Source organism: Methanimicrococcus blatticola, from assembly GCF_004363215.1.
GTDB lineage: Archaea > Halobacteriota > Methanosarcinia > Methanosarcinales > Methanosarcinaceae > Methanimicrococcus > Methanimicrococcus blatticola.
Genome location: NZ_SNYS01000005.1, coordinates 288358 through 346028, shown reverse-complemented (window position 1 = coordinate 346028; position 57671 = coordinate 288358). Strand labels below are relative to the sequence as shown.

Genomic DNA, 57671 nt, shown 5'->3' with positions numbered 1-57671 from the left:
GTTGGAGAAAATCACACACTTCTCACGAGCGCGTGTGAATAAAACGTTCAAACGGCGTTCTCCGCCGTCTCTGTTGAGCGGGCCGAAGTTTTTGGACAAGCGTCCTTCCTGATCAAAGCCGAAGCCGATGCTGACGAAAATCACATCTCTTTCATCGCCCTGAATCGTTTCAATGTTCTTGACCATGAAATTTTCACCGTTTTCGTTGGTGAAATATTTTTCAAAGCCGGGGCTGCTCTTGACAAGCGTTTCCACTTCTTTTTGAATGGCTTCCTGCTGCTTCACGTTAAATGTTCCGACCATCAATGTTTTGTCGGGGTGCTGAATGAAGTGGCGCATAACTTCCTGCGCGACAACACGCGCTTCTTCTCTGTTCACGCCGGTCTTTCCGCGTTCGTAAACGGAATTCTTGACATGGCGGAACTGAAGACCCATGTTTCTGTCTTCGTGAAGCGGTGACGGATAAACATATAAGTGGTTGCCGTAGAATTCATTGTTTGAAACTGCAATCAAGGATTCATGGCGGCTTCTGTAGTGCCAGCGCAGCGTTTTGTACGGGAAACTGCGTTTACAGATGTTTAAAACGCTTTCAACATCAGAATAGAAAGAGCCGTCCTCATTGTATTCATCTTCCGCTTCCAATAAATTCTCAAAGAATGTTGTCGGCGGCAGCTGTTTGGAGTCGCCCATCACAACCACCTGGCGACCGCGGAGCAATGCGCCGAGCGCGTCCTCAGGTCTCACCTGACTGGCCTCATCGAAAATAACGACATCAAATGACGTGTTTTGAGGTTCCAAATATTGCGCGATTGAAAGCGAACTCATCATGAAACACGGCTTGATTTTTTGAATCAATCCGCCGGCGCTTGACATCAAACGGCGGATCGGCATGTGCGCTTTCTTCTTGTTGAATTCGTTTAAGAGAATGCCGGCTTCAGATTCTCTGGACGCGCCGACATAAATCTGCGGCATACGCTTGTAAATTTCGGCATTGACGCGTTCTCTGTTTTTGACAATGACTTTTTCATCCAACTCCGAAAATTTATGAATTTTATTCTCATGAACTTCTTTGATAAACGTCGAAAGAACACGCTTTTTCATGAATTCCGCGCGAAGAACGCCATCGGCATAATTTCCTTTAAAGGTCTGAATCAAATCTTCCGGCAAAATCTCGTTTTCATTAATGTAGGGAACCATCGGCGCGGCAACGGTTTCCAAACAGTTTTCGCGGTAAATCAAAAATTGGCTCCAAAGAACCAATGACGGAAGCTCGCTGTTCCAAACTTGCAGAATATTGCTGAGTTGCTTTGCGGAAAGCGTTTCTCTAAAAACGTTTCCGGTCGCTTCTGTCAATTCGAACTTTCTTTTCAGCGGGACTTTCACGGCATCCTCAGGGTCGTTGGGCTCTTCCACTTTTATGAGTCCGCCGTCTTCTTCCACATTTTCGGGCGCGGCAATCTCAACTTTGGATTCTTTTTCCGGCATTATTTCTTTCACGAATTTTTCGTTGAAGAATAAATCCGGGTTAGCACCGACGATATTGGTCAGCTTCATCAAAGCGACATCCAAATACTCTTTTTCGGCTCTGATTTTCACAACGGCGTCTTCCAAGGCCGAGCCGTTAATGCCGCGTTCAATGCAGGCATATGTCTCGTCAGTGATCTTGCCACCGCTTTCCAAGACATCAAAGAGGACAATCCAATCGTAAAAACTGTCCAATCGGGCGGGGTCGGCGAGTCCTGCTTCCCAGTGGTTGCCGAAGAGAAGAATTGCTTTCTGCTTGGAGTTTTCAAGTTCGCGCTCCAAATCGTTGAATTCCTGAACCATCAAAACATCTTTTTTGATGTCGGCATCGCTCTTGTCAGTGCGTTTAATGTAGCAATTCTGAATTTTCGTTTTAGACTCTTTAAAGGCGCTGTCCATGAATTTCAAGAACTTTCCGGCCTTTTTCAAATAAGCGTCAATGTCTTCTTCAAAGATTTGTGATGTGAATATGTCTTCAATCTGCTGCTCCAATTCATTATAGCGGCGCGCTTTTTTCATCAATTCCTTTTGTGTGCCGCGCTCTTTGACGCTCTGATTTTTCAAAACATCTTGGCTGATTTTCGGCGCGTTTTGGAATGTTTCAATCTGACCGATGAATTCTTCCAATTCGTTGATTGAAGCCGGCGGCTGAAGTCCGGTTTCCGTAACAATTGTCTCCACGCTTTCGCTGATTATATTTGCGCGGCGGGCGGCATCTTCTAAAACTCTTTCAATATCCTGCAAATCGGGCGGCAAAATAATTCCCGGGCGAACATCGCGCCACGGATTTTCTTTCACGCCGCCGACGCCCGGGAGAGCATCGCCGATTTTTTCTAAAATGGAAACGGCTTCAGTCCATTGTTTTCTATCCCATTTTTCGGGCGCGTTGAATTCAACATGCGCCATTTTTCTTTTATTGATATTGAAATAATGTGTGACATCTTCACGGATGCCGTAAATGTCGTAAACAGTATAACCGATCGGGCCGATGGTTTGACTAAGGGTTTTTGAATATTCATTTAACTCATATTTGAGATTTTCAAGCTCAGCCAAGTCCTGCGCGTAATTCTTTTCAGCCGGTGGCTGACGTTTAAGCGTTCTGTCAAGTTCGTCCAGAACGGCTTTCTTCTGCGCTTTGTGACTGTGAATTTCTAAAACCATGTCGCCGAGGCCGATTGCATCGAGTCTCTTCTTAACGACCTGAAGCGCAGCCATCTTTTCACTGACAAACAAAACGCTTTTGCCGCTCATGAGAAGCTCGGCAATTAAATTGGTAATTGTCTGGGATTTTCCGGTTCCGGGAGGACCTTCAACAACAAGATTCCGGCCGGATTTCACATCTTCAATAACGGAAATCTGGGAGGAGTCGGCGTTAACAATATGATACACGGAATCCGTGCTTAATTTTAAATCGACTTCATTTTCGGCAAAGCCGCCGTCATAGTTATCATCGGACGGATTGAAAACCTGATTGATCAGCGGGTGCATCTCGGGACCGTGTCCTTCTGGCCAGATTTTCGGATCAAGATCTTTATACATGACGAATTTCTTGAAATCATAGAAATCAATGTTGGCCACTCTTTCAACCGACCAATCCTTTTTATCGGAAATTAAATCTTCAACGGCCTTGAGATAAAATTCAACGGCGCCTTTATCGTCAGCACCTGAAAATTCGGGAAGTTCCAAATCAAATTCCATCAATTTGGCTTTCAATGTAATGGATGCAAAAATGTCGCCGCCGGTCCACTGAACGGTAAATCTTCTTTTCGGACCGACCCGCTTGAATTCTACCGGAATTAAAATCAAAGGCGCTTTAAATGATTTTTTAGAACCGTCGGTCCATTGTAAAAATCCGGCGGCCAAATACAAAATCGGATAACCCTGTTCTTCAAAAACGGCGATGGATTGGTTGTTTGTATAAAAAAGGCGTTCTTCAAGTTCATCAGCATGGTACGGCGTTTCCAAACTGATAACCGCGCTTTCCTTTCCTTCTTTTTTCTTCATCAATCCTTTTAAAAATCCGGATTCTTCCTCTTCTTCAAGAGCTGCGGCATCAGCTTCTGTTTCTTTTCCGGCTTTTGTTTTTTTGACAGCATTCGGGTCCGCCTTAAAGCGCATCGTTTTTTCCTGAATCACCAAAATATCGTAAATCTCCGCGATATTTCCGTTTTTAATCTCAACCGTTCTTCTTTTTGACGGTTTGTAATTCAAAAGATTGTTATTCAAAGATAAATCCAATAATTTTTTTCTGAGGAGTTCGAGTTCCAATTTAACGTCAACCATGAATGATACCTTCCCAAAGGAGACTGTTAATTAATAGCCGGTGCCGATTTTTAAAAACAGTGAAACATGTTTTTCCAAACAGTTTCGATTTTTTTCTATATATTTTACAATAATAAGAATAAAAGAATAGAGAAATGCTTCTATATAAGGTTTGTTTCAAAAATCCTTGGCGGGTAAAACCGAAATTTTATTTATCAGCGGCAAACACCGCAATTTTTTCCAACTCTTTTATGATGTCAATTCCCTGAGGGCATTTCGATAAGCAAACGCCGCATTTGGTACAGTTATGCGCTTGTCTTTTTTCCCCGACCCAAGCGTATTCAGAAAGGAATCGGCTTTTATCCGGATCGCCGCGCGCGAAATATTGGTTGTATCTATCAAATACTTTCGGAATATGAACGCCCGACGGACATTCCATACAGTAGCGGCAGTAGGTACAAGGAACCGCAAAAGAGGCTCTGTACTCTCTAACGGCTTTTTCTATTGTTTCATACTCGGCTTCTGTCAGCGGCCGGAAGTCGGCGGTTGTTTCAATGTTATCTTCAAGTTGTTCCCTGTCGGACATGCCGCTGAGGACGGTTAAAACGTTCGGAAAACTTGCAGCGTATCGGATCGCCCACGACGCGACGCTTACATCAGGGTCGGCGTTTTTCAAAACATTTCTCGCTTTTTCGGTAAGGGTTGCCAGCGATCCGCCGCGGACCGGTTCCATGACAATGGTCGGAATTTTTCTCTCCGCCAAAATCTCATATTGGCGTTTTGCATCCTGAATTGTCCAGTCCAAATAATTCAGCTGAATTTGGGCGAAATCCCATTCATATTGGTCTAAAACTTTTTCCAGAAAATCAGGGCTGTCGTGGAATGAAAAACCGATGTAACGGATTTTTCCTTCGGCTTTCTTTTGTTTCAAAAAATCGTAAATTTCTAATTTCTCGGCCATTTCAAAGTGTTCTTTGTTGATGTTATGAATCAGATAAAAATCGAAATATTTTGTTTTACACTTTTGAAGCTGTTCTTCAAAGATTTTGTTGACATCCGCTTTTGTTTCGGCTCTCCAAGGCGGCATTTTGGTTGCCAGATAATAACTTTCCCGCGGATATTTTAAAAGAGCGTTTCCGATGAACGTTTCGGCTTCGCCTTCATGATACATGTAAGCGGTGTCAAAATAATTGATGCCGTTTCGAATGGCGTCATCCACCATTTCCTGTCCGGTTTCTTCGTCTATTTTTTGCGTCTCTTCAGATGCGCGCGGCAGACGCATTGTTCCGAATCCGAGGAGGGAAATTTTTTCCTTTCCTTTGAACAGCCGTGTTTCCATAGTTTCCTCTTTGTTTTTCTGATAAGTAAATGTTTCCGATTCGGAAAGAATAATAACAGTTTAATTCTATTATTCTGAAATTATTTCTTGAATTTAATTTATTTTGCAGAAACGGATGTGATACAAATGGCCGATGAATACGAAAAAATGATGAAAGAAATGCAGAAGAAAATGATGGAACAAATGGGTATTGCGATGCCTGAAGGGTTCGAAGATGCGTACGCGGAACAGGCGATGGCGCAACAGGCGGCAGCTGCTCAAATGACCGGCATGTCTCCCGATGCGCTGGCCGCTTTAATGAGCGAGGCGATGGGTGAAATGAATTTTGATTTTGAGGCAGATGCAGAGGAAGACGATTCTGACTTAATTGCTTTTATCGAAGCGAATCCTGTTCCTGCCGAATTTGACCGGTTGCTTCCGATCGGTGCTTTTTTAATCGGTACGTGGGGCGAACCGTATGAAACGCTTGCCATTACATCAAGTTCCGAAGAAGTCGCTTATGCGCTTGAAAACGGCTGGGGAATTGAATCCCGCGAAGAAGGGCTTGAAATGCTGGAATCACTTATGAAGGGAAGACATGCGAATTCCTTTAAAGGCAGACATGAAGCAATGAAAGCCGGTCGGTTTGATGAAGTCGACGGCGAAGATGTTGAAGATTACAATCTCAGTGTTGAAGGAATCACAGAAGCGTTGAGTCTTCCGAAAAATTTGGTTGATAATTGTACAACTTTGTTGGCTTGGGATTTGGAACGTGTCGGCTATCTTGCCCGATTATTTGTTAAAATCGGATATATCTCAGAAGAAGAAGCGTGGGATTGGATTCAAAAAGCGGCGGCCGAAACTAAAAACACATTCAACAGCTGGGAAGAATACATCGTTTCTCTTCTCCTCGGCCGCGGTTTTGCAATGGGCGTTGCGCCCGAACCTTACATGGTCGCGCTCGATTTGTTAACCGACAGACGTGATTTCCTGGAAAGCCGTCCGATTTCCAACCTTTAATCATTTATTTCATTTTTTTTTTTTTTTTTTTTTTTTTTTTTTTTTTTTTTTTTTTTTTTTTTTTTTTTTTTTTTTTTTTTTTTTTTTTTTTTTTTTTTTTTTTTTTTTTTTTTTTTTTTTTTTTTTCCAAATTATTTTCTTTTTCATTGCGCGGATAACCGCACAGCTTTTCGAAAAAGTTTTAAAACCGGAAATCGTTTTTCAATATTTTAAAAAAAGAGAAAGTGGAGAAAGGCGAAAACCGCCTTAATCTTCATCATCCACTTCATCGAAGTTTTTGTAACTGTCTGTTCCGATCATAGCGGCGGCAATGGAATCAATACCGTCTAACCATTCGGCGACAATGCTTTCTTCGGGGAGGATGGTTAAATATTCTTCTTCAAACGGTTCACCGCCGATGACCATCGCGCCGATATTTGCGACAATGATGAATGCGGCATCCATGTCTTCGCCTTCTTCAGCTGCGCCGGCTTCTTTAATTAATTTCTTAATGTCGGCTTTCTTGTCGTAATCTTCTAAGAAATACGCTTCAAAAGCGGCCATTGAACAGTTCAAAGAGTCTTGAACGGACATAATCATAATGTCGGCATCTTCAGAAATCGGGGGAACTTCTTCCAAAACAATATCCTGAATTGTGCCGAGAATTTCAAGCGCGCCTTCGGCATCAATTGCGCCTTTTTCAAAGCGGGCGGCGACTTTCAGGCAGGATAAAATGACATCATCCGCCATGTTCACGAAAATCATCGCGCTCTTTTCAGCTTTTTCTTCATCTTCTAAAGAAAAACCGGCTTCTTTTATTTGGGAAATCCAGTTGTCCCATCTGGCTTTTGAATAAAATTCATAATAAGGCATATTTTTTTCAGCCATTTCTTCACCTTTCTCTGTCTGTATTACACGATAAAAACGATAAAATTTATTCTAACACTAAGCTTACACGCTTAAACGTTTTTCCGTCCCTTTCGATTCCTTCAAAGACTTCTTCGACAAGGCATTTGTCTCCTTTTTCAAGTCCTCTCGGTGAAAATAATTCGATGTTGACACCGTCTTCGTTTTCTTCAACTTCTGCTTTAATCGGCATGAATGTTATTTTTGACCCTTCAATCGCTTTTTTCGAATCAATGTAAGCTTCAACGGGCGCGTTTGTCACTTCAACGGCTAAAACGCCGCCGTCGTGGAGTGCGCATTTCAAAAGATTATTATTTCGAACGGAAACGATTTCATATTTCCGGCCCGAATCCAAATTCAGACATGTGCCGCGGATATTGCATCTTTTACATTCTTCCCGTTCTCCTAAAAAGAAAAACGTTTCGCCGGATTTTGCCAAACGAGATCCGATAACTGTTATTTTTGCGGCAGCTGTCATAATTTATTCAATCCTTCTTTTACCAATCCTAACTTTAATTCACTAAATCAATTTCTTTGCATTTGAATGTTCGCCGCAAACTTTTTGAATTAAAAGATTCCGCCGCATTCTTTCATTCTGTAATAACCTTTGTTACAGCGGCGATTTTCTCTGCCGCCGAGGGTGTTAAACCGCTTCCGAGAATGGTGTATCTTTCCGGGCGAATCGTGTGTGCACGAAGCAGCGCTTCAATGATTTCTTCATCGTCAATGCCCATTTCTTTGGCAGTCGTCGGCGCGCCGATCTGAAGCAGGGCGTTTCTGATCTTTTCCCAGTCGCCGCCGTGCAAATACATCATCATGATTGATCCGACAGCGCACTGTTCACCGTGTAGCGCCGGCTTCTTGGCAATCCGATCAAGCGCATGGCTGAACATGTGTTCCGCGCCGGATGCCGGACGCGAAGAGCCTGCAACGCTCATTGCAGTGCCGCTGAGGACCAGTGATTTAACAGCGATTCTTGCCGAGCTTTCCAGTCCCGGTCGAATTAAATCCGCGGAATTTGTAATCATGTCCGCGCTCATGTAAGCCATCATCGCCGATGAGCGGCTGAACGGCTCGTTTTGGTGGCGGGAAGCCAGTTCCCAATCCAAAACTGAAGTATAATTGGAAATCACATCACCGCAGCCGGCTGCAAGCAGACGGAACGGTGCTCTTGAAATCATTTCAGTATCCGCAATCACCGCAATCGGCGCCTGGGCTTCAAAAGATTCGGATTTCCCGTCCGAATGAATTGAGGCGCGGGATGAAACAATCCCGTCATGGGAGGCGGCTGTCGGGATACTGATAAAAGGAACGTCACAGTTTTTAGAAGATAATTTTGCCAGATCAATGGATCGACCGCTTCCGATACCGAGGAAACTGTCTGCCTCGAGGGCGGCCCCTGCTTCCGTAATTTTTTGCACTTCTTCGGGAGAAGCTTTTTCAGAAACGCAGATTTCACAAACGCCGCCGTTTTCTTCAATCATTTCTTGAATTTGCCTGCCGGCAACGTCAACCGTATTTTTTCCGGTGACTAAAAACACTTTTTTGCCGATTTTCAGCTTATTCAAAACGTCGGGAACTTTGTTCAGCACGTTTTTGCCGATCAGCACTTCACGCGGAAATTCCATCCATTTCATCGCGGCCGTTTCATCTTCACGCCAGTCGTGCATTTTTTGTTCCTCATTTTTTTTAATTGTCATGATTGCAGCCTTTGCAGCTATTCAGCTTTTTCGATTTTTATGAAATATGAACTTTTAAATATAAAACCTATGGGTTACCGCATTGTATGCCGTTCTTGTAATATTTTTATAGAACCTCTCCGATTATTCTTTAAATATTTTATAAATTGTCTGTTTTCAGGCGCGGAGATTTCCGATTATGTCTTTTATTGACTCTGTTATTGCTTTCATTCAAGAGTATTATATTGATCCGATCATTCATGATTCCGGCTACAATATTTTCAACACGCTGACGTGGGCGGTTATACTCGGCATCGCCGTTTATTTCCTGATTTATTCCCTTCAGAAAATGAACATTAAAATTGATGCCAAGTCAATGGCAGCAACACTTCCGTTTGTTATTGCCGGCGCGTCTTTGCGCGTTGTCGCCGACACAGGCACGATTTCCCCGCCTTACAGTTACATTTTGATTACGCCCAACATTTATTTCTTTGTCTTTTTGGTCACAGCTTTGTGTTTAATCGCAACGCTTCTGCTTCAAAAGTTTAAGGTCGTTAAAACATTCCACCTGCCGTACGCGGCGCTCGGCTGTCTTTTCATCTTGGTCGTTTATTGGACGCTGTTTTCTGTCGGCACGGTTGCCGGTTGGTGGGTGCCGTTCGCTGTCGCCACCGTCGGAATCGGTGCCGCCGCTATTGTTTGGGTTGTTGCCAAGAAAGCCGGCAGCACACTCTTTTCCGATAAAATGAATCTGACAATTCTGGCAGCGCATTTAATGGACGCTACATCAACCGTCATCGGTATCGAAGTTTTCGGCTACGTCGAAAAACATGTTGTTCCGGCTTTCTTAATTGAATTGACGGGAACCGCGCTTGTGATGTATCCGCTGAAATTGGTTATTTTCTTTCTGGTCGTTTGGCTACTCGATAAAGTTCTTGAAAAAGCCATCGAAGGCGAAAACGACAAAGACAAAGAACAAATGGGACAAATCAAGAACGCCATCAAATTCGTGATTATTATTCTCGGGTTGGCTCCCGGCATTCGAAATTCAATTCGTTTGTTTTTCGGGATTTGATATATATCTGAAAACGCATTTTTATCCTCAAGGTTGAATCATGAAAAACTGTCAAGAAACCGAACCGGAATTCAAAGGCTTTATTGATTTCGATTACAGCATCGGAATCAAAGCCGTTGCGCCGCAATCATCTGCGCTGCGATTTTTGTCGCGCGTCTCCGGTCCGCTTTTTTGGACATTCTTTTTGTTCATGATTTTTATTTTCGTCTGCTATGCGGCTTATTTCGTATTCATCGCATTTTCGCCGATTTATCCGCAATTCTTTTCAAGCATTCTGAAAACGTTTTCTTCATTGCCGACGCCGATTTTAATTGTCGTGTCCGCGCTTATTGCTTCTCATCTCTCAATTGCCGTGTTTTTGGCCTTCTTGAATTTTGCCGTCAGCTTCGCTGATTTTTATTTGTCGGGGAAATCATTGAAAACGCATTTGCTTTCATTACTGTCGCCTGTCACCAAACCCGTTTTTTGGATCACGGTTGTTTTTTTGGCGGCATTAATCCTCAGCTACGTTTTCGGATATTTCTATCCCGAAGTTTTTGAATTTTTATTCAACTTCGGCGGCCTTCCCGAGGACGGGTCAATCAGCGTGATGTTCTATATTTTCTTCAACAACACGCGCATTGTTTTCCTGCTGATCTTTTTAGGCTTCCTGTTCGGGTTTCTGCCGGTTTCCATTATTCTTGTCAACGGATTTACCGTCGGAATCGTTGCCGAATATACCATCAAGGAAGAAGGTCTTTTGTTCCTGCTGACCGGTCTTCTGCCGCACGGAATCGTTGAAATTCCTGTCATTTTGCTCGGTGCAGGCGTCGGTTATTATTCAGGTGTTTTGGCATCGCGTACGCTTATGAAACGCATTTCCTTCGCTTCGTTCAAGCAGAGTTTTATTGACGGCACTTGGATTTTTTTCCTGATTGCCGTTCCGTTGCTCTTTATTGCAGCCGTTATTGAGGTTTATGTGACAAGCCCGCTTCTCGGTGTTATTTGGTAACCGGTGATTGCCACCGCGAGCGAACGGGGGATTCCGTAAATTCAAAAAGCGAAGAATCATCTTTCAAAATCATTGATTCAAACAATTCCTTTTTATAATTCGGACAAATACAGTTATTCTCAAATATCATCATCTCTTTTCAAATTCAAATCTCAATTCTATTTTTACTCGGAATAGTGACTTATTATGATTTCAAGAAAACAAATTCAAGAAACCGTGAATCAGTATTACAACAATCCCGACAAGATCAAAATCGGGACAATTGCTTCTCATTCCGGTTTGGATGTCTGCGACGGCGCTGTTGAAGAAGATTTTAAAACGGTCGCCTACTGCAAAAAAGGCAGAGAACAGACTTATGCAACTTATTTCAAAGCGCAGCGCGACTCAAACGGCCGCCTTCTCCGCGGCATCGTCGACGAAGCCGTTGTTTTCAACAGCTTTGATGAAATTTTAAAACCCGAAAACCAACAGAAAGCATTGGATGACAGCGTTTTAATGGTTCCGAACCGCTCACTCACCTCTTATTGCAGCATTGATGACATCGAAGACAATTTCAAAGTCCCGATGATCGGCAGCAGAAACATGCTCCGAAGCGAAGAACGCTCGGAAGCGCAGAGCTATTATTGGATTTTAGAAAAAGCCGGTCTTCCGTTCCCTGAAAAAATCGACAAACCCGAAGACATTGACGCGCTTGTGATGGTCAAACTCCCGCACGCCGTCAAAACATTAGAGCGCGGCTTCTTCTCCGCCGCCAGCTATGACGAGTTCGTTGAAAAATCAGACGCGCTTCTCAAACAAGGCGTCATCACCGAAGAAGCCTTAAAAGGCGCAAGAATCGAACGCTACATCATCGGCCCGGTTTTCAATTTCGACATGTTCTATTCTCCGATTGAAGAAGAAATGTGCCCGCTTGAAATTCTCGGCGTCGACTGGCGCTTTGAAACAAGCTTGGACGGTCACACCCGCCTCCCGGCACCGCAGCAGATGCGCCTCCAAGGCGAGCAGCTGACACCGGAATACACCGTCTGCGGCCACAATTCCGCAACGCTCAGAGAATCATTGCTTGAAAACGTCTTTGAAATGGCTGAAAAATTCGTTGAAGCCAGCAAAAAACACTATGATCCGGGAATCATCGGTCCGTTCTGTCTCCAAACATGTGTTGACAAAGACTTGAATTTCTACATCTATGACGTTGCCCCGCGCGTCGGCGGCGGCACCAATGTTCACATGTCCGTCGGACACCCGTACGGCAACACTCTTTGGAGAAAACCGATGAGCACCGGACGCAGAGTTGCTTATGAAGTGAGAAGAGCATTGGAAAAGGACAGATTGGAAGATATTGTGACATAATTTTTCAATTGTTTTTCAAAAAGAGGCTGTTTACCGGCCTTCACTTTTCTTTTTTATATTTCCTTTTTGTAATCTGTTTTTTAAATCAGTATAAGTATAAAATCAGCGAGGCGAAGAAATGAAAGATATTTTAGTTGATGTGAGGCGAAATTTATTGGAAAAGGATTTCATTCAAGTCGATTTGCTGACATGGGGAATGAAAAAAGAAGCTTCCCTTTCCATTCATCGTGAAAATGTCTTTTTCGGAATGAAAGGCGAAGAATTCATGATTCTTCCTTTTGTTGATTTTAATACGATATTGTATGATCAGGTCAAATATTACAAAAAAGGGGAGATTGAAATTAAATTTTCTTCTTTCTTCGGAATTTTTAAAGTTACTTTTAAAGACGGCAGCAAAAAGTATACTCTCCCGGCCGGGCGTGAGGATATTAAAAAGATTATTTCAATGTTTTATGGTTGAGATGCAAAAATCGTTCAATATAATGATCCTGAAATCTTTGACTATTCGACAATATATGGTTGAATAAATAATATGTAACATGGTTCAGGCTTTGAGGAATAGACAATATTTGACTTGAAATTGGAACGATTCTTTTTGGTTTTTATTATAATATAAATCATGGCAAACATCATGTTCTAATAGTTTTATCGTAAATTAGAAAAAAGTGAACCGTTATGAAACTTCAATCAAATTATAATTCTATGGTTCAGTCTGCAGCAATGTGTCCGGATGATACTAACTTAAAATTGATTATTCGCCATTCAATTCGTCCGGAAATTAAGACGATTGATCAAAATGTTTCATTAACCGAGGATGGAGAAATACTTGCGTACCAACTCGGTATGTCTCTTGATATTCCGCTCGGTTCATTAGTATGCAGTCCTTCAATACGATGTAAACAGACATGTGAAGAAATAGTGAGGGGCTATTCTGAGCAAAATTAGTTGTCAATTGCTTGTTTTAATATTCGAGAGTCTGCTCTGTTAATGGATTCTCATGTTATAGATGGAAACAAAAGTCAACAAAACTTCATTGATTTGGGGAATCACGGATTATTAAAAAAATATGCATGCGGAGATAAATTGGATGGGCAATACGGTTTATCTGATTCAGTTGAACCAATCCTTAATTTTATTTTTGAAATTGGTAATTCTTCTTCCACTATTGATGTCTTTTGTACCCACGATTTCCAAATAATGCTATTTTTATTATACATTTATGGGTGTGAACAATCAAATCAAGATCAAATATGGAATAGCTGGCCACAAATGCTGGAAGGACTTTTTTTATGGGGTGATAAAAATCATTTTTGGGCTTGTTGGCGCGGTGAAATAAAAGAGGTTATTATGAAGGATTTTTGAATCCGGTGAGAATTAAAATTCCAAACTCATAAAGGTTGAATAATTTTTAATTCTCGACTCAGATCTGATTTTAAAGATTTTTACTTTGAATGTTTTATCTTCATCTATTATTATATTCGTATTTCAGTATGGGCATGTTGGGGTTTCAATGATATTCTGTTCTTTCCAATTTTCAAAGTTGAAAAACGGGTTAAATTTGTTGATATTTTGTTCAAACGGTAACCTTTCTGATAAATAATGTAGATTTCCCTCTATGAGTTCTTCTGTGATCTTTTTAATGAGTGTCACGTCATGACGACATTGTTTTTTCAATTCGCATCTCGTAAACTCTTTTTTAACATATTTCTGCTCATTACCTGTCAGTATACACAATTTATTTAAGGACAGAGTTTCTCCAATGAGGCTCTTGAAAACTAATTGCAAGTCCAGAATCTTATCCTCTTTAATATGTATTCCATAATTCCTGAGAGTTTTCAGGTCATTACTTTTTCCAAAGAAAACAACAGAGCTCGCACTCTAAATAATATGGGATAAATTTTTGGTGTTGTTTTCTTTCAGCCATACTGTTTCTTTCAAATTGCCATATGTCGGATTCGTTTGTTCTAAACAGACAACAGGGTTTGTAATGCCGCCGTCAACGTCTATGTATACTATGTTAGGGTTAGTTTGGTTCATTTTAATCACTTTATGTGATTTGATCCGGGGCAACTTACACCGAAGTAAATTAACCCCGGATCATGAACGTGGAATCGCCTGGAATCCACACATGACTACAATATGCCCTTTACAAATCTTTTTAATTCGATTTTATAATTTTATGTATATCTTTTTACAAAAACTCCTTCATAATTTTGAATTATGCCGTCACTTAACTCACAGATGGAATTGTCGTGATCCGGAATCTCAAGATATTTTTTTTCCAATATTTCAATCTTTGTGCCTTTCAGATGCATCTCTTTTCTGCCTATGTCAAATCGCAAAGTCCCATCCTTTCCCGTTGAGGTGAGTCTAAATTGTCCATAGTTATATAAGTCCCTCAAAGCCTCTTTCCAAAACTCATGGCTGTTTTCATCGATTATCTTTGTTTCTTTCTCAAATGTAAACATTATTTTTTTAGGGGGAAGGAATGAGATAGAAATATCCTCATCTGAATATAGTGCCACAGGCTGACCCTCGCTTTTATTGCATATCTTTTTAACTCTTTTTTCGGGACCAATGTGTGTTACGAAACACATATCTTCGCCTTCTGAAACAACATATGAAAACGATTCCGGACCCGCATACAAAGATATCATCTTTTTTTCTCGTTGAAATTGACCTCTGTTCCGTGACACCATATCTTCAATTTCATCATTAGGTACGTTTCCAAAGGATACCCATGGCTGCCATCCTGTCAATCCGTTGATTATAATCTCCTCTTTATCATTTGCCTGTATTATGCGTGTTCGGTATTTCATTTGTTCATAAACATCATCGGGTTTTTCTTGAATCGGTTGCTGTATGATGTATGTTCCATTGACATTATATGCAGATACTGACCATAAACAATTTCGAAGGATGTCTTTTTCATTCTCTCCTTCATATGTCACAAGTTCAAGCATGATTTTTTTAGGATTGAGAATTCTGCCATATGATAAAGTTCCGACAATAGTTTCTATGTTTATCCATATAGGCGGATTATCTTCTTTGACCCCTTTTAACGGAGAAATACATGGAAATACAGGTTTTCTTTTCTTTTCTCCACATATGCGAATTGGAAACAGAAGAACATCTCCTTCTTCTATATTATGGGACGAGTCGATGCCTGTAATCACATTTGTGTAATACGAAATATCAGATGCTATTTCGGGGAGTTCCGGTAGGTCGGGGAATTGTCGCAGTTGCTGCTTTAGGTTCTCAGTATTAATCATTCCGTAATTCAATACGTTATGATACATGTTCCAGTTGAATGCTGGTTTTACTTCTGAGAGTTTTTTCATTTTTTTGTTATAGGTAGCTGCAGAAACTATTTGGCAATCAGTATTCATCTCAGCCACACGTATTTCATTTTCATCAATTTTTTCAAGAATTCTTCCATGAATTATATTTTTATCAGAGGGGTATCTTGCTCCGGTAGAAATATCCCACGATAGGACAACGGGAGGTTCTGCGGAGGAGTTAGAACTTTTCATATCCACTACGATAAATTTGCCGTCATCTAATGAGAATACTTTTGAGGTTTTTCCAATCGCATATCCTGGCAATCCGTACAATTGCCCTTCTGATTGATTCACTTTGTATTTTGTTTTTGATCCTGTCTCCGAGTCCATAACTCGAAGTTGCGGTCTCCAATCAAAACCGGAATCGTCTATACTCTCTTGTTCATCCTCTTTGTTTACCTTTTCGTATTCATTCGTAGATATTATATATTTTTCATCATCCAAAGGCGTCATTGAGGCATCAAGTTTATCAATACTTGGGATGACCACTTTTATGCTTTTCATCCCTTCTTTTATTATCCTCATTGAATCGATTTTAGTCAACCAGTCTCTAATAACCACCGTTGTATCTTTTATATCTATTTTTAAAGAATGCTTCAAATCTTGATATGTATATTTATCAAGAGCAGCTTTTTCAAATACATCAACATGCCCATCCTCAGGGTGCAGCCGTGCAAATCGGATTGTTATTTTTTTTTGATCTCTTTCGTTTTCTTCTATTCTGATTAATGATATTTTCCCATCATAGGTTGTGCCCAAAGATTGCCAATTATCCAAATAAATGAGTTTTTTTCGTTTTATGTCAGAGCCGTCGATTTCGGAAACACAAATTTGTTCATTATCTACCCAATAAATTTTATTTGAAAAAATACATATGCTGTTGATACTTGATGGGATGATACTATTAATCGGAACAATTTTTTGCATCGGTGCTGATTGAATAAAGACTTTCTTCGGCTGACTTTTTCCTATAATCAAACTCGTTTCTTTCCCTATGACATAAATCTTAGGCCAATCTGACCCTGTGATCTTTATCTCATTTAAAGAACAGTCAAAAATCGGTTCATTTTCGGCAATCTTTACAACACTTTTTGAAAATGGGTTGACACAATACAGATTATTCTCTCCGTCTAAATAATATTCTTTTGATGGATCGTCTGCTTTGATTTTCTTATATTCATGATTGTTGAAAGTTACGAATTTGATTAAGGATGCATCTTTTATTGTAACAGTTTCTCCGGTTTCTCTGAAATACATTTTTCGATTTTCATGGTCTTTAGGATAGATTCCATAACGATTCTCTTTCTGAAACTTACTGTCCAAGTTATCTGCCGAAATTTTTTCATATTCTTCCATAAATTCGGGGGGAACTTTTTGAAATCTGTTAAATGTTGGTTGATCTTCAAAGACATATTCCCGGTAATTCCATTTTATGATGGTCTCATCCTCATATGCTAATTCAAAACCAATAATCGAATCCGAATTTGTTATGTATACTCTCTGATTGTCTCCTGCTTCTTTATAATTCAAATCGTTGTATCTTTTTTTAAGATCTGATGTGATTTCATTAATCTTTGATTTGTTTGCTTTAACATTCATATCCTTGAGCCACTCTGGAAGAATGCGTATTTGTTTCACATCAAGGGTATCAGATATAATATAATCTAATTTTTCATGCCATGCATTAGCATTTATAATGAGATTTTCATTTTCTATTTCCAATTTAAAGTCTCGAAAATTCGACTTATTTTTGAAATTTAATGGAGATATTACACTATCTGGTTCAATTATCTCCACTATTTCCTCTCCTATTTTTAGAATTACACCTGCTGTCAGAACATAGAATTGTCCATTTTTGAATAGAGGCTCAGGATTCCAAAGCGAAACCTCAGCTTCTTTATTCAATAATTCCTTCCCTGACTCAACGTCTAATTCGACAATGGTTCCTTTTCTTCCTCCATAACTGCCATTGAGCAAAAGAATTTTTGTTCCGCAGTCATTTAAACAAACGGCTGGTGCAGAATGATCTAAATAAATAGTCTTCTTGTCAACAAAGTCATATACACAGATCTCTTTCTCTTTTTTCTGATAAGTTATTCTTCTGCTGTCAGTCGACCAGGATAATGTCTTTTCCGTGACATATTCATCCACTATCTCTGATATCAGAAGACTTAATTCGGCAATATCCCATATTTGAAGATTACCATTTTTAAGTTGACTATTCCAATACAGTATTGCTATTTTTGAAGAATCCGGAGAGAATGAGACGGCAGAGATGCTCATGTTTTTCTCTTTTTCATGATTAATCAGCTTTGTCCAAACAAAAAACTCTTTGGTCGGAAGTAATGTAATACTGCTGCCGAAATCAAAACATGCTATGAATTTTCCATCCGGTGAAAGCTTAATCTCATTTCCAGTGAAAACAGGTGCGCCGGAGGATTCATACTGCGGAATAAATCCCTTTTGTCTGCACACGTCCATGATTTTTTGACTTATGTTTTTCCTTGCAAGCGAAGTCATAGAGTTGAGGTATTTCAGTCTAAAATCGATTGCTGACATCAGGGCAAGTTCATTCATTTGGCGGTGTGAGTCATCCTCACACCCTTTATTTTCCTCTAAACGTCTTTCAATTAATTTCAGAAACCATTCATCGTCCTTAATTTTAGGTATCAAATTATCAGACATTGTTTTCTCCTCCTGTTAAATTGTTATTGTAGTTTGCTGCTTCTATCTCTATTGTTTTTCTCATCTATTTTTCATTGAGTATGTCCGCTCTTTGTTTAATCATTTCAATTTCACCCATTCTCTGTTTGTTCAGATTTTCCATTTTAATGAACTCGCCTGTTCTCATCATGGCTTGTTCTTTGTATGTATCGTCAGAGATATTTTCAAACTCTTCTTCAATTTCATTGGCAATTTTTCCAATTTCTTTGTCTTCAAATTCATATGGAATTGAAAGGGAATTTTCATCAATGTTCATTTCATCAAGATTCATATTTTCGCAATATTCTGTATGCGGTATAATCCTGATTCTTTTAGCCAGTCTGGATGTTGTATCGGCAATTTCGTTTCTCGTCACAAAATCTATGTTTTCTTTCAGCTCTTCTGCCGTCATTTTTGGATCGAAGAAAATGAATCCTATTTCTGCAAGAAGTCCGTTGGATTTCAGTTTCTCTATCGCACGTAGATTTTTCTCAGGAGTGACACCTTTTTTGTATCTTATCAATTGTGTTTTTGATCCGGACTCCACACCAAGAAATAATCCTACAAATCCAATTGATTTCAAGTCGGGCAAGATTTCTTCTTTATCTAAAATATACATGACACTCGTACTTGCGAAAAATTCCATCTCTTCTGCAATTTCTCCGCTTGATTTCATCTCTTTTATCCCTTTGATGAAGTTTGACAAACGAGTTTCATCTCCTGATACAAAATCCTCGTCTGTAAAATATATCCTTCTTACACCTTGCTCGGAGAGGTTCACAATTTCTTGGAACACTTTCTTGAGAGGAAATACTCGTCTTTTTTCGCTTCCGTATTTCCACTTTACCATACAAAATGAGCAGCGATTCCAATCGCATCCTCGACTTGTCTCCATACGCACCAATCCGTTCGCATCACAGATTTGTTTGGTATACTTCCTTTCTGGCAAGTAATCAACAGTTGACAAATCCAACATTTTTCTCTGTGTGTACTTTACCGTTCCATCTGGAGACATGTATGCGATATTGTTGATTTTTTCCGGTTCGGAAAATATGTCTTTTCCATCAAGTAATGCCAAAATTATTTGATTAACGGCAATTTCTCCCTCACCAATAACACATACCAAATCATTATGTTTTTTCAGCAATGTTTCTGCTGAAAGGGTAGGATATACCCCTCCAACAACTATGAAAGTGCCCGATTCTTTAGCCATTGTAATGTATTTGAGCATCATACCTTGGTCTTCGATATTTCCGGAGAGCATTATCATGTCGTATCTATTTATTTTGTCCGGCATTTCCTCAAGTAATGAAAAGCGCATATCGATTTCGATTTGATTTCCAAATTCATTTTTCATAGAAGAGTATAGGGTCTCTATTCCAAGTGGCTCATTCAATTCAAGATGTTTTTTATAACCGCAGTCAAATAACCCTATTTTCAATGGTTGTTCAAATCTGTTTGTTTCATTGCGTTCGTTCTTTACATCTAAGCATTTCGCAAAATGCAAAGCGTTTCTTCTTGTTTGTTGTTGATTTTTAAAATAAGGCATAGTCAAGACCTTTGTACAGTGGTTACAACGACTTTCTGTCGCCATAACCCCTGTTACGCTGACCTTGAAAAAGGACCAAACAAGACGCGATAGAAAAATTGTATAATTGTAATTTTTTAATTTGCCTAAAATTAGAAACCTTTGTTTTTCCAAATTCCAGACAAATTCATAAAATGCATTGGGTTTATTTATATTTTCCGTTATTACGAATTCTAAACCAAAAAATTTCATTCATCCATTAACAACCATTTTACCATAAACCTTTAATAATTATTATATATCTTAACAGCACAGATATACCAAAATTCTGATTGCGCTTATTCTGAATCGCTAACAGTTGAAAGCGAATAAGCATCAATTTTTTGTTCGAACATTGAATCTGCTCATTGATGCCGATTTGCATCAATCTTTTATTCAAGACTCGTTTCAGAGGTATTTGAAAATCAAAATCGCGAAAATATTAATTTTATTCAAATTCATCATTCATTTCAAGGAATATTTAAATTCAATAACGGAGGAATCACCATGGCACAACCCAGTTTAAACATCGGTATGGTCGGGCACGTCGACCACGGAAAAACGACACTTGTCAGAGCTTTGTCGGGCGTGTGGACAGATACGCACAGTGAAGAAATTAAAAGAGGTATTTCAATTCGTCTCGGCTATGCAGATACGGTTTTCAGAAAATGCCCGGAATGCCCCGAGCCGCAATGCTACACGGTTGAGAAAAAGTGCGCGCACTGCGGCGCAAAGACGGATGAAATCAAAACCGTTTCATTCGTTGACGCTCCCGGTCACGAAACTTTGATGGCGACAATGCTTTCGGGTGCTGCCATCATGGACGGCGCAATGCTTGTCATCGCCGCAAACGAAACCTGCCCGCAGCCGCAGACAAAAGAGCACCTGATGGCGCTTAACGTCATCGGCATCAAGAATGTCGTTATCGTGCAGAACAAAATCGACCTCGTTCCGAGAGAACGCGTGTTGGAAAGCTATCAGGAAATCAAAGAATTCGTCAAAGGCACCGTTGCCGAAAACGCGCCGATTATTCCGATTTCCGCGCAGCAAAAAATTAACATTGACGCGCTGATTCAGGCGCTTGACACTTACATTCCGGTTCCGGAACACAAAATTGAGCAAGACGCGCAAATGCTGATTGCCAGATCTTTTGACATCAACCATCCAGGTTTCACATATGAAGAAATCAAAGGCGGTGTCATTGGTGGCACATTAACGCAAGGCTCATTTAAAGAAGGCGATGATGTTGAAATCCGTCCCGGCTTAAAGATTACATCTGACGGTGTGACACGCTGGGAACCGGTTTTTACCAAAATTACGGAAATTCACGCCGGCAAATCCAAGGTGAAAAAAGCTGTTCCGGGCGGTCTTTTGGCACTCGGCACACAACTCGACCCGTCACTCACAAAAGGCGATTCGCTCACGGGCCAGGTTGTCGGAATTCCGGGAACACTGCCGCCGACAAGAGATGGTTTCCTCATGAAACTCGATCTCTTGAAGCGTGTTGTCGGTGTCACCAACGAGTCCGAAATCAATGAAATCAAAACCAGCGAACCGCTGATGCTCAATATCGGAACGGCAACCACCGTCGGCGTTGTTACCAGCGCCCGCAAAGATTTGGCGGAAGTCAAGTTGAAGCGTCCGGTTTGTGTTGATAAAGGCGCGCACGTCGCCATCAGCAGACGCATTGATTCCAGGTGGCGTTTAATCGGTGTCGGCATTATCGAAGACTGAAACCGAAGTTGGAGCTGAAGCCGGCAGCGATTGTTCGGCTGAACCTCAATACAATCAAAACATCACAATCTTAATCGATACCAACGGATTTATGATTCCGGTTCAATTCGGTATCGATATCTTTTCGGAACTTCGGCGGTTGGGTTTTTCAAAATTTCTGACTATTCCCGCCGTCATTTCCGAACTCGAAAAACTCTCCAAAACCCTCAAGGGAAATGATCGGATTGCGGCGCGCGTTGCGCTTCAATTGTCAAAACAATGCGAGGTGCCGAGTGATTCGGTGCATCGAACCGTTCCCGAAAAATACGCCGATGATATTATTGTTGAATCGGCGGTTAAATATTCGGTCTGCGTTCTCACAAATGATGCCGATCTTCGCCGAAAATTAATGTCTTGCGGCGTCGTTGTCGTTTCAATGCGGCAAACGAACCGGTTGGATATTGTTACTCACAAATAAAAGTCAAGTCTAAAGATTTGAAAAAAATCTGAACAAAAGAGGGAAAGAGTTCTAATCTAAAAACGCTTTTATATCAATTCATTATTTAATGCTCATTTAATCCACAATTATTTAAATTATAAATTCGCGTGAATAGTCATATTCGATTTCGTTTTCCCGGTCGGGCGAACGAAATCCAAATCTTCGGAGAATCAAATTTATGTATAAATTAATGACCCTTGTCGACACGGTCCGCATTGATCCGACACTTCTTGGCGAAGATGTCACAGACAATGTTAAAAAAGCCTTAAAAAACAAATTGGAAGGAAAAGTTGACAAAAAAATCGGTTGCTTGGTTGCAGTTTGCGGCGTTGAAAACATCGGTGAAGGACACATCCTTTACGGTGACGGCGCTGTTTACTATGACGTGACTTTTAAAGCCATCATGTTCATGCCTGAAAATCAGGAAGTCATCGAAGGTGAAGTCTTAGAAACCGTCAGCTTCGGTGTTTTCGTCGGCATCGGTCCGATGGACGGTCTTTTGCACGTCAGTCAGATTACGGACGAATTCATGTCCTACGACTCCAAGAACGGCAGACTTGTGTCCAAAACCGGCAAGAAAGCGCTCGGTGAAGGCGACCACGTTCGTGCCAGAATCGTCGCTGTCAGCATCAATGAACGCGACCCGCGTGAAAGCAAGATCGGTATGACAATGCGTCAGACCGCGCTTGGCAGACTCCAGTGGATTGAAGAAGCACGTGAAAAGAGCGGCGGAAAAGGCGGCAAAAAGAAAGATGCCGCTGCAGACGCTGAAGAAAACAACTGAACATAAAAACGAAAAAAAGGTGATATCATGGCAGAAAAGGTATGCAGAAAATGTATGAGATTGATTAACGGGGACACCTGTGAAATCTGCTCCTCCTCCGATTTGGCGGAAGAATGGACCGGCCTTGTGGTCGTCATTGATCCGATGAAATCCGAAATTGCCAAGCGGATGAACATTGACTTGGCTGACAAATACGCATTGAAGGTGCGCTGATTTGGAACTTTTCTTTGACCTTCCGGTCGAACTTCGCCCGCGGCTGAAAAAACCGTACGGCGCTCTTTATCCGGGGGATCATCCTTCAGTCGTTGATCAAATCAAAGCTCATCTCGACGAATCTTTTGTGATCGCTGTCGGCGATGTCACAACTTATAATCTTTTTAAAGCAGGCGTCAGACCGCGGCTTTGTTTAATTGATCAGTACACGAAACGGACTGCCGTTTCAAAAGCAATTTCAGCCGTTACGTCCCGTACCGATTACGTCAATATCTACGTCAAAAACCCGGCCGGCATGCTTTCAAGCGAAATGGTTTTGGCCATTAAAGAAGCGTTGGCATCCGATGAAAAACACATTTGCATCTGTGTTGACGGCGAAGAAGATTTGGCAACGCTCCCCGTCATCGCGCTTGCCGATGTCGGCTCTCTCGTCCTTTACGGCCAGCCCGATGAAGGTTTGGTCTGCGTTAAAGTGACCGAAGATAAAAAAGAAGAAATGAACGGCATGCTTAAAATCATTTTTACCGAGAAAAATACGAAGAGCATCAAAACCGATGACCCGGTTTGCAAAGAATTGCGTACAACTTTGTCGGCTGAATTAAAAGAATTTTTAGCAGACGTTTTTTAATTTCATCTCTTTTTCTCTTTTTACATCATTTCTTCGGTTGAATATATAATTTATATACAATCTCATCTAATTATGAGGGAATGACTGACAAGAATTTGGATTTTATTTCCGAGATTGTGAATCGGAACGAAGGCAATCTTTTCCATCCGTCCAAACATGTTCCGGGAAAATATTATTTAGATCAAATCCGCGAAATACCCGATGATATTTTGATTTATTTCAAAACTTTCAATATCGGTCAACTGAAAGATTTGCATTATCACGATCATTTTGAATTGACATACTTGGAAAGCGGTCGCTGCAGTCAGACGATTAACGGAAAAACCATTCCGATGAAACCCGGGGATATTTGTTTATTGGGGCCGTCCGATTCTCATTCTTTTGCCGTTGAAGAAGACAATACGCTCATGTTTGTTGTCATCATTAAAAAATCACTTTTCGAAGGCTCTTTTATGTATCTTATGGAAGATACGCTTCTCCGGAATTATTTTTACAATTCGCTTTTCCAATCGGAAACCTCTCAGACTTTTCTTTCTTTTCCCCACTCTGATTCTTCCAATGTCGATCTTTTGATTCATTTTCTCATTTTTGAATATTTTGAAAAAGGACTTTACTATTCAACAACGGTGGAATGTTATCTTTCTCTTTTATTCGTTGAGCTGGCTCGTTATCATCAGAAAATGCTTGAACAAAGCGTTGTCGGCGATTCTCAGCTTGTTGAAATCTTAGTTTATATTCATAAAAACAAATCCGACATAACGCTGAATTCGGTTGCCGAAAAATTCGACTACAATCCCAATTATCTCTCTTCAATAATTAAACAAAATACCGGCAAAACATTTTCTGAAATCCTTTTAACTTCACGGATGGATGAAGCGGCTTATTTGTTGAAAAACACGGATATGAGCGTTGATAAAATTTCTCAAAGAGTCGGTTTTTATGACAAAAGTCATATGCATCGCGCTTTTCGTAAAAAGTTCGAAATGACACCGACAGCTTACCGCCAAACTCATTCCCATTCTCCCGAATCCGGAACTAAACCCGAAAATGAACCCGAAAACTAACCGGGCTCATTTACAGATTTTTTAAGGGGTTTCGTATCGTTTTTTGTTTTGGTTTACTTTTTTGGTTATGGGTTTTGGTTTACTTTTTTGGTTATGGGTTTTGGTTTATATTTTTCGTTTTTCTGTTTTTGGGTTTTGGTTTTGTTTATGGTTTTTGGTTTTGTTTATGGTTTTTGGTTTTGTTTATGGTTTTTGTTATGGATTTTGGTTTTTGGGTTTTTGGGTTTATTGAAGTTCCGGCGAAATTATGCCGAAACGGGACCGTCACAGATTCGTTTTTCTGTGATGGATAATTGTTCTTCTGCCAGTTTCTGTGCAAAAACAGAAGCTGATGCGTCCAGTGTAATGAGGCCGTCTCTGATTGTGATCACGCGGTCGGTTTGAACGGCAAGTTCGTTGTTGTGCGTAATCATAATGATTGTCGAGCCCGCTCTGTTCAGCCCGCGGAAATATTCCATGACTTCTTCGCTTGTCTTTGAATCCAAGTTTCCGGTCGGCTCATCCGCCAAAAGAATTGTCGGATTATTAATCAGAGAACGTGCGACGGCGACGCGCTGGCACTGCCCGCCTGAGAGTTCCGAAGGTTTGTGTTTCATACGCTCTTCCAGGCCGACCATTTTGAGAAGCTCTTCCGCTTTCGTCTTGTAATTGATTTCATCTTTTTTCCAAGCGTACGTCGGAAGCATTACATTTTCGTAAGCCGTTAACCTCGGGATTAAATTAAATTGCTGAAAAATAAAACCGATTTCCTTGCCGCGCAGTCCTGCCAACTCATTGTCGTCCAATTTGTTAATGTCCTGTCCGTTGACGGCGACAAGTCCCGCAGTCGGCCGGTCCAGACAGCCGAGCAAATTCATCAGCGTGCTTTTTCCGGAACCGGACGGGCCGACGATTGATAAAAATTCGCCGGCGTGTACTTTAAAATTAATTCCTTTCAATATCGGAACCTCTTCTTTGCCCAAAAAGTAACTCTTATAGACATCGGAAACCTCTACGACAACTCTATCCGATCTACTGTCCGATCTATTATCCGATCTATTGTCTTCACTGTTCATTTTTTAACCTCATTCTGATTTCTTGTAAATTTTATTCTGATTTGCCGGATTCTTTTAGATTCATTTAATTTCATACTGTTCTCAAAGCATCAACCGTATTCATTTTGGCAGCCCTGTTCGCCGGATATGCGCCCGCGGCAACACCGACTGCAATTGATATCAGTACGCCTGCAAAAACAATCTGAATCGGCAGAATGAACGGCAGACCGACGACAGATGTTCCGGTATAAGCAATTCCTATTCCTACGGCGGTTCCGATGGCTCCGCCGATTGTGCTGATAATGATTGATTCGACAATGAAAAGCGTCAACACGTCTTTTGTTGTGTATCCGAGCGCTTTGAGCGTTCCGATTTCTTTTGTTCTTTCCGTCACCGTCACCAGCATGATATTCATAATGCCGACAGAACCGACGATGAGCGAAATTCCGCCGATTGCGACCAGAACGACTTGAAGAATGTCTGTTATCATTGACATTTGTTCCAGCATCTCCACTTGATTTAATGTCTGAAACGGGAGCAGATCCGTTTTGTTCAAATCCCTCTCCGAAATGCCCAAATTCCGCGCCAGATTTTTCTTTATTTCTTCATCCGCGTCTTTGACAACATCGATTGATTCCGCTTTTGCGTAAATGTAATGATATTCGTCAATTCCGGTCATTTCCTGCATAATGGAAAGAGGAATGTAAACGGCTGTTCTCTCATCGCTTCCTGTCAGCAGGTTCGTCTCTTCAGATCCGGCAATTCCTTTCACGCTGAAAGATCTCGATTCATACTGTCTTGTTTCGTTGTTCCAAAGCGTAATTTGAATCGTATTTCTTGTCGTCATCTGATTCTTGAAATATTCCTCCGCAATCTCTTTGCCGACAACGGCAGAGCCGGTATCTTTATCGTTTAAAAAGAAACCGTCATACATCGGAATGGCTGCGATTTCTATATAATTCTCTGATACGCCGTATATCGTTACGTCTCGTTCTTCTCCCATAAATTCGAGCGTACCTGCCGATCCTCCGAACCCTCCGAATTCATTTAAGCCGGAAGTTGAAATCACCGGCGAAGCATCACTGATTCCGCGTGTATTTTTGATCACTTCCATCTGTTGGTCGCGCAGGACGTTTTCTTTCGTTTCCATAACGACAATAAAGTTGGAGCCTGCATCGTTGATTTGACTTGAAAAGTATGCGCTGAAACTGCTTCCCAACGTGAAAGTCGCAATCACGGCGGCAATTCCGATAATAATGCCGAGGGAAGTTAGCGCCGATCGAAGTTTTGCACTTTTCAGGCTTTCTGTTGCCATTTTCGAGCTGTGTGCCAGATTTATCATCTTTTCCCTCCTTTTCAAATATCTCTCAACGCGTCAATCGGATTCATTTTGGCAGCGCGGTAAGACGGCTGAGCGCCGGCAGCCACACCAACAAAGACGGACAGACCGATGCCGATAAAAATGACATACACCGGAATGCTTGATGACATCCCGAGCAAATTTGTCCCAATCAATGCAACACTTAAGCCGACAACCGTTCCGGCCAAACCGCCGGCCAGGCTGATGATAACGGATTCAATAATAAACAGCGACAAAATATCTTTTGGCGCGTAGCCGAGTGCTTTGAGCGTCCCGATTTCTTTAGTCCGTTCCGTCACCGTCACAATCATAATGTTCATAATGCCGACAGCGCCGACAACGAGTGAAATTCCTCCGATCGCAACGAGAAACAGCTGAAGCGCATCGGTTAATTCTTTTATCGTCTCAAGCAATTCCGCCTGATTGACTGTGCTGAACGGTAATTTTAAGTCGTCATCTAAATCGCGCTCGGAAACGCCCAAGTTTCTTGCAAGCCGCTTTTCGATTTCTTTGGCTGTTTCATTAATCGTCTCGGGCGAATCTGCTTTGGCATATATGATTTGGTAATTATCTTCTCCCGTCATTTTTTTCATCGTTTCGGAAGGAATGACTATCATCGTGTTGTCCGTATCTTCAAAGAGTAAACTGGTCGTATCCGATCCGATAATTCCTTTGACGCGAAATGTTTCCGTCACATATTCTTTTGTTTCACTGTTGAACAATGTGATCTGAATCGTACTTCTGACGCTGATTTCATTTTCGAATTTCTCCTGCGCGATTTTTTTGCCGACGATTGCAACGTACGAATCTTTGTCTGTTAAAAATGTGCCGTCATAAATCGGCGTTGCCATAATGGTTGCGTAATCCTCATCCAAACCGGCAATGGTCACATCCTTTTCCTCGTTTGCAAACCTCACCGTTCCCGTATGCGTTATTTCGGCAGATACGCCGTCGACGCCGGCCGTATTCTTCACGATTTCAACTTGTTTGTCATAAAACAAATTTTCCCGAGCGGCAACAATCATAATGCTGTTGGAACCTTCCGACTCAACCTGGTCTGTAAAGTATCCGGTAAAGCTGCTTCCGATTGTCAGTGTTGCGATAACGGCAGAAATGCCGATGATTATCCCAAACGCTGTTAATCCTGTGCGCATTTTGGAACTTTTTAAGCTGGCAGCAGCCATCTTAATACTGTGTTCGATTGTTATCATTTTTCATCCTCGCTGCTTTCCGGTTTTCTTTTAAAATTCCGAAGCTGCCGCTGTTCTTTTATTACTATACAGCTGACAGCCTTTGATTTTAAATCCGGCTCAAATCAGGCACTTTTCTTCTTTTTGTCATAAAAGTAGTATGCTACCGCGCCGCCGGCGATTAAAACGAGGATTGCGATAATTATCATTGTTGTCAGGGAAATTCCGGAGGATGTTTTTGCGACGGTCATATACAAAGACGTATCATCATCGTGGGCGTTGTCGCCGTTATAATAGGCGGATGTGAATGTGATGTTATTGTCCGCGGATTTTTTCTGTTTGACGATGAATTTTGCTGTGTACAAGTCATCCGGTTTCATTTCTCCGATGAAATATTCTTTCGGATAAAATTCCGTATTGTTTGCGGCAGGAATGATTGAGACACCTCTGACGGTTCCCTGATGATAATTCACGACATCAATTTCAATCACTGTATCTGTTCCGTTATCTTTTGCCTCTTTGGATTGAATCGTTTTAACGCCGTCGGAATCAACTTTGATTTCAATATTTCTTCTGATGTTATATTCGTAAGAGCTTCCGGTGACGTTTAATGTCAGGAAATAGGTGCCGGCTTTTGTGTCTTCAGGGACGCTGATGCGGAACGGAATTGAAATATTGTCTCCCGGCATGATAATTCCTAAGTCGCTTACGGTATCGCTTTTAACTGTGATTCCGTCTTTTGAATAAAGTGAGGCGGATTGAATACGGGCGTTTGCAGCATAGCTCTTGTTGGAAAGAGACACGGTTTGTTCGCTTGCGTTGTTTTTCAATATTACCCAAATAACGCCTTCGTCTCCCGGCATAAATACTTCGGGATTGCTGGTGATATTTTCAATAATTAATGTTCCGCGGCTATCTGTATCGACAATGCCGCCGATATTTACTTTGAATTTCGTTTCATACCAGACGCTGCTGTTGTTTGTCTTGTACCGAACAGTTAAGTCTCTATTGCCGCTCGGTGCGTCTTTGTCTACATACATAACGTATTCATGATACACTTTTGAGCCTGAATAAATTGCATTGAATGTTTTTGATGCTTCCCCGGATGCTGCTGAAAACGGCGCATTCGGAACAACTTGAATCGTTACGTTATTGAGAGATCCGCCGCCCATATTTTCGGCTTGAATCCAAAATCGGACTTGTTGTCCGGGCTGAGCCGGATACGGTGTCTGGTCAATCAGCGTCAGTTCTAAAAACGGCGTCGCAGCCGCACTGATCGGAAAGGAGGAGATTAAAAGCATCGCCGCCAAAAAAATTCCGACAGCAGAAATTGTTTTATTTTTTGTCATTTGTTCACCATAGATTGATTTTTAGATTATTTCCATTTATTTCGTCTTTAACTCATATTGTTTCATGAGTGTATGTTCCAAAAATCAAAAAAAGTATTAAAAGAAAGGACGTAACAATATACAGAAAAAAGGGTATATTCCTCATATTCGGCCAAAACGGGTCCGATTTGAACATTTTTTGTTTGAATTCCGGATTGATTTTATGCTCTGTTCTTTTTTATTCATTTTTTCAATCCTTTTTATTAATCCGCTCAAATAAACAAAACTTTTCAACTTCTTTTTCGTATTAGTTATCAAGAGGATTCCAAATGGAAATTATTACCGTAACAAAAAAGAATATCGGAAGCGAACACATCTGCTGTGCGATTTCAAATGACAACGACTGCCAGGTTTCTGCTAAAAAAACATGGTTGGCGGAGCGGTTTGACGACGGGCTTGTCTTTAAGAAAGGCGATGTTCGCGGCAAATGTTTTATTGAATACATACCGGCTGAAAATGCTTGGGCGCCGGTTGAAGCGGACGGGTACATGTATATCAACTGTTTTTGGGTTTCCGGCCAGTATAAGGGACAAGGTAATTCAAGTTTGCTTTTGGATGAATGTATTCGCGACAGCAAGGCGAAAAATAAGAAAGGGCTTGTCATTCTTTCTTCCGATAAAAAAAGAGCTTTTCTTTCCGACCCGAAATATCTGGTGCATAAAGGATTTGAAGAGATTGATTCAGTCGACCCTTTTTTCAAATTATTTTATCTGCCGTTTGAAAAGGACTCGGAAAAACCCGGCTTTAAAGACAGCCTCAAAGAAAGTCTCAAAAAAACGAATTCCGATGACGGTTTTGTTCTCTATTATTCTCATCAGTGTCCGTTTACGGCGAAATATGTTCCGTTAATTGAAGAGGTTGCTCGGGAAAAGAATGTTCCTTTCAAATCCGTTCGCTTTCAGTCGCGAGAAGAGGCGCAGTCAGCTCCGACTCCGTTCACGTCATACAGTTTATTTTTGAACGATAATTTTGTAACGAATGAAATTCTTTCCGTTAAAAAGTTTGAAAATATTCTTTCCGAATACGGTTTTTGAAACGATGGCTCAAGCGACAAAAAGGTTATAACCGATAACAACCTTTTTGACCCGTTATAGCCGAAGCCGATCTTAGAATCGGAAATCGGAGGCATAATTATGGATATTAAAATCGTTAAAGACTTAGATAATAAATTATTAAATCGGAAGGAACTGGATTTCACCGTTGAATATGAAGGTCCGACTCCGTCACGCGCAGATGTCAGAAAGAAACTCGCAGCTCTTTTGAATACAAATGTTGATTTGCTTATCGTTCAGAAAATGGAATCTGAATACGGTCACCAGCTCGTTAAAGGCTATGCAAAGCTTTACGACTCCGAAGACCGCATGAAGCAGGTTGAACCCGAACACGTTCTTAAAAGAAATACAATGCCTGAAGAACCTGTTGTCGAGGAAGAAGTTGTTGAAGAAGCCGCCGAAGAAGAAACCGGCGAAGAAGCAGCTGAAGAACCGGCTGAAGAAGAAGCAGTGGAGTGAGTGACATGGCAGTGAAAGATTATTATAAAGTCGAAGGCGACAAAGTTACTCGCGTCAACAAATTCTGTCCGAAATGCGGCCCCGGCGTTTTCTTGTCCGAACACAAGAACAGAAACGCATGCGGTAAATGCGGATATACAGAATTTAAAAACTAATTCTGATTTTCAATCATTTTTTAAAATCGGACCGTTTGTTCGGTCCTTTTTTTGTTTTATTCTTTCTTGTTTCTTAGTTTTTGTTTTATTCTTTTCTTTTATTCGCTTTTGCTTTTCAGCGTTCTTCTTTTCAAAGCCCCTCCCTCAAAAACCTTTATATACAAAAACGGTATCTTTGCGGTATTCTTTATAGATTGTGAACCGGTTTTGCGCCGTTTTCTGAATTCGTTTTTCAGAAGGCGTACATTGCTTGTACAATTTTTCTTTGGAAATAATGTGCAATGTGCGTGATTGGCAAAATCGGGGAGAAACAAGCCTATCGGGTTTGTAAAGTCTATGACCCTGTCAGTGACTTTTTTATAGAGACGGCAGTCTGTTGCTTTTAACAGCTGGCGTTTCGTTTCGCAATTTTGTAAAGCCACTCAAGGATTTGAGGTACAGAAAATGGATATCAATATCGATAAAGCATTGATCAAAGCCGTGAAGACCGGTAAAGTCGTCATCGGCTCCAAAAAAGCGATTGAGCTTTCCGCTTCCGGCGACGCTAAGATCATCATCTTGGCCAAGAACTGTCCGGAAGACACCAAAAAGCAAATTGAATCGTCCAATGTTCCCGTCTACGTTTACGACGGAACAAGCAGAGAACTCGGACCGGTCTGCGGTAAACCCTTCATCATCGCGGCAATGGCAATTTTAGATGCCGGCGAATCTGACATTTTGTCACTGGCCGATGCCTGAATTTTATGATTATTAAGAGGATTTTCCATGAGCGGCATCAAAATCACTTTTGAAGAAATGCAATACATCGCACGCTTTGAAGACATCACAAGTGCCAAAGTTCTCGATTGTATTGTGGAAAGTGACCGAATTATCAATGTCATCCAACAAGGCGAAATGGGTCTTGCGATCGGAAAGGGCGGGGAAAACATCAACCGCGCCAAAAAAGCAATTGATAAGCCCATCGAACTCGTGGAGTATTCCGACGATCCGGCAACCTTTATCAAAAATATTTTCGGCTCCGTGATTACAATTAAAAACGTCACTTTCAAAGAAGTCAATGACAAGAAAGTGGCTGAAATTGAAGTCGCCGCAAAAGATAAGGGACTTGCAATCGGAAAGAACGGTAAAAACATCGCAAAAGTCAAATTGCTGGCACAAAGACACCACAATATCGACGACGTGATTCTTAAATAATCCTCATCAATCAAGGTTTATCATTCAATAATTAATCAGGAGATTAAACTATGACAAATGGAAACTATGCAGGCCAAATCTTAAAGAAACAAAGATTGAAGGCCAGATGGAAAGACCACGAATACAACAGACGCATGCTCGGTTTGAACGTGAAAGCTGACCCGTTGGGAGGATCTCCCCAGGGACGCGGCATCGTTCTCGAAAAGATTGGTGTTGAAGCTAAGCAGCCCAACTCCGCTATCCGTAAATGTGTCCGTATTCAGCTCATCAAGAACGGAAGACAAGTATCAGCATTCTGCCCCGGTGACGGCGCCATTAACTTCATCGATGAACACGACGAAGTGACGGTTGAAAGAATCGGCGGTCGCATGGGTGGTGCAATGGGTGATATTCCCGGCGTCCGTTTCAAAGTGATCGCAGTGAACAACGTTCCGCTCCAGCAAATGGTTATCGGAAGAATGGAAAAACCCAGGAGATGAGATACATGGAACCTAAAATGTTCGGCAAATGGGATCTTTCTGAAGTCGATGTGACCGATCCCGGAATTAAAAGATATGTTTGTTTGAAAGCAGTTACAGTGCCCCACTCAAGCGGTAAGCACGCCAGACAGCAGTTCAACAAATCCGAAATCTCAATCGTTGAACGTCTCGTTAACAACCTTATGAGATCTGAAACCAACACCGGCAAAAAGCAGGTTGCCATGAGAACTGTTGATGAAGCATTTGACACAATCAACAAGAAAACCGGCAAAAACCCGATTCAGGTTTTGGTTGACGCAATCGCAAACGCAGGCCCGAGAGAAGAAGTCGTCCGTTTGAAGTACGGCGGTATCTCCGTTCCGAAAGCTGTCGATACCGCTCCTCAGAGACGTGTTGACTCAGCACTTCGCTACATCTGCATCGGTACGCACCAGGCCGCTTTCAAATCCAAGCGCTCTGTCGCCGACTGTCTCGCAACCGAGCTCATCGCAGCTTCCAACGCCGACTCCAAAGCATTCTCTATCAGCAGAAAGGATGCCAAAGAGCGTGTTGCAAAGGCAGCCCGTTAAGCTTTATGCTTCCCCTTTTAGGCTTTTTCAGGGTTTATGGAAAAAGCCGATTTTCTATTAATATAATACAAATCAAAGGTCAGGATTATGGGAAAAAGAAAACAAATGGTTGAGCGTGTGACCGCTCTTATGGGCAACCCCGAAATGATTCGTAACATCGGTATTGTCGCTCACATCGACCACGGTAAAACAACACTTTCCGACAACTTACTCAGTGGTGCCGGAATGATTTCGTCAGAACTTGCCGGAAAACAAATGTTCATGGACTCTGATGAAGAAGAACAGGCACGCGGTATCACCATTGACGCATCTAACGTTTCAATGGTTCACTCCTACGACGGCAAAGAATACCTCATCAACCTTATCGACACACCGGGTCACGTTGACTTCGGTGGTGACGTGACACGTGCAATGCGTGCTGTTGACGGTGCTGTCGTCGTCGTTGACGCGGTTGAAGGGACAATGCCCCAAACAGAAACCGTTCTCAGACAGGCTCTCAGAGAATATGTCCGTCCGGTTTTGTTCATCAACAAAGTCGACCGTTTGATCAATGAACTTCAGGTTGACCCGCAGGAAATGCAGGTCCGTCTCGGCAAACTCATTGACCATGTGAACAAGCTCATCAAAAACATGAACCCTGAGAGATATAAACAGGGCTGGCGTGTCGACGCTGCAAACGGCAGTGTCGCATTCGGTTCCGCTCTCTACAACTGGGCCATCAGCGTTCCGATGATGCAGAAAACACAAATTTCTTTCAATGATGTTTATGATTTCTGTACAAACGGTGACATGAAGACATTGGCACAAAAATGCCCGCTTCATGAAACTTTAAACGACATGGTTATCAGCCACTTGCCCAACCCGGTCAATGCTCAGCAGGAAAGAGTTAAAGCAATCTGGCACGGCGAAAGAGACTCCGCAATCAGCAAATCAATGAACAGCGCAGACCCGAAAGGCGACCTCGCATTCATGGTTACTGACATCTCAATGGACCCACACGCCGGTGAAGTCGCAACAGGCAGACTTTTCAGCGGTACACTCACCCGCGGTTTAGAAGTTTACACCTCCGGTTCCGCTAAGAAAAGCAGAATTCAGCAGGTCAGTATTTTCATGGGCCCGGAAAGAATTGAAGTGGAAAACATCCCGGCAGGTAACATTGCAGCCGTTACAGGTTTGAAAGAAGCAATCGTCGGTTCCACAATTACAACACTTGACGGCATGACGCCTTTTGAAAGCATCAGACACGTCAGTGAACCGGTTATCACCGTTTCTGTTGAAGCCAAGCACACAAAGGATCTTCCGAAATTGGTTGAAGTTCTCAGACAGGTCGCAAAAGAAGACCCGACACTTCAGATCACTTTGAACGAAGAAACCGGTGAGCACTTGATGGCCGGTATGGGTGAGCTCCACCTTGAAGTTATCGCGCACAGAATTGAGCGTGACAAAGGTGTCGAAATCATTACCAACCCGCCAATTGTCGTTTACCGTGAAACCATCAAAAAGAAAGTTGAAAACGTTGAAGGTAAATCCCCCAACAGACACAACCGCTTCTACATTGATGTTGAACCGCTCGATGACGCAATTGTCGCTTTGATCCGTGAAGGCGAAATTTCCATGAGAATGGAAGAACTTGAAAGAAGAGAAAAATTAATGGCTGCCGGCATGGACAAAGATGAGGCAAAAAGCATTGCTGCAATTTACGGCAACAACATCTATCTTGACATGACCAAAGGTATTCAGTACCTCAATGAAACCATGGAATTGGTTTTAGACGGTTTTGAAGAAGTCATGAAAGCCGGTCCGCTCGCAAGAGAACCCGTCTCTCACGTCAAGATCATCCTCCGTGACGCAAAACTTCACGAAGACGCTATTCACAGAGGTCCCGCGCAGGTCATTCCGGCATCCCGTCAGGCAATCCAGGCGGCTATGCTTATGGCTGAGGACTCATTGCTTGAACCGTACCAGAAAGTTTTCATTCAAGTGCCCCAAAACAACATGGGTGGCGCAACAAAGGAAATTCAGGGAAGACGCGGCAGCATTATTGATATGCAGAGTGAAGGCGACTTGACAATCATCGAGTCCCGCGCACCGGTTTCCGAACTCTTCGGATTTGCAGGCGACATCCGTTCCGCAACAGAAGGACGCGCGATGTGGAGTACTGAATTCGGCGGCTTTGAAACCGTTCCGAGCAACCTCGCATCTGAAGTCGTTTCCAAAATCAGAGAGAGAAAGGGCTTGAAGAAAGAACTTCCGAAGGCATCAGACTTCTTGGAAATGTAACGTTAATGATATCAACATGAGAAAATCGATGAAATTGCGAAGTTGAAAAATAAATACACTATATAAACTGAAGGTCGCCGTCATCCGTCGATGACCATATCTTTTTATATAGAAGTGTGTTTATTAGAGACTACTTCGCAATGCCCATCGCAGGGATAATTGGCGAAACGGTTTAATATTGAAATGTTATTCAGTAATCGGAAAATCTTTATGTATTTTTCACACCCGTTAACCAATTATCACTTTCGGTGGCACCGATTTTCACGATCATCAAAGATGATTTTAAAATAATCCACATATATTAAACAAATTAGGAGTAATAAATATGGCAGCAGAGAAACCCCACATGAACTTAGCCGTCATCGGTCACATTGACCACGGTAAGTCCACATTCGTCGGTAGATTAATGTTCGAGACCGGAGCAGTTCCGCCCCACGTCATCGAAAAATTCAAAGAAGAAGCAAAATTGAAAGGTAAAGAATCCTTCGCATTCGCATGGGTTATGGACTCCCTCAAAGAAGAAAGAGAGAGAGGTATTACCATCGACATCGCTCACAAGAGATTCGATACAGAAAAATACTACTTTACAGTCGTGGACTGCCCGGGTCACAGAGACTTCGTTAAGAACATGATTACCGGTGCCTCCCAGGCAGACGCAGCAGTTCTCGTCGTCGCAGCACCTGACGGTGTTATGGCCCAGACAAAGGAACACATCTTCCTTTCCAAGACCCTCGGTATCAACCAGCTTATCGTCGCCATCAACAAAATGGACGCAGTCAAATACGATGAAGCCAGATACAAAGAAGTTATCGAGCAGGTTTCCGCAATCTTGAAAATGATCGGATTCAAACCCGATGAGATTCCGTTCATCCCGACTTCCGCATTCGAAGGCGACAACATCAAAGAAAACAGCCCGAACACCCCGTGGTACAAAGGCCCGTCCATCATTCAGGCACTCAACAACTTGAAAGAACCCGAGAAGCCCACATCACTTCCGTTAAGAATCCCCGTCGAAGATGCATACACCATCTCCGGTATCGGTACTGTTCCGGTCGGTCGTGTTGAAACAGGTATCATGAAGAAAGGCGACGCAGTCTGCTTCATGCCCTCCGGCGCAACCGGTGAAGTTAAGTCCATTGAAATGCACCACGAAGAAATCCCGCAAGCAGTCCCCGGTGACAACATCGGCTGGTCCGTCCGCGGTATCGGTAAAAATGACGTCAGAAGAGGAGACGTTTGCGGTCCTGCAGGTGACAAAGCACCCACAGTCGCTGACGAATTCACAGGTCAGATTGTCGTTCTTCAGCACCCGTCCGCAATCACTGTCGGATACACCCCTGTCTTCCACAGCCACACCGCTCAGGTCGCATGTATGTTTATGTCCATCGACAAAAAACTCGACCCGAAGACCGGCCAGCCCAAGGAAGAAAACCCCGCCTTCATTAAAGCAGGTGACGCAGCAATCGTTACCTTCAAACCCATGAAGCCGATGGTTCTTGAACCCGCAAAAGAAATCCCGCAGCTCGGCAGATTCGCTGTCCGTGATATGGGTATGACCATTGCAGCAGGCGTTTGTCTCAGCGTTAAGAAGAAAGAGTAATCTTTCTTCCTAATTTCCTTTTTTTTAGGAGAGTCAAGCCATGCAAAAAGCAAGAATCAGATTATCGGGAATCAGCCCGACAGACCTTGACAGTGTTTGTAACCAAGTCAAGGCAATTGCCGAAAGAACCGGTGTCAGTATTTCAGGCCCTGTTCCGCTCCCGACCAAGAAATTGGTTGTTCCGACAAGAAAGAGCCCGAGCGGTGACGGTACTGCAACATGGGACCACTGGGAAATGCGCGTCCACAAAAGACTCATCGACCTCGCTGCCGATGAACGTGCGCTTCGCCAATTGATGAGAATTCAAGTACCCAAAGACATTAATATCGAGATTGTTCTCGAAAATTAATTCTTTTTACTTTTCTCATTCTTTTCTTTATTTTTATTCTTTTTTCAACATTTCTTGTTAATAAAATACGAAATTAAAAATGTTTTTTATACTAGTTTTTTCTTTACTTAACTGCAAGTAATATCTCAAAATTATATATTTTAAATAATATTTATATTTCTGTGTAATACCTGCACTCGGCGCGTATTGTTGTCGTTTTATGTTATCTTTGTTAAATTCAATCGGGTATCCGATGTTGAATCTTTATTGTATTTAATTAAAACGTATTATTTGTTATACTTATTACACTTGTAGATGTGATTGAATGGTTATGAAAAAACTCTTTCGAGAGACTTTGATGTCCAAGTTTAAAGTTTTGGAAGGCATCAACGCTTTTCTCGGATTTTATATTATTTTGGCATATGCCCTTCTTTGGTATTTGGGTACCGTGCCTGAAATTTTTATTTATTTGACGCCGCTGATCGGCGTTGTTTTGCTTGCGTATCATGTTAAAATGTCATCCGACTTAAAAAAATCAGTTCTGGGAAGCGGCAGTTTGCTGAATCTCCGATTCGCTTCATCAACGGGTTTTACATTCGTGTTGTTCTTGTTGGCAATTCTCTGCGTTACGATCGGCTGTCTGTTTGCCGAACCGATTGCATTTATCCTGTCCATGCTTTTTGTGTTGGATCACGCACTTTACATCAGCATTGACAAAAATCAGATTAATCCGAAAAAGCAGAAAAGTAATAGCACGCCGCTGCTTGCAGCTGCTTAATCTTTTTTATTTTTCTTTTTATTTTTTTAATTAATTTTTTGATTAATTCTTTTAATTATCTTTTTAATTAATTTTTTCAATTTTTATTTCATTTCCGTCTCTGAGTCCGGATGTTTTTTCTTTTGTTCAATTGAAAATTAAATTAAAAAAGCCGAACCCATTGAGCATTATTAAAACAATTGCAATCGGCGCGATATATCTGATTGAAAACGGATAGATTTTTCCGAGAATCGAATTTTGATTTTCGGCACCTTCCATGAAGATTTGTTTTGAATTTTTGATTCCCAGGTGGAATATCACAAATAATGTGCAAAGCAAACCGGTTATCGGCAAAAGAACAATATTGACAAATTTATCTGTCGCATCAAAGAACGTATTTCCGAAAATTAAAACATCACTCATCGGTCCGAACGAAAGTGCCGCAGGAACTCCTGCGATAATCAGAAAAGCTGTAATCAGCATTAGCGCAGTTTTCTTTTTCATTTTATATTCTTCTTCTAAAAAGGAAAGCGGTATCTGCATTATGCTGATCATGGACGTTAAAGCGGCAATAAATAACAGAAGGAAAAATGTAATTGAGAAGAATTGTCCCGCAGGAATCTGCGCAAATGCGCCCGGAAGCGTTATAAATGCAAGTCCTGCGCCTTCAGCGGGATTAATGCCGAGCGCAAAGACTGCCGGAAAAATTGCTAAGCCTGAGAGAAGCGCGACAGCCGTGTCCAACGTAATGATTGAGGCAGTCGCTTTCGGCAAATCTGTTTCTTTTTTCATGTAGCTGGCATACGTTATGATAATTCCCATGCCCAAACTGAGCGAATAAAATGAGTGCCCAAGCGCGTCTAAAACGCCTCTCAGAGTGAGTTTGGTAAAATCCGGGACAAACAGAAACTTAACGCCTTCAAAAGAGCCGGGAAGCGTCAATGAACGCAAAACAAGAATCAATAATAATAAAAACAAAACCGGCATAAGGATTTTACTGGATTTTTCAATTCCTTTCGTCACGCCGCCGAGCAAAACGCCGGCAGTCATTATCAAAGCGGCAGCCGTGAATAATATTGATGTCGGCGCGGCGGAAAATACGGAAAAAGCAGTACTCGGGTCGCTTGTAATTGGTCCCCAATTGAAAATGCTTTCAAAAACATAACCCAACGCCCATCCCGAAACAACCGGGTAGTAAATCATAATAATAAGCGGCGTGAGAACACTTAAAATTCCCGGAATAATCCAGTATCGTTTGTCCGGTGCCAATTTTTTAAAAGAGCCGACCGGACTCATCTTTCCTTTTCGGCCGATTGAAAATTCCGCAATCATAATCGGCATTGCAACAAACAAAACGCACAGCATATAAATTAAAAGAAATGCGCCGCCGCCGTTAACGCCGGTAATGTAGCTGAACCGCCAGATGTTTCCCAAACCGACAGCACTGCTGACTGTTACAAGAATAAATCCAAGTTGCGATGTAAAATTCTCACGTTTTTCAGGTTCTTTATCTCCACTCAACCAACCACCCGGGAAAAGTTCAATCAAAAAAGTAAAAAAACAATAAAAATAAAAAAGGAATGAAAAACACTGATTATGTCTTTTTAATCAATATTTTTCTCAAAATGTCAACGGAATGCGCTGTTTGGTCTGCAATATCGCCGATATTGTCAATGAGGCGGACGATGTGATAAACACCGGCACCGCCGATTTCATTTTCATGTTCAAAAAGTGTTTTGAGAACTTTAATCTCAAACATATCCACTTCATATTCCTGTTTTTCAATTGCCGGAATCTTTTCAACCAATCTTTGAATTTCCGTTTTGCTGTATGAAGTCGCTTCCACTTTTTCAAGATCTTTCATAACGTTTTCGTAACCGTGAATACATTTCATTGACATTTTCATCAAGTTGCAGAGTTCATCTTTCACATCTTGCGGAATGTCTTCGGGGGGGCGGAGTGTCATCCAATGCGCTGCGTTTTGAGCAATATTGGCGATTCCGTCCTGTGATTTCAAAAAGTCCAAAAGGTCGTTGGTATCCAATTGAATCACAACAGAGTTGGGCAAAATCATTTGAAACTGCTGTTTCATCTTGTCAGCGTCATGCTCTAAATCATCGATAATTTGGCGCAATTCTTCGGTTCGGCTGCAATTCCCTTCCAGATATTGGTCCAACATTTCGGAAAGCCTGTCGACGGTTTCAACGACTTTTTTAGAGTGGTCTTCCAATGCGTCCATCGGGGAATCCACAAATATATTTAAAATAGATCTCATGTATCTGTGCGGCATTTTCCTCACCTTTTTTTAACCTTACTCTTCAATCTTTCATTTAGCTATAATATCTTTTTCTTTTTTTTACATTTGTCATCAATAATTATCATTTTCATATAATTATATAAATATTGATGAAAAAACCAGCGAAAGCGATAAAAAATTTATTCTCCCTCGGCAAAATAAAAAGTTCTTCTTTAAAGGAAGAACCATGCCAACGGGAAGAAAATAATCATACACGTCACTGCTGCGACCGGTACTGTAATGAACCAGGAGCTGACGATATTTTTAATCACTTTAAAATTCACACCGGAAAGACCGCCTGCAAGGCCGACGCCGATAACTGCGCCGACAAGAGTGTGCGTCGTCGAAATCGGGAGACCGACAAAGCTGTGCGCCAAAACGACAGAAGCGGTGGCAAACTGTGCCGAAAAGCCTCGTGTCGGTGTCAATTCCGTGATTTTGTTGCCGACGGTATCAATGACTTTGTAACCCCATGTGGATAAACCGATGACAATGCCGATTGCTCCAAGTAAAAGCAAAATCTGGCTTAATGTTAAAGGTCCTAATCCGCCATAACCGTACATTTCAAAAACGGCGTAAAGCGGTCCGATTGCGTTGGCTACGTCATTTGATCCGTGCGCGAATGCGATGAAACAAGCCGTTGCGACTTGAAGCCAAATGAATTTTTTCTCGACACCCGGCACATTTTCTGATTTAACAAGGAATCTCTTCCTGACAATGTAGAAAATGATATAAGCCAAAACGGCACCGACCAATGGTGAGAGGAACCAGCTTGCAACAATGCTGATTAAAACCGACCAATGAATGTCTGAATATGCGATGTATCCGTAAAGGACACAAATGATGCCGAAACCCAATACGGATCCGACGATTGAGTGTGTTGTGGAAACCGGCAAATTATAAAATGTTGCCAATGTTATCCAAAAAGAGGCTGCCAAAATTGCGGCCAGCATGCCGACCGTAACAATCAGGGGGCTGATCTCGATAATTTTGTCGAGCGGAACGATGCCTTTGGCAATTGTTCCTGTCACGTTGCTCCCGAATAAAAGCGCACCGGCGAGCTCAAAAACCGCTGCCAGAATAATAACCTGTTTTATGGTAAGCGCTTTTGAACCGACAGAGGTTCCCATTGCGTTTGCGAGGTCATTGGCACCGATATTCCAGGCCATGTAAAAACCTGCTAATATCAGCGCAAGACCAAGTAGTATATCCATTGTTTTCTCCGTGTATCCAAATTTCGAATAAATTATTTCGAATAAATAATCCGTTTTTTTAATTTGTTTTTTAATTTGTTTTTTTAAGAAGAATGAATGGAAAATTCTCGGATATATTATAAATCTTATTTTCGTAGAATATATATTCTAAATAGGTCTCCGCATTCGGATAAATTTATTAATGAAAAAATCATTTATTCCGCAGTTGAAAAATTATGACGGTTTTTGCTTCTTTCGGGATGAAAGAAATGGACAAAACGAAATAACAAAATGAGAAAAATGGACAAAATGAAAGAAATGGACAAAATGAAAGAAATGGACAAAATGAGAAAAATGGACAATATCATTCTCATCGGTATGCCCGGCTCGGGCAAAAGCACGTCAGGCATATTACTTGCAAAGTCGCTCGGTCTTTCTTTTATGGACACGGATCTTTTGATTCAGCAACAAGAGGGAATGCTTCTTCAAGATCTTGCCGATTCCGCCGGTTTTTCGGGTTTTATTGAAATTGAAGAAAAAATAATTTCTCAAATCCAAGTCTCAAAATGTGTGATTTCAACCGGTGGCAGCGTCGTTTACGGTGAAAAATCAATGGCGCATTTAAAAGATATCGGAATCATTGTTTTTCTCGACGTCACTTTCCCTGAAATCATGCGCCGCATTCAAAACATTTCAACGCGCGGCATCGCGTTAAAAGAAGGGCAAAGCCTGGAGAATCTCTACGAAGAGCGTCGTCCACTCTATGAAAAATATGCCGATATTACCGTTTCAGGCGACGGCAAAACAATTGAAGAGCTTGTCACCGAAATCGCCGAAAATCTTCAAAAATAAGTTGGATTTTGGATTAAACCGAACATCTTTTTTCTTAAAAATAAAACCCGAACGCCTGCAAAATTTTGTAATATTTTTCTTTCATTTTTTGATTTTAATCGGCGTTCCGTTTTTCACAAAATTGAAAAAAGAGGATGTTCAATGTTGATTAAAATAAATTAAATCCAATACAACCGCCCGCTAATTTTCATTTCGCTCGGAGCAAAGCGGAGAGTGAAATGGAAATTTGCGGATTCGTACTCATCCGATACAGCAAAATTGAAAAACAGTTTTTAAATCAAATTGCTTTACTGTGTTGAATTTGTTTTGCTGCGTTCATTTGCTTTACTGTGTTGTATTTGTTTTGCCGAGGCCATTTGCTTCTGCTGTGTGTATCGTGCTTTGCTGCGTGTATCTGCTCTGTTGCCTGTATCTGCTTTGTTACATGTATCTGCTTTGCTATGTGCATCTGCTCATTTTTATCGTATCCGTTCGCTTACGCGAACGTGCCGCCGCTACCTTGCCATTGCCGTGCTGTTGCTACCTTGCCGTTGCCGTGCCGTTGCTACCTTGCCGTTGCCGTGCCGTTGCTACCTTGCCGTTGCCGTGCTGTTGCTACCTTGCCGTTGCTGTGCCGTTGCTGCCTTACCGTTTCCGTTTTCTGCCCTGCCGCGCGCGATGTCTACTGTTGCTCTAAGTTTATTCTTTTTAAACACATCCTGTTTTTATTTTAATTTCTCAAAAAAGAACGTCTGGTTGAAATAAATATCAAAAGTTGACGCGTTCGCGCGAGCAGTGGCCGCTGTTTAATCCTGTGCGACGAATTCAAAAAAGAAAAAAGAGTGCCGGAGGTGGCACTTATTGTTTCGTGAAAGTCATTGCCGCGTAGCCGACAACTTCGGCTTCACGGGCTTCTCTTTCTTCGTTGCTGGTTCTGTATTCTAAAAGTTCGGAATTTGCGCCGATTGCGTTTGCAACCATCATTAAAACGGCAATCGGGCCGTAACCGCAGATGGTTGAGTCGTATTTGTCGATAAAATCATAAAATTCGTCCACATTCAAGGTTTTAATTCTGTTAATAATCGCCTCGTCATGTTCTTTGGCAAATTCCTCGGGAACATAATGGGAGAAATCGCTGGACGCGACAATCGCGATTTTTAATTTTTCTTCATAATTGTCCTTTTTAATGTAAACTTCTTCTTTCATAATCGGAATTAACACTTCCGCGATAGCCTCAGCCGCCGCTTTATTCTGGTCTCCCATCACAATCGGGAAGATTTTAAACGGCTTATCTCTCATTTTATGCTGCAAAAACGGAACGATCACTTCAACAGAATGTTCTCTGACATGCGCTTCTTCACTTTGAACAATCCAAGTGCCGTCAAAATAGCGCGCCAGCATTTTGTCAGTCTCAACTTCTCCGAGCGGCGTTTTCCAAGTTTCTTGCGAGAACGCAAGTGCTTCACCGAGTCCGGTGTGGTTGGAGCCGATAATAATGTAAACGTCTGCTTCCATAATCGAATCAATCGCGGCGGCCGCCGTTTTTCCGGAGAAAATATATCCTGCGTGCGGGCTGATCACACCGATTGTTTTATCGGAATATTTGGCTTTGTTTTTCGCTTCCGTTGATAAATAATCCAATTCTTTGCTCAATCCGTCTTTATCGGGACTGTAAAAAAGTCCGGAGACAACCGGTTCTCTCATACGTTTTCCTCCAATAATTGTGAGTAATGTTTTTATTTTTATGTTTTTAGTATCGGTCGGTAACTTCTTCTTTATAATTTTTAATTCATTTTAAACAAAAACGAATTAAATACAACTTAAAATAATATTTAAAATATTATATATGTTTCGTCAGCCTCTTCTGCTATCTAAATCCCGCTCATCTAATGCAAAAATCACGGATTCTTTAAAAACAAAAAATGAAAAAAATAAATGAAAAAGTGCCGGTAAAAATAAAAAACATAAAGAAACAATAAAGACAAAAATTAAGAAAAATGAAGAATATGGGAAGCAGATTTTATTCCTCTTCGCTTCCGTTTTCTTTTTCCCTCAAATTAAAACCGACACCGTATTCAGCAACGGTATCTTTGTCATTTATAATCGGAATCTGATTTTTTTCCAAAATTTCCGCAACACGACGTCTGTCCGGACCGCGCATGGATTTTTTGTCAAAAAATGCCAATTTTGCGCCCGTTCTTTCAAATGCTTTTAAAATAACTTCTTCTGTAATCGTTTCCAATTGGTATTTCGGAAACATGTGTCCGTACGCAAGTTTTGTCCGGAACAAACTGACGGTTTGGCGGTCGCCGTAATGACCGCCGCCGAATGCAACGGTGACGGTATTGTCTTCCAGAAGTTTTGCTTCCTGCGCTGTTCTTTCATCAGCGGCATTGACATCATCGGGCTCTGCCAATGAAAGAACGGCCTTGGCGACAACGGTGCCCGGGGCAGGATCAATCCACTCTTTCTCCGTGCTGCCGATTTCAACAAACAAAGAAGGCGTTTTAATTTCCGTCGGGCCGTGATGTGTTACTTCAAAAGTCACGTCATAGCCGAGTCCTGTTTCATTGTTCAGCCTGTCCATCACCAAAAGAAGTTTTTTCATTTCAAGCGGCGCGGGAACAGGCAGGGATTGCGGCAGTCCGCCGTAATCCGCGTCGGCATAATTTCCGGACACGTGAGCGGTGAGCGCTTTTGTTTCGCTTTGGCTTTTGTGTTTGGATAAAAAGACAATCAAATCGCTTTCATAGCCTAAAAATTCAAGCCTTTTGTCCAAATAATCCTGAAAAATTGTTCTGCCGTCAATGTAAATCATTCGAAAAAGTGTTTTTCCTTTTTCCAATTCGTAAACTTCGGTGAACAGATTCGAGAGTTCTTTTCCTTTGTCTTCCGTGTATAAAACGGAAGTTGAGAGCGGATATTTCTCCAACGCTTCTTTCATTTTTTCAATCGGCGGCGTTTCTCTTTTTATCCATGATTCCTGTTCAAGAAGACGGTCTTTGATGTTGACGCTCGCCAAATCCGGAAGACAGCACATCAATGTAATTGTTTTTTGTTTTTCAGACATTTCATCACTTTATCATTGAATTTAAAATAAACTTGAATCTGTCATGAAATAAAAAAATAACGAATTGAGGTTTACATTTTTGGCGAGCAATCTGCGTGAGATTTATAATAATTGATGAAAAAAGCTTTTTTTTGTAATAATTAAAAAAGGGGTGCTGCTCGCACGCGGCGGCAGCGCGAACAAAAAAGAAAATTAAGGGGTAATAATCGTTCCGTCACATTCTTTCTGAGGCCCTTTTTCTTCAGCTTCAATAATCTTAAAAATGTTTTCGGGGTTTCTGCCGTCCAAAACAATTGTTCTGATGCCGCCTCTTTCAATTAATTTGCAGGCAATCGGATCAATCGGGGATTTGGAACCGGCTTTCAATGACGTTTCGCCCGACATTTTAACAAGGTCGGCACTTGTCATTGTTTTGAATTTCACGGCGTTTTTGTCAACATTCGGGTCGGCAGAATAAATGCCGTCAACAGATGTCGGAATCAAGAAAAGGTCCGCGCCGAGATATTCCGAAAGCGCAGCGGAAACAGCGTCGGTTGTTTGCCCGGGGAGAACGCCTCCCATCACGACAATTTTTCCGGATTCGGCGGCAACGGCGGCTTCATTATAATTTGTCGGCACTTCGGGGTAAGCGGATTTGCCGAGCGCGGAAATCAAAAGTTTGGCGTTGATGCGCGTTACATCAATTCCGATAAAGTCGCCGGTCACTTCATCCGCGCCGATGTCGCGTGCCGCTTCAATATATCTGCGCGCGTAAACGCCGCCGCCGACGACGAGAAGAAGTTTGTGTTTTTCCGCGATTTTTGTTATTGTTTCCGCATATGTTTTAAAACGGGCAGCATCTAAATCGCCTGCCAAAATCGAACCGCCGAGGGACATTACAATAAACATGAATTTCTTTCCTGATAATCGATTAAAATTAAATATAACTGCAAATAGTGAACAAATAAGTAAACTTGTCTTTAAATTTATCGTCCTGTTTCAAAAATTGAATACCTGGTGTGAACAATTTTAGGGAAAAGGGTTAAAAGGTTACATTTGTTCTTTGAATCAAAAGTCAATTATTTTTAATTAAAATTGAGAGGAATAATATATGGCAGACAACGAAAATTCGGAATATCAAAACATGGAAGATGATTTTTCAGCGGAAGAATCCGGGTGTGCCGGCTGCAGCGGCTGTGGCCGCACTGATCCGGTTTCTGACGAAAATGCGGGAGGGGGATCCGATCAAGGGATTCTGCTTCACCAGCTTTCCGAGCGTGAAAAAGCACTTGAATATTACGACGGTCTCCTTGCCGAAGACCCTGAAAACGGTGATCTCTGGTACAACAAAGCATTGACCCTTCACGGGCTCAGCCGATTCTATGAAGCAATGGACGCTTACGACACTGCTGTGAAATTCAATCCCAATGACAGTGACGCTTACTACAACAAAGGCGTTATCCAATCCGAACTCGGTTTATTCCGCGAGGCTGTTGAAAGCTACAACAAAGCCATTGAAACCGACGGTGAAAATATTGATGCCGTTTACAACAAAGCAACGGCGCTTCTTCAATTGAAAGAATATGATGAAGCCGTCAAAGTGTATGACAAGATCCTTGAAAAAGACAGAAACAATTTCAGTGCCGCTTACAACAAGGCGCTTGCTTTGGTGCAATTGGAACTCTACGATGAAGCCATTGCCGCTTTTGATGTCGTCATTCAGATTGACCCGAAAAGCAAAGAAGCCTGGTATGACAAAGCGCATTTGCTTTTGAGAACCGGCAAAACTGAAGATGCCAAAGAAGCGTTTAACAACACAATCAAATTAATTCCCGATCTGCCGGACTCCTGGTTCAGAATCGGCGGCATTTTCGCAGTCGTCGGACAAAAGAAGGAAAGCTTGAAGTATCTTCAAAAGGCAATTAATGCCAATCCCGAAGCGCGCGAATGGGCAAGAGAAGATTTAGATTATGAATCTTTGCACAACGACGCGGATTTCCAAAAAATATTGGAGTCAAGTGCTTCCGAAATCAAAGATGCCGTCGGAGCGGTTGAACAATAATTTTTCTAATTTGAGATTATCTCATTTGTTGTCATTGGGGTAATCTCATCTGTTATCTCATTGGGGTAAATCTCATGGGATTATCTCATTGAGATTATTCATTTATTATCATTTATTATCATTTATTATCATTTATTAATCTCATATGGGATAATTTCTATTCGATAATTTCTATTCATTTCTAACATGGGGAAATAAAATGTCTTCCGGAAAACCGATGCGCGGCTCGCGTGAAAATTTAATGGACGAAGATAAGTTCTGGGAAATCATCAATCTTTCAAAAGCGGATGACCCGCAGGATCAATTGGATAATTTGGTCGGGCAGCTTTCTGAAATGACGGTTGATGAGATTTTCGGCTTTGATTATCAGTTGGACAAGCATTTGGAGATGTCTTACAATTCCGATTTATGGGCGGCGGCATACATTGTCTGCGGCGGTTGCTCAGATGACGGTTTTGATTATTTCCGCGCCTGGCTGATTTCAAAAGGGCGTGACGTTTATGAAAACGCGCTTGAAAATCCGGACTCATTAATTGATGTTTTCAGCGAAATCGATGAGTCGGATTTTCCTGAAAATGAAGAAATCCTTTACGCGACACTGGACGCTTATGAAGAAGCAACCGGCAAAGACGATTTCTATGACGTTTTGGAAACCTTTGAAGACAATTTTTCCATCTTGGAAATTGAATTAACTTGGGATGAAGACGATCCGAAAACATTGGAAGCGATTTGCCCGAAATTATTTGAAAGATATTATGAAGACCCCTTCTATTGAAAAAAACGAATCGGCTGAATATGCAAAAAGAGCCGCTTTGTCTTCTGCGCTTCTGGACTGGTATGACCGAAACGGGCGTGATCTGCCATGGCGTGTTCGCGGTGCTCATCCGAATCCGTACATGGTTTGGATTGCCGAAATCATGCTTCAGCAAACGACGGTGAAAACCGTCATTCCTTATTTTTACCGTTTCATGGATAAATTTCCTGACATTCAATCGCTCGCGAATGCTGATATCGAAGATGTTTTGCTGATGTGGCAGGGGCTCGGCTACTACACGCGCGCCCGAAAATTGCATGAATGCGCCAAATATTTGACCGACAATTGCGGCGGCCGTTTTCCCGAAACGTATTCCGAGCTGCTGAAGCTTCCCGGAATCGGCCCGTACACGGCGGCCAGCATTTCATCGCTCGCTTTTGACAAGCGGGAGGCGGTAGTTGACGGCAACGTCATCCGCGTTATTTCCCGCCTTTACGGAATTCAAGAAAGCACCGCCGTCAGTTTACCCGATATTCAAAAGAAGGCGCAGGAGTTAATGTCTGAAAAACGCGCCGCCGATTATACTTCCGCAATTATGGATCTCGGCGCAACGGTTTGTACGCCGAAAAACCCGATTTGCGGCGACTGTCCTTTTGGAACGGACTGTGTTGCGCGCGCGCTCGGGTTGATTGATGAAATTCCGAAGATTGAAAAGCTTCAAAAAATCAACAAATCCGGTAAACTGTTTTGGATTGAAAATGAGAACGGCGCTATTTTTATTCAAAAAAGGTCGGAAAAAGGCTTGCTTCACGGTTTGACGGAATTTCCGTGGGAAGCGGCAGAAGGCAGCAGTGATCAAATTCATAAAATACCTTTCCCGTTTCAAAAAACAGATTGGGTTGACGCAGGAAAAAGTGTCAAGCACGTTTTTACGCACATCAATTTGACGCTTGAAATTTACAAAACTCAAATCAGTCTGGAAGCGATGACCGATCAGGAATTCATGTCTTTTGTAAAAAACGGCCAATTCGTTTTGAAAGACAATTTCAAAGATTATCCGTTTTCAACTTTGATGAAAAAAGTAATTAAAGCGATGGAACCCGATGATTCGCCAAATCAATCCCAAAATAAACAGAAAAATCAACCCAAGAAAACATCAGGTTCTAAACGTTCTCAAAAATCCGTGTCGGTTGTCGTAAAAACACTTTCTCAATTTGATTAATTTTTATTTTGATGATTCTTTTTTTTGGTTTGAAGCCAAACGCATGTTTTGGAAAAATATTAAAACCCCATTCAACCGCCCGCTAATTTTCGATCTTGAATGGAGCGAAGCGGAATGAAAAATCGGAAATTTGCGGATTCGTACTCAGCCGATACAGCAAAAATGAGAAACCGCTTTCCAAAAAAAGCGTAATCTTCTCCTGTGTCTGCTTTGTGGTCTGCGTCTGCAATGCTGTGAGCATTCATGTTGCTGCTGGCAGTGTCTGCTTTGCTGCATGCATCTGCTTTGCTGCGTGTATCTGCTTTGCTGTGTGTATTTGCTTCTTTTTATCACATCCGTTCGCTTACGCGAACGTGCTGCTGCTACCGTACTGTTTCCAATTTCGCCACTCTATCATATCTCGCTGTTACCTTCTTTGTCGCTGTTGCCTGCTCTATTGCTGTTGCCTGCTCTGTTGCTGTTACCTATTCTACTGCCGCCGCCGCTTTCATTGCTGTCGCCGCCGCGTTTCGTCACTGTCGCGCCACTTTTTCCATATCTGAAAAAATCGCTTCGTTTTTTTGAAATTCGGGGAATGAATTTATAAATTAAGTTACAATACTCTTTCAAGTCAGCATTATCTTTTTAAATCGGTATTTTTACGGTGTTATACAAATGATTACAAGTTCTGCGCCCGGCAAGATTTTCTTATTCGGTGAACACGCTGTCGTTTACGGTAAAACGGCAATTGCCTGCGCGATTGATTTGCGTGCACATGTGACTGTTGAAGAAGCACCGACCATTCAAATGAAAGGGCCGGGCGGCAGCATTGACCTCAATCCGCGCAAACATCCCTATATTTATTATGTCGTTGAAAAATTCAAAGGATTAACGGATGTCACCGGCGTTAATATTGACATCCACTCCGATATTCCGGTCGGCTCGGGTCTTGGGTCGTCAGCGGCGGTGACGATTGCGACAATCAAAGCGCTGGATGCTTATTATGAAACAAATTTGACGCTTGAAGACATTGCTGTCATGGGACACCAAGTCGAAACGGAGGTTCAGGGACGCGCCAGCCCGACAGATACATTTGTTTCAACGTTCGGCGGCATGGTTCAAATTCCGGACCGCAAGAAACTCGGCTTTTATGATATGCTTATCGTTATCGGAAACACCGGAAAATTCTCATCGACGCGCAAAATTGTGTCAAACGTGGCGGCACTTCGGGAAAGACACCCGGCAACCATCGGGCAAATAATGGATACCATCAGCACGATTTCAGAAACCGGTATTGATTTTATTCAAGAAGGCGATTTCCATACCGTCGGCGAATTGATGAATATCAATCAGGGATTGCTTGATTCAATCGGTGTCGGCTCAAAAGAGCTTTCCGAATTGGTTTACGCTTCCCGGAAAGCAGGAGCGCTCGGATCAAAAATCACAGGCGCGGGCGGCGGCGGCTGCATGATTGCGCTTTGCGAACACAAAAATCTCTCACGCGTCGCACATGCCATTAAACGCGCCGGCGGCGACTCATTTATTTGCCGAACTTCTAACGCGGGCGTTCGTATCGAATCCAAATAATATTTTTTATTCATTCGTTCAATCAATTACCATTCATCATTACCATTCATCATTACCATTCATCATTACCATTCATTTTCACAGGAAAAAACATGACTTCAAATTCCGACATTACGGTTCTCAAAGTCGGCGGCAGCGCCGTGACAGATAAAAACGCGTCTGAAGGGTCCGCAAAAGCGGATGAAATGGAGCGGATTGCCAAAGAAATCGCCGGTTTTTCCGGCAAATTGGTCATTGTTCACGGTGCCGGTTCTTTCGGGCACGTTTATGCCAAAGAATACGGATTGGATAAAGGTTTTCATAAAGAAGGCTTACTGAAAACACATGATTCCGTTCGTGAACTCAATGAAATGATTGTTCAAAATTTAAGAGCGGAAGGCATTCCGGCGGTTCCGCTCAATCCGCTTTCGTTTTCACTTTGCGAAGACGGGCGCCTGACTTTCCTTTACACCGATCAGATTGCCGAAATGCTCAAACACGATTTGGTTCCGGTGTTGCACGGCGACGTTTGCATGGACACGAAACGCGGCACCTGCATTTTGTCGGGCGACCAATCTTTGCCATACGTCGCGGCAGCGCTTCACGCCAAACGTGTCGGACTCGGCTCGGCAACGGATGGCGTTTTGGATTCAAACGGTCAAACGATTCCGAAAATTACGCCGAAAACTTTTGATTCCGTCAAGCAGCATATCGGCGGCTCGGCAGGAACAGACGTAACAGGCGGCATGCTCGGTAAAGTATCGGAAATTTTGGATCTTGCTGAAAAAACAGGCATCGAGTCTTGTATTTTTAACGCGAATACACCGGGGAGCGTCGCCGCTTATTTGAAGGGCGAAACCGTCGGGACGGTTATTTGTAAGAACGACTGACGGTTGACTGTAAAAACAACTGTTGGTTGATTGTAAGGGTTTACGGTGTTTGACCGTTTCTGATTATCCGAATGATTGAATGATTATTTCATTGTTTATGTTAAATAGGAGGACTAATTATGGCTGAAATTGTAATGGCTGAAAATGTTTTCAAAAAAGGCGTCATTTTGGATCTTGCCGACATGGTTGAATATTCGGTGGGCGGCGTTATCAGTAAACAGGTCATCAAAAATAATTCGGGCAACATTACTCTGTTTTCTTTTGATAAAGGACAGGGGTTGAGCGAACACACGGCACCGTTTGACGCTGTTGTTCAAATATTGGACGGGCAGGCTCAAATCACAATCGGCGGCGAATCCGTTCTGCTTCAAAAAGGGCAAACGATTATTATGCCGGCCAATATTTCGCACGCGCTTCTCGCGGTTGAAAAATTTAAAATGCTGTTGACAATGATCAGAGAATAATTTCTTTTTTCTATTCTCTTTTCTCTTTTCAACATTTTTTTCAAAAATAAGAAAAAAAGGTTCGAATTTTTGACTGTTTGTATGCAGGAACGACAATTATTCCGTCTCTTCTGTGAATTATTTATATACTATTACCGAGTAGGTAATTCAAGAAATCAGTCTTAATAAATGGAAAATTCAATTTAGGAAAATTTTAATCCCGATTTACGGGTGACATCCGGAGTATAAAAATGGAACATGAAACATCACGCAGAAAAATAGAGCATCTGGAACTTTGTGCCCGATGCCATGTTGAATCACGCAAGGTGAGCGCCGGTTTTGAAGATGTGACTTTGGTTCATCGCGCGCTTCCTGAAATTTCTATGCATGATATTGATATGTCCGTCGATTTCTTCGGTAAAAAATTAGCTTTTCCTTTTTTGATTGCATCCATTACGGGCGGACACCCCGAAACGACAAAAATTAACGCGGCGCTTGCAGAAGCTGCCGAAAAAGTCGGCGTCGGTATCGGTGTCGGCAGCCAAAGAGCAGCCATTGACGACCCCAAACAGACAGATTCTTTTAAAATTGTCCGCGAAAAAGCGCCGAACACATTCGTTTACGGAAATATCGGCGCGGCTCAGATTAAAGAATACGGCACCGACGGTGTTAATTCTTTGGTGTCTATGATTGACGCGGACGCGATTGCGATTCATTTAAATTTCTTACAGGAAGCGATTCAGCCCGAAGGCGATATCGATGCAAGCGGCTGCTTGGAAATGATTGAAAAAATCTGCGCCGCAGCCGATGTTCCGGTCATTGCCAAAGAAACCGGCGCGGGCATTTCCCGCGAAGACGCTCTTTTGCTGAAAAAAGCGGGTGTCAGCGCGATAGATGTCGGCGGTGCCGGCGGAACGAGCTGGTCCGGCGTCGAAGTTTACCGTGCCCGTATGGATAAAGATAAACTCGGAGAACATTTGGGCGAACTCTTTTGGGACTTCGGCATTCCGACCGTTTCCAGTTTAATTGAATGTAAAGTCGCGGTTCCGGTCATTGCAACCGGCGGCGTGCGAACGGGCGTTGATATCGCTAAGTCCGTTGCGCTCGGCGCGGCAGCAGCAGGCGCAGCATTGCCTTTTGTCGGTCCGGCGTTTGACGGCACCGACGCGGTCGCTGATGCGCTTCGTTTGATGGAGCAGGAATTGAAAGCCTCCATGTTTTTGACCGGCTGCGCTGACATCAAGGCGCTTTCTCATACGGCGGCAGTCGTTACAGGCAGCACGCGCGATTATTTGACAAGCCGCGGATTCAATGTCGGCGATTACGCCAACAAGGAAATTCTTTAAGTGAAAAACCGATTTCGGTACATTACAGTCATCCCTTATTCGAATTCATAGGAATTCATGTTTTAAAGGAAATCAATCAATTAAAGTTCAATTGAATTTTAATTCAAAATTTATTAAAAAATTAAAAATTAATTAAAAAATAAAAAACATATCAAAATACAAAGGAATCTATAAAAATGGAAGATATAGGAATTGTCGCCGTAGGCGGTTATAATGAAATGGGCCGTAACATGACGGCCGTTGTTGTCGGCGAAGATATTATTATTTTGGATATGGGCATCCGCTTAGACCGTGTCCAGATCCACGAAGACGCGGAAATCGACCGCATGCACTCTCTTGAATTAATCGACATGGGTGCCATTCCGGACGACACAATTATGAGAGACGTGAACGGTACCGTTCGCGCAATCGTTTGTACGCACGGACACTTGGACCACATCGGCGCGATCCCGAAATTGGCGCACCGCTACAACGCTCCGATTATTTCAACACCGTACACCACCGCGCTCATCCGCCAACAGATTGATGAAGAGAAGAAATTCAAAGTCAACAACCCGCTCATCGCGCTCAAAGCCGGCGGCACATATGAAATCACAGAAGATATCAGCGTTGAATTTATCAGCATCCCGCACAGCATTGTTGACAGTGTTATCGCCGTTATTCACACGCCTTACGGCTCTGTGATGTACGCTTGCGACTTTAAACTGGACCGCGCGCCGACACTCGGTGAATCTCCTGACTTCGATGTTCTCAAAAAGATCGGTCAGGACGGTGTCTTGGCAATGATTACCGAAACCACCAACAGTGCCCGTTCCGGTAAAACGCCGTCTGAAACAATCGCCAAAGAAATGCTTCGCGATGTTCTTTTGGGAACCGAAGAATCTCATGTCGGTATGATTGTCACAACTTTTGCTTCTCACATTGCTCGTTTGAATGCGATTATTGAAATCGCTGAAGAAATGGGACGTATTCCGGTTTTCATGGGACGTTCTATGGAAAAATACTTGCTTGCGGCACACGATTTGGGGTACATTACGCTTCCCGACGACGTTGAAATTTACGGTCAGAGAAAAGATGTCGACAAAGCACTCAAAAAGATTATGGAAGACGGCAAGGAAAAGTATTTGCCTGTCGTGACCGGTCACCAGGGAGAACCCGGTTCCATTTTGGTCAGAATTTCCAACGGCGAAACGCCTTTTAAGGTAGAATCCGGTGACCGCATTATCTTCTCGGCCAATATTATTCCGAGTCCGATGACACGCGCCAACCGCTATGCGCTTGAAACCAAATTGAAGATGCGCGGCGCAAGAATTTATGACGACGTTCACGTTTCCGGCCACGCCTACCGTGAAGACCACTGGGAAATGCTCAGAATGGTTCAGCCGACACACGTTATTCCGGCACACGGCGACTTGGCAATGCACAGCGCTTACATTGAAATGGCGGAAGATGCGGGTTACGTTCTTGGTGAAACGGTTCACTTGCTCAGAAACGGGGAGATTCTTTTCCTCGAACCCTAATCTTTTTGATATTATTTTCAATATTTTTTAAAATTTTAAAAATTAAAAGTTAAAATTTAAATTTTTAATATTTTTTATATTTTTGATATTGTTTTGGAGTTTTGTAAATGACTGTTGTTGATGAAATTAAAAAATTATCTGTTCCCGTCGACGAAGCAATTGAAACAATGCTTCCCGTTAAAAAACCCGAGGGGCTTTACGAAGCTTCCCGCCATATCGTGAAAGCCGGCGGCAAAAGGCTCAGACCGGCTGTTTTGCTGGCAAGCGCTGAAGCAGTCGGCGGTGACATCAAAACCGCGGTTCCCGCAGCCGTTGCCGTTGAACTGATGCACACATTTACGTTGGTTCATGACGATATCATGGACAACGATCCCGTTCGCCGCGGTCTTCCGGCCGTTCACACGGTTTGGGGCGAAGCAGGCGGCATCTTGGCCGGAGACACGCTTTATTCCAAAGCAATTGAAATTATTACAGAAGCGGACAGCGAACCCGCCCGTCTTTTGAAAGCGTCCAACATTCTTTCCAAAACATGCGTTGAAGTCTGTGAAGGACAATGGCTTGATATTGACTTTGAAAACCGCGATTCTGTTTCCGCAGAAGAATATTTGGAAATGATTGAAAAGAAAACCGCGATTTTATTCGGTGCTGCCGCCCAAATCGGCGCGATTATCGGCGGTGCGGACAGCAAAGTTGATCAGGCGATGTATGATTTCGGTCGTTTGACCGGCCTCGGTTTCCAAATTTATGATGATGTTTTGGACTTGACAACGCCTGAAGAAGTGCTCGGCAAACGCCAGGGAAGTGACATTTTCGAAGGCAAAAGAACGCTTCTCATGATTCACGCCACTGAAAAGGGTGCCATTCCGCGCGCATTCGGAAAAGGCAGCGGTACAAAAGAAGATATTGAAGAAGCGATTCAGGTTCTTACCGACTCCGGTTCGTTGGCATACGTCAAAGACCTTGCCGTCGGTTTCGTTGAAGAAGGCAAAGCCAAACTCGACGTTTTGCCTGACAGCCCGGCCAAGCAGCTTTTAAAAGACATGGCCGATTATATGCTTTACAGAGATTATTGATTATTGATTAAGGATTCAATTGATGATTCAATCGAATCCCTTTTTTTGTTTTTTTAAAAACATGGGTGGTTTTTGAATATTTGAAAAAGTCTGTGCAGCTCGCGCGGCGGCGTAGCGGCAGACGGCGAACAAACAGCCGAGCAGCAGCAAACATCAAGCAGCAATGCGAACGGCAGGTAATAGCGGTCCGTTCGCGCAAGCGAACGGGTGTGATAAGAAGGAGCGGATGCACGCAGCAAAGCAGATGCACGCAGCAAAGCAGATGCACGCAGCAAAGCAGATGCACGCAGCAAAGCAGATGCACGCAGCAAAGCAGATGCACGCAACAAAGCAGAGCAGGAAGCAACGCTGCAAAGCAGATGCATGCAGCAGAAAAAATACAAAACATAAACTGCCGCTGGAAACATGTATTTTTTGAAAAGCGTTTTTCATTTTTGCTGTATCGGCTGGGTGCGAATCCGCAAATTTCCGATTCTTCACTCAGCTTCGCCTCGTTCAGAATCGAAAATTAGCGGGTGGTTGAATCGGGTTCATTAAACTTAATGAAAACAGAATGGTGTTTTTTCAAAAACAGGCGAATTGTTTAGTCCGTCATCTTATCAACGAAATCAACATCAAACTCCAAATCAAATTCGTCTTCAAAATCATCATTTTCAAATTGATTGTCAATGTCGCGGCGGTATTTGCCGACATCTTCGCCTTTGGATTTCTTGGCGTGATATTGAATGTTTCTGAAAATGCCGCGAAGTGTTTTGGCTTCACACGGCGTTAATTCGGCGCGAGCGAAAATGCGTTTCATCATGAGCGCCATTTTTTCTTTTTTCAACGGATCAAAATCCATGTCGTCTAAAACATCACCGAAGTGGGCGCACATGGCATTGAATTCTTTGAAATCGACGGTTTTGTATTTTCCAGTTAAGTTTGCGCCGGAGAGTTCATAAACCATAATACCAACGGCATGGGATAGATTCATCACCGGATAAATG

General features: G+C 42.2%; 55 protein-coding genes and 1 pseudogene (2 of these 56 only partly in view). 35 read left to right on the top strand and 21 right to left on the bottom strand.

Going from position 1 to position 57671, the window contains the following annotated elements; translation table 11 throughout:
• Window positions 1-3807, bottom strand: partial view of a DUF4011 domain-containing protein gene (locus tag C7391_RS01630; protein WP_133516791.1) — the 5' portion only. The gene continues 1767 nt to the left of window position 1, outside the view; the window shows 3807 of its 5574 coding nt (coding positions 1-3807); its start codon is at window positions 3805-3807; its stop codon lies beyond the left edge, outside the window.
• Window positions 3808-3994: 187 nt separating this feature from the next.
• Window positions 3995-5125, bottom strand: a complete 1131-nt coding sequence (locus C7391_RS01625) for an aldo/keto reductase (protein ID WP_133516790.1) — start codon at window positions 5123-5125, stop codon at window positions 3995-3997.
• 126 nt (window positions 5126-5251) lie between these two features.
• Here C7391_RS01625 and C7391_RS01620 point away from each other — a divergent pair, with 126 nt between their 5' ends.
• The gene (locus C7391_RS01620) at window positions 5252-6124 is read left to right on the top strand and encodes a DUF1266 domain-containing protein (protein ID WP_133516789.1); all 873 of its coding nucleotides are present in this window, start codon (window positions 5252-5254) and stop codon (window positions 6122-6124) included.
• A gap of 9 nt (window positions 6125-6133) precedes the next feature.
• On the opposite strand, the gene C7391_RS08210 is transcribed toward C7391_RS01620, so the two are convergent.
• From C7391_RS08210 to C7391_RS01605, 4 genes are all read right to left on the bottom strand, one after another.
• On the bottom strand, window positions 6134-6271 hold the full coding sequence (locus tag C7391_RS08210) for a hypothetical protein (protein WP_166627354.1): 138 nt from the start codon (window positions 6269-6271) through the stop codon (window positions 6134-6136).
• A gap of 99 nt (window positions 6272-6370) precedes the next feature.
• Window positions 6371-6991: a DUF2150 family protein gene (locus C7391_RS01615; RefSeq protein WP_133516788.1), complete on the bottom strand. Its 621-nt coding sequence runs from the start codon at window positions 6989-6991 to the stop codon at window positions 6371-6373.
• Window positions 6992-7037: 46 nt separating this feature from the next.
• Window positions 7038-7487, bottom strand: a complete 450-nt coding sequence (locus C7391_RS01610) for a UPF0179 family protein (protein ID WP_133516787.1) — start codon at window positions 7485-7487, stop codon at window positions 7038-7040.
• Window positions 7488-7599: 112 nt separating this feature from the next.
• Entirely contained in the window at window positions 7600-8646 is a 1047-nt protein-coding gene (locus C7391_RS01605) for an NAD(P)-dependent glycerol-1-phosphate dehydrogenase (RefSeq protein ID WP_394343200.1), read from the bottom strand.
• A 241-nt stretch (window positions 8647-8887) separates the two neighbouring features.
• Between C7391_RS01605 and C7391_RS01600 the strand changes: the two genes are divergently transcribed.
• The 5 genes from C7391_RS01600 to C7391_RS01580 all read left to right on the top strand — a co-directional run bounded on the left by C7391_RS01600 (window position 8888) and on the right by C7391_RS01580 (window position 13466).
• Window positions 8888-9763: a DUF63 family protein gene (locus tag C7391_RS01600; protein ID WP_133516786.1), complete on the top strand. Its 876-nt coding sequence runs from the start codon at window positions 8888-8890 to the stop codon at window positions 9761-9763.
• 40 nt (window positions 9764-9803) lie between these two features.
• Window positions 9804-10754: a stage II sporulation protein M gene (locus C7391_RS01595; protein ID WP_133516785.1), complete on the top strand. Its 951-nt coding sequence runs from the start codon at window positions 9804-9806 to the stop codon at window positions 10752-10754.
• A gap of 186 nt (window positions 10755-10940) precedes the next feature.
• Entirely contained in the window at window positions 10941-12104 is a 1164-nt protein-coding gene (locus tag C7391_RS01590; RefSeq protein WP_133516784.1) for a formate--phosphoribosylaminoimidazolecarboxamide ligase family protein, read from the top strand.
• A 118-nt stretch (window positions 12105-12222) separates the two neighbouring features.
• The gene (locus tag C7391_RS01585) at window positions 12223-12564 is read left to right on the top strand and encodes a hypothetical protein (RefSeq protein WP_133516783.1); all 342 of its coding nucleotides are present in this window, start codon (window positions 12223-12225) and stop codon (window positions 12562-12564) included.
• A gap of 485 nt (window positions 12565-13049) precedes the next feature.
• The gene (locus tag C7391_RS01580) at window positions 13050-13466 is read left to right on the top strand and encodes a hypothetical protein (RefSeq protein ID WP_133516782.1); all 417 of its coding nucleotides are present in this window, start codon (window positions 13050-13052) and stop codon (window positions 13464-13466) included.
• Between the two features lie 516 nt (window positions 13467-13982).
• Here C7391_RS01580 and C7391_RS08205 read toward each other — a convergent pair.
• The 3 genes from C7391_RS08205 to C7391_RS01570 form a co-directional block, all read right to left on the bottom strand.
• Window positions 13983-14141 carry a hypothetical protein gene (locus C7391_RS08205; RefSeq protein WP_166627353.1) on the bottom strand — a complete coding sequence of 53 codons (159 nt, stop codon included), beginning with the start codon at window positions 14139-14141 and terminating at the stop codon, window positions 13983-13985.
• 140 nt (window positions 14142-14281) lie between these two features.
• Window positions 14282-18130 (bottom strand): WD40 repeat domain-containing protein, encoded by a 3849-nt coding sequence (locus tag C7391_RS01575; protein ID WP_133516781.1) that lies wholly within the window; start codon window positions 18128-18130, stop codon window positions 14282-14284.
• Window positions 18131-18194: 64 nt separating this feature from the next.
• Entirely contained in the window at window positions 18195-19742 is a 1548-nt protein-coding gene (locus tag C7391_RS01570; protein WP_166627352.1) for a B12-binding domain-containing radical SAM protein, read from the bottom strand.
• A gap of 480 nt (window positions 19743-20222) precedes the next feature.
• On the opposite strand from C7391_RS01570, the gene C7391_RS01565 reads away from it, so the two are divergent.
• The 6 genes from C7391_RS01565 to C7391_RS01540 all read left to right on the top strand — a co-directional run bounded on the left by C7391_RS01565 (window position 20223) and on the right by C7391_RS01540 (window position 24616).
• Window positions 20223-21449 carry a translation initiation factor IF-2 subunit gamma gene (locus tag C7391_RS01565; protein ID WP_133516779.1) on the top strand — a complete coding sequence of 409 codons (1227 nt, stop codon included), beginning with the start codon at window positions 20223-20225 and terminating at the stop codon, window positions 21447-21449.
• Window positions 21427-21906, top strand: a complete 480-nt coding sequence (locus C7391_RS01560) for a type II toxin-antitoxin system VapC family toxin (protein WP_223610945.1) — start codon at window positions 21427-21429, stop codon at window positions 21904-21906. The genes C7391_RS01565 and C7391_RS01560 overlap by 23 nt, the downstream gene beginning before the upstream one ends.
• A 199-nt stretch (window positions 21907-22105) precedes the next feature.
• Complete coding sequence (locus C7391_RS01555; protein ID WP_133516778.1) at window positions 22106-22711, top strand: DNA-directed RNA polymerase; 606 nt, start codon at window positions 22106-22108, stop codon at window positions 22709-22711.
• 27 nt (window positions 22712-22738) lie between these two features.
• Entirely contained in the window at window positions 22739-22924 is a 186-nt protein-coding gene (gene spt4, locus C7391_RS01550; RefSeq protein ID WP_133516777.1) for a transcription elongation factor subunit Spt4, read from the top strand.
• A 1-nt stretch (window position 22925) separates the two neighbouring features.
• Window positions 22926-23552 carry a GTP-dependent dephospho-CoA kinase family protein gene (locus tag C7391_RS01545; RefSeq protein ID WP_133516776.1) on the top strand — a complete coding sequence of 209 codons (627 nt, stop codon included), beginning with the start codon at window positions 22926-22928 and terminating at the stop codon, window positions 23550-23552.
• A gap of 80 nt (window positions 23553-23632) precedes the next feature.
• Window positions 23633-24616 (top strand): AraC family transcriptional regulator, encoded by a 984-nt coding sequence (locus tag C7391_RS01540; RefSeq protein ID WP_133516775.1) that lies wholly within the window; start codon window positions 23633-23635, stop codon window positions 24614-24616.
• Between the two features lie 245 nt (window positions 24617-24861).
• Here C7391_RS01540 and C7391_RS01535 read toward each other — a convergent pair whose 3' ends face one another.
• The 4 genes from C7391_RS01535 to C7391_RS01520 form a co-directional block, all read right to left on the bottom strand.
• A complete protein-coding gene (locus tag C7391_RS01535) occupies window positions 24862-25671 on the bottom strand; it encodes an ABC transporter ATP-binding protein (RefSeq protein ID WP_133516774.1) in 810 nt (269 codons plus the stop codon).
• Window positions 25672-25741: 70 nt separating this feature from the next.
• Entirely contained in the window at window positions 25742-26992 is a 1251-nt protein-coding gene (locus C7391_RS01530; protein ID WP_133516773.1) for an ABC transporter permease, read from the bottom strand.
• 14 nt (window positions 26993-27006) lie between these two features.
• Entirely contained in the window at window positions 27007-28221 is a 1215-nt protein-coding gene (locus C7391_RS01525) for an ABC transporter permease (protein ID WP_133516772.1), read from the bottom strand.
• A 104-nt stretch (window positions 28222-28325) separates the two neighbouring features.
• Window positions 28326-29549 carry a COG1361 S-layer family protein gene (locus tag C7391_RS01520; RefSeq protein ID WP_133516771.1) on the bottom strand — a complete coding sequence of 408 codons (1224 nt, stop codon included), beginning with the start codon at window positions 29547-29549 and terminating at the stop codon, window positions 28326-28328.
• Window positions 29550-29857: 308 nt separating this feature from the next.
• Between C7391_RS01520 and C7391_RS01515 the strand changes: the two genes are divergently transcribed.
• The 11 genes and pseudogenes from C7391_RS01515 (at window position 29858) to C7391_RS01465 (ending at window position 38482) form a co-directional block, all read left to right on the top strand.
• A complete protein-coding gene (locus tag C7391_RS01515) occupies window positions 29858-30622 on the top strand; it encodes an N-acetyltransferase (RefSeq protein ID WP_133516770.1) in 765 nt (254 codons plus the stop codon).
• A gap of 99 nt (window positions 30623-30721) precedes the next feature.
• Window positions 30722-31021: pseudogene (locus C7391_RS01510) on the top strand (30S ribosomal protein S24e); the annotation flags it as partial.
• Between the two features lie 83 nt (window positions 31022-31104).
• Window positions 31105-31254, top strand: coding sequence for a 30S ribosomal protein S27ae (locus C7391_RS01505; protein ID WP_133516768.1), 150 nt, complete (start codon window positions 31105-31107; stop codon window positions 31252-31254).
• Between the two features lie 444 nt (window positions 31255-31698).
• Complete coding sequence (locus C7391_RS01500; protein WP_133516767.1) at window positions 31699-31992, top strand: 50S ribosomal protein L30e; 294 nt, start codon at window positions 31699-31701, stop codon at window positions 31990-31992.
• Between the two features lie 27 nt (window positions 31993-32019).
• A complete protein-coding gene (locus C7391_RS01495; protein ID WP_133516766.1) occupies window positions 32020-32448 on the top strand; it encodes a NusA-like transcription termination signal-binding factor in 429 nt (142 codons plus the stop codon).
• Between the two features lie 50 nt (window positions 32449-32498).
• Window positions 32499-32927, top strand: a complete 429-nt coding sequence (locus C7391_RS01490; RefSeq protein WP_133516765.1) for a 30S ribosomal protein S12 — start codon at window positions 32499-32501, stop codon at window positions 32925-32927.
• Window positions 32928-32932: 5 nt separating this feature from the next.
• Window positions 32933-33496: a 30S ribosomal protein S7 gene (locus C7391_RS01485; protein ID WP_394343199.1), complete on the top strand. Its 564-nt coding sequence runs from the start codon at window positions 32933-32935 to the stop codon at window positions 33494-33496.
• Between the two features lie 87 nt (window positions 33497-33583).
• Entirely contained in the window at window positions 33584-35776 is a 2193-nt protein-coding gene (locus C7391_RS01480) for an elongation factor EF-2 (RefSeq protein WP_133516763.1), read from the top strand.
• A gap of 325 nt (window positions 35777-36101) precedes the next feature.
• A complete protein-coding gene (gene tuf / locus C7391_RS01475; RefSeq protein WP_133516762.1) occupies window positions 36102-37376 on the top strand; it encodes a translation elongation factor EF-1 subunit alpha in 1275 nt (424 codons plus the stop codon).
• Between the two features lie 40 nt (window positions 37377-37416).
• Window positions 37417-37725 (top strand): 30S ribosomal protein S10, encoded by a 309-nt coding sequence (gene rpsJ / locus C7391_RS01470; protein ID WP_133516761.1) that lies wholly within the window; start codon window positions 37417-37419, stop codon window positions 37723-37725.
• A gap of 337 nt (window positions 37726-38062) precedes the next feature.
• The gene (locus C7391_RS01465; RefSeq protein ID WP_133516760.1) at window positions 38063-38482 is read left to right on the top strand and encodes a hypothetical protein; all 420 of its coding nucleotides are present in this window, start codon (window positions 38063-38065) and stop codon (window positions 38480-38482) included.
• A gap of 126 nt (window positions 38483-38608) precedes the next feature.
• Here C7391_RS01465 and C7391_RS01460 read toward each other — a convergent pair whose 3' ends face one another.
• The 3 genes from C7391_RS01460 to C7391_RS01450 form a co-directional block, all read right to left on the bottom strand.
• Window positions 38609-39982 (bottom strand): sodium-dependent transporter, encoded by a 1374-nt coding sequence (locus C7391_RS01460; RefSeq protein WP_166627351.1) that lies wholly within the window; start codon window positions 39980-39982, stop codon window positions 38609-38611.
• Window positions 39983-40055: 73 nt separating this feature from the next.
• The gene (locus C7391_RS01455) at window positions 40056-40751 is read right to left on the bottom strand and encodes a TIGR00153 family protein (RefSeq protein ID WP_133516758.1); all 696 of its coding nucleotides are present in this window, start codon (window positions 40749-40751) and stop codon (window positions 40056-40058) included.
• A gap of 179 nt (window positions 40752-40930) precedes the next feature.
• Complete coding sequence (locus C7391_RS01450) at window positions 40931-41971, bottom strand: inorganic phosphate transporter (protein WP_133516757.1); 1041 nt, start codon at window positions 41969-41971, stop codon at window positions 40931-40933.
• A 270-nt stretch (window positions 41972-42241) separates the two neighbouring features.
• On the opposite strand from C7391_RS01450, the gene thrB reads away from it, so the two are divergent.
• Both thrB and C7391_RS01440 read left to right on the top strand, forming a co-directional pair.
• Window positions 42242-42802, top strand: a complete 561-nt coding sequence (gene thrB, locus C7391_RS01445) for a homoserine kinase (protein ID WP_223610944.1) — start codon at window positions 42242-42244, stop codon at window positions 42800-42802.
• Window positions 42803-43190: 388 nt separating this feature from the next.
• Window positions 43191-43478, top strand: coding sequence for a hypothetical protein (locus C7391_RS01440; RefSeq protein WP_133516756.1), 288 nt, complete (start codon window positions 43191-43193; stop codon window positions 43476-43478).
• A gap of 161 nt (window positions 43479-43639) precedes the next feature.
• On the opposite strand, the gene amrB is transcribed toward C7391_RS01440, so the two are convergent.
• The 3 genes from amrB to pyrH all read right to left on the bottom strand — a co-directional run bounded on the left by amrB (window position 43640) and on the right by pyrH (window position 46739).
• A complete protein-coding gene (gene amrB / locus C7391_RS01435) occupies window positions 43640-44485 on the bottom strand; it encodes an AmmeMemoRadiSam system protein B (RefSeq protein WP_133516755.1) in 846 nt (281 codons plus the stop codon).
• A gap of 316 nt (window positions 44486-44801) precedes the next feature.
• Entirely contained in the window at window positions 44802-45851 is a 1050-nt protein-coding gene (locus C7391_RS01430) for a D-aminoacyl-tRNA deacylase (RefSeq protein WP_133516754.1), read from the bottom strand.
• A 192-nt stretch (window positions 45852-46043) separates the two neighbouring features.
• Window positions 46044-46739, bottom strand: coding sequence for a UMP kinase (gene pyrH, locus C7391_RS01425; protein WP_133516753.1), 696 nt, complete (start codon window positions 46737-46739; stop codon window positions 46044-46046).
• Window positions 46740-46941: 202 nt separating this feature from the next.
• Between pyrH and C7391_RS01420 the strand changes: the two genes are divergently transcribed.
• The 10 genes from C7391_RS01420 to C7391_RS01375 all read left to right on the top strand — a co-directional run bounded on the left by C7391_RS01420 (window position 46942) and on the right by C7391_RS01375 (window position 56685).
• Window positions 46942-47892: a tetratricopeptide repeat protein gene (locus C7391_RS01420; protein ID WP_133516752.1), complete on the top strand. Its 951-nt coding sequence runs from the start codon at window positions 46942-46944 to the stop codon at window positions 47890-47892.
• A 199-nt stretch (window positions 47893-48091) separates the two neighbouring features.
• Window positions 48092-48667 (top strand): DUF4240 domain-containing protein, encoded by a 576-nt coding sequence (locus tag C7391_RS01415; protein WP_133516751.1) that lies wholly within the window; start codon window positions 48092-48094, stop codon window positions 48665-48667.
• Window positions 48648-49868 carry an A/G-specific adenine glycosylase gene (mutY, locus tag C7391_RS01410; protein WP_166627350.1) on the top strand — a complete coding sequence of 407 codons (1221 nt, stop codon included), beginning with the start codon at window positions 48648-48650 and terminating at the stop codon, window positions 49866-49868. The genes C7391_RS01415 and mutY overlap by 20 nt, the downstream gene beginning before the upstream one ends.
• 243 nt (window positions 49869-50111) lie before the next feature.
• Window positions 50112-50432 carry a hypothetical protein gene (locus tag C7391_RS01405; protein ID WP_133516749.1) on the top strand — a complete coding sequence of 107 codons (321 nt, stop codon included), beginning with the start codon at window positions 50112-50114 and terminating at the stop codon, window positions 50430-50432.
• 90 nt (window positions 50433-50522) lie between these two features.
• Window positions 50523-51434, top strand: a complete 912-nt coding sequence (locus C7391_RS01400) for a mevalonate kinase (protein ID WP_133516748.1) — start codon at window positions 50523-50525, stop codon at window positions 51432-51434.
• Window positions 51435-51526: 92 nt separating this feature from the next.
• A complete protein-coding gene (locus C7391_RS01395; protein WP_133516747.1) occupies window positions 51527-52303 on the top strand; it encodes an isopentenyl phosphate kinase in 777 nt (258 codons plus the stop codon).
• A gap of 119 nt (window positions 52304-52422) precedes the next feature.
• Complete coding sequence (locus C7391_RS01390; RefSeq protein ID WP_223610943.1) at window positions 52423-52767, top strand: cupin domain-containing protein; 345 nt, start codon at window positions 52423-52425, stop codon at window positions 52765-52767.
• A gap of 230 nt (window positions 52768-52997) precedes the next feature.
• A complete protein-coding gene (fni, locus tag C7391_RS01385; protein WP_133516746.1) occupies window positions 52998-54092 on the top strand; it encodes a type 2 isopentenyl-diphosphate Delta-isomerase in 1095 nt (364 codons plus the stop codon).
• Window positions 54093-54268: 176 nt separating this feature from the next.
• Window positions 54269-55612 carry an RNase J family beta-CASP ribonuclease gene (locus C7391_RS01380; RefSeq protein WP_133516745.1) on the top strand — a complete coding sequence of 448 codons (1344 nt, stop codon included), beginning with the start codon at window positions 54269-54271 and terminating at the stop codon, window positions 55610-55612.
• 107 nt (window positions 55613-55719) lie between these two features.
• Entirely contained in the window at window positions 55720-56685 is a 966-nt protein-coding gene (locus tag C7391_RS01375) for a polyprenyl synthetase family protein (RefSeq protein WP_133516744.1), read from the top strand.
• A 53-nt stretch (window positions 56686-56738) separates the two neighbouring features.
• On the opposite strand, the gene C7391_RS01370 is transcribed toward C7391_RS01375, so the two are convergent.
• A complete protein-coding gene (locus C7391_RS01370; protein ID WP_133516743.1) occupies window positions 56739-57050 on the bottom strand; it encodes a hypothetical protein in 312 nt (103 codons plus the stop codon).
• A gap of 218 nt (window positions 57051-57268) precedes the next feature.
• Window positions 57269-57671: the 3' end of an RNA methyltransferase gene (locus C7391_RS01365; protein WP_223610941.1), read on the bottom strand. Its footprint extends 536 nt past the window's final position; 403 of the gene's 939 nt are visible here — the last part of the coding sequence; its start codon lies off the right edge, out of view — the gene reads right to left on this strand; the stop codon is at window positions 57269-57271.

What these genes read in the sequence shown, in the direction of transcription:
- C7391_RS01375 (WP_133516744.1), top strand. Translation starts at nt 55,720, where the DNA reads ATGACTGTTGTTGATGAAATTAAAAAATTATCTGTTCCCGTCGACGAA.
- C7391_RS01515 (WP_133516770.1), top strand. Translation starts at nt 29,858, where the DNA reads ATGGAAATTATTACCGTAACAAAAAAGAATATCGGAAGCGAACACATC.
- C7391_RS01620 (WP_133516789.1), top strand. Translation starts at nt 5,252, where the DNA reads ATGGCCGATGAATACGAAAAAATGATGAAAGAAATGCAGAAGAAAATG.
- C7391_RS01500 (WP_133516767.1), top strand. Translation starts at nt 31,699, where the DNA reads ATGGATATCAATATCGATAAAGCATTGATCAAAGCCGTGAAGACCGGT.
- C7391_RS01370 (WP_133516743.1), bottom strand. Translation starts at nt 57,050, where the DNA reads ATGCATCTGCTTTGCAGCGTTGCTTCCTGCTCTGCTTTGTTGCGTGCA.
- rpsJ (WP_133516761.1), top strand. Translation starts at nt 37,417, where the DNA reads ATGCAAAAAGCAAGAATCAGATTATCGGGAATCAGCCCGACAGACCTT.
- C7391_RS01570 (WP_166627352.1), bottom strand. Translation starts at nt 19,742, where the DNA reads ATGGCGACAGAAAGTCGTTGTAACCACTGTACAAAGGTCTTGACTATG.
- C7391_RS01575 (WP_133516781.1), bottom strand. Translation starts at nt 18,130, where the DNA reads ATGTCTGATAATTTGATACCTAAAATTAAGGACGATGAATGGTTTCTG.
- pyrH (WP_133516753.1), bottom strand. Translation starts at nt 46,739, where the DNA reads ATGTTTATTGTAATGTCCCTCGGCGGTTCGATTTTGGCAGGCGATTTA.
- C7391_RS01430 (WP_133516754.1), bottom strand. Translation starts at nt 45,851, where the DNA reads ATGTCTGAAAAACAAAAAACAATTACATTGATGTGCTGTCTTCCGGAT.
- fni (WP_133516746.1), top strand. Translation starts at nt 52,998, where the DNA reads ATGGAACATGAAACATCACGCAGAAAAATAGAGCATCTGGAACTTTGT.
- C7391_RS01485 (WP_394343199.1), top strand. Translation starts at nt 32,933, where the DNA reads ATGGAACCTAAAATGTTCGGCAAATGGGATCTTTCTGAAGTCGATGTG.
- C7391_RS08210 (WP_166627354.1), bottom strand. Translation starts at nt 6,271, where the DNA reads ATGAAAAAGAAAATAATTTGGAAAAAAAAAAAAAAAAAAAAAAAAAAA.
- C7391_RS01390 (WP_223610943.1), top strand. Translation starts at nt 52,423, where the DNA reads ATGGCTGAAATTGTAATGGCTGAAAATGTTTTCAAAAAAGGCGTCATT.
- mutY (WP_166627350.1), top strand. Translation starts at nt 48,648, where the DNA reads ATGAAGACCCCTTCTATTGAAAAAAACGAATCGGCTGAATATGCAAAA.
- C7391_RS01605 (WP_394343200.1), bottom strand. Translation starts at nt 8,646, where the DNA reads ATGAAATGGATGGAATTTCCGCGTGAAGTGCTGATCGGCAAAAACGTG.
- C7391_RS01400 (WP_133516748.1), top strand. Translation starts at nt 50,523, where the DNA reads ATGATTACAAGTTCTGCGCCCGGCAAGATTTTCTTATTCGGTGAACAC.
- C7391_RS01380 (WP_133516745.1), top strand. Translation starts at nt 54,269, where the DNA reads ATGGAAGATATAGGAATTGTCGCCGTAGGCGGTTATAATGAAATGGGC.
- C7391_RS01455 (WP_133516758.1), bottom strand. Translation starts at nt 40,751, where the DNA reads ATGCCGCACAGATACATGAGATCTATTTTAAATATATTTGTGGATTCC.
- C7391_RS01625 (WP_133516790.1), bottom strand. Translation starts at nt 5,125, where the DNA reads ATGGAAACACGGCTGTTCAAAGGAAAGGAAAAAATTTCCCTCCTCGGA.
- C7391_RS01540 (WP_133516775.1), top strand. Translation starts at nt 23,633, where the DNA reads ATGACTGACAAGAATTTGGATTTTATTTCCGAGATTGTGAATCGGAAC.
- C7391_RS01525 (WP_133516772.1), bottom strand. Translation starts at nt 28,221, where the DNA reads ATGATAACAATCGAACACAGTATTAAGATGGCTGCTGCCAGCTTAAAA.
- C7391_RS01615 (WP_133516788.1), bottom strand. Translation starts at nt 6,991, where the DNA reads ATGGCTGAAAAAAATATGCCTTATTATGAATTTTATTCAAAAGCCAGA.
- C7391_RS01415 (WP_133516751.1), top strand. Translation starts at nt 48,092, where the DNA reads ATGTCTTCCGGAAAACCGATGCGCGGCTCGCGTGAAAATTTAATGGAC.
- C7391_RS01600 (WP_133516786.1), top strand. Translation starts at nt 8,888, where the DNA reads ATGTCTTTTATTGACTCTGTTATTGCTTTCATTCAAGAGTATTATATT.
- C7391_RS01495 (WP_133516766.1), top strand. Translation starts at nt 32,020, where the DNA reads ATGAGCGGCATCAAAATCACTTTTGAAGAAATGCAATACATCGCACGC.
- C7391_RS01490 (WP_133516765.1), top strand. Translation starts at nt 32,499, where the DNA reads ATGACAAATGGAAACTATGCAGGCCAAATCTTAAAGAAACAAAGATTG.
- C7391_RS01395 (WP_133516747.1), top strand. Translation starts at nt 51,527, where the DNA reads ATGACTTCAAATTCCGACATTACGGTTCTCAAAGTCGGCGGCAGCGCC.
- C7391_RS01420 (WP_133516752.1), top strand. Translation starts at nt 46,942, where the DNA reads ATGGCAGACAACGAAAATTCGGAATATCAAAACATGGAAGATGATTTT.
- C7391_RS01405 (WP_133516749.1), top strand. Translation starts at nt 50,112, where the DNA reads ATGTTGCTGCTGGCAGTGTCTGCTTTGCTGCATGCATCTGCTTTGCTG.
- thrB (WP_223610944.1), top strand. Translation starts at nt 42,242, where the DNA reads ATGAGAAAAATGGACAAAATGAAAGAAATGGACAAAATGAAAGAAATG.
- C7391_RS01555 (WP_133516778.1), top strand. Translation starts at nt 22,106, where the DNA reads ATGTATAAATTAATGACCCTTGTCGACACGGTCCGCATTGATCCGACA.
- spt4 (WP_133516777.1), top strand. Translation starts at nt 22,739, where the DNA reads ATGGCAGAAAAGGTATGCAGAAAATGTATGAGATTGATTAACGGGGAC.
- C7391_RS01520 (WP_133516771.1), bottom strand. Translation starts at nt 29,549, where the DNA reads ATGACAAAAAATAAAACAATTTCTGCTGTCGGAATTTTTTTGGCGGCG.
- C7391_RS01610 (WP_133516787.1), bottom strand. Translation starts at nt 7,487, where the DNA reads ATGACAGCTGCCGCAAAAATAACAGTTATCGGATCTCGTTTGGCAAAA.
- C7391_RS01505 (WP_133516768.1), top strand. Translation starts at nt 31,105, where the DNA reads ATGGCAGTGAAAGATTATTATAAAGTCGAAGGCGACAAAGTTACTCGC.
- amrB (WP_133516755.1), bottom strand. Translation starts at nt 44,485, where the DNA reads ATGAGAGAACCGGTTGTCTCCGGACTTTTTTACAGTCCCGATAAAGAC.
- C7391_RS01595 (WP_133516785.1), top strand. Translation starts at nt 9,804, where the DNA reads ATGAAAAACTGTCAAGAAACCGAACCGGAATTCAAAGGCTTTATTGAT.
- C7391_RS08205 (WP_166627353.1), bottom strand. Translation starts at nt 14,141, where the DNA reads ATGAACCAAACTAACCCTAACATAGTATACATAGACGTTGACGGCGGC.
- C7391_RS01480 (WP_133516763.1), top strand. Translation starts at nt 33,584, where the DNA reads ATGGGAAAAAGAAAACAAATGGTTGAGCGTGTGACCGCTCTTATGGGC.
- C7391_RS01585 (WP_133516783.1), top strand. Translation starts at nt 12,223, where the DNA reads ATGAAAGATATTTTAGTTGATGTGAGGCGAAATTTATTGGAAAAGGAT.
- tuf (WP_133516762.1), top strand. Translation starts at nt 36,102, where the DNA reads ATGGCAGCAGAGAAACCCCACATGAACTTAGCCGTCATCGGTCACATT.
- C7391_RS01530 (WP_133516773.1), bottom strand. Translation starts at nt 26,992, where the DNA reads ATGATAAATCTGGCACACAGCTCGAAAATGGCAACAGAAAGCCTGAAA.
- C7391_RS01535 (WP_133516774.1), bottom strand. Translation starts at nt 25,671, where the DNA reads ATGAACAGTGAAGACAATAGATCGGATAATAGATCGGACAGTAGATCG.
- C7391_RS01465 (WP_133516760.1), top strand. Translation starts at nt 38,063, where the DNA reads ATGTCCAAGTTTAAAGTTTTGGAAGGCATCAACGCTTTTCTCGGATTT.
- C7391_RS01450 (WP_133516757.1), bottom strand. Translation starts at nt 41,971, where the DNA reads ATGGATATACTACTTGGTCTTGCGCTGATATTAGCAGGTTTTTACATG.
- C7391_RS01565 (WP_133516779.1), top strand. Translation starts at nt 20,223, where the DNA reads ATGGCACAACCCAGTTTAAACATCGGTATGGTCGGGCACGTCGACCAC.
- C7391_RS01590 (WP_133516784.1), top strand. Translation starts at nt 10,941, where the DNA reads ATGATTTCAAGAAAACAAATTCAAGAAACCGTGAATCAGTATTACAAC.